Origin of the sequence: Paracoccus versutus, assembly GCF_000763885.1 — a bacterium.
Classification (GTDB): Bacteria; Pseudomonadota; Alphaproteobacteria; order Rhodobacterales; family Rhodobacteraceae; genus Paracoccus; species Paracoccus versutus.
On record NZ_JRKO01000001.1, the window covers coordinates 140,289 to 195,883 of the forward strand.

Consider the following 55,595-nt stretch of genomic DNA (forward strand, 5'->3'; position numbering starts at 1 on the left):
TCGAGACGTCCGCCGCTCCATGCGTTTGATAAACTTCGCCACGGATGGTTCGGACAACTGGCGACGTCGAGCGACCTGAAGGGCAGATCGAATTCGAAGCTTGATATCGTCGACAGACTGGTCGGGGCTTGCCTCGATTCCCGGAGCTTCGAAATGAAGCCCATTTCCTTCGAATGCGACGTGCCACCCTTGATCCAACAGGTCCGCCACGAGCAGGCAGATCGCGCGTAACTTGCTGCTATCGCCCTCGTCCACGTATCTTCGAGCGAGTCTACGAAGACTCTGCGCGAAGCCGGGAGGGGTCGGACCAGTAAAGTTGAGAAGCTCGTGAAGTTCTTCACGTTCCTCGGGGGCAAGAAATGGGGTGAAAGGCCGTAACTTAGACCTATCAAGCTCATGTTGTACCATGTCTGCCCCTCTGTGACTGCCCATGCTTCCTCATTGTCATTTTTGGCTCCCCAGCGCCAGCCGTCGCTTGGCGAGCGCGCATCTCGGAAGCCCATTCTCTTAGCAGGTTGTCATAGTTGGCGGCGTGCTCAGCGCCATCAGTTCTTATCCGAGAAAGGATGTTCGCTAAGAGAGCATCTAGGGCGACCTCAGGCGCAAACTCTCGAACTACGCGATCAATCAGAACTTCTACGCCCATAGGGGCGGTGGGCTTGGTTGCGCTAGGTTTGCTAGGTGATGGACGGGACGCAACCGAGACGACGGATTGCGAGGCGGTCGTGCGCTTCGCTTTCGCAGAACGAACCTTTTGGCGGAGATGCTCTATTGCCTTGGGCATGCCTGCCGCTCGAAGGAGGTCCCACATTTCGCGCGAGAGTGAGATCTGTTGCTTCGCTGTAGTGACACCGAACGCCTCGTCTAGGCCTGCGGAGAACTCGATTTCCACGCGGATGTATCGATCGTTGTTGACGAATGTTGTCCAAGGCGTCCGGCCATGAATGTCCACGATCCGTCCATTTCGGCTAAAGATGATGCCGTGATAATGCTTCAGGATGGAGAAACGTGGATTGGCGTTGATGCCAATTGCATCCCGATTCTTATCGATCGCGCCAAACGAAGGGGGCAGCCACGCATACCGCAGCGTAACCGACCCGCGTGCATTACCCAGTTCACCATCTACCGTCAAAGTAACCGGATCGAGCGCATGAGATCGATCTTCGTCGAGGGCAAACAGATCGGCGCTAGGAGACAGAAAAAGCGGGTCTATTGGACGCACCTTTTCTCCATCGATGTAGAGTGCCGTAGCCCGAAGCAACTTGTGATAGGCGACCCCGAAATGCCGGACCAGATTGCGACGCAGGCCCGTAGCAGTGGTCCAATCCAGGCGGTCCAACTTGTCTATAACCACGACCGTTCCGGACTTCCAGCCGCCGGGATGGTTCTGCGCGAGTGCGTTGCTAACAAATTCCGGCAAATCGGCGCGACATGCTGGCGGGATTTCTAATTCGCCGTCGATGTTCCGATACGCGTCGTTGTCCAGCAGATCAAGATCAAGGGTCACAACGTAAATTTGGCCCCGTTCAACTTTTGAATAGATCGAAAAGCGGCGGCCCATGCTGACGGTCGCGCAGGGAAGCCCGTATCCAAATCTTCCCAGGCCTTCGCGGTCATTCTCTCTGTGGGTCCCGCCCCACATCATGGCGAACCGCAACATTGCAGATGACATTCCGTGTCCATCATCGACAACTGCCAGTTGGGTGGGTCTAGAGGCCGATCTATCGGCGAAATTGAAGAGAAGATCGATCCTTTCCGAATAAGCTTGAATCGAATTGTCGACGAGTTCTGCTAGGGCCTCTAAATTGCTCTTGTATCCGATATGCCGTATGCCGCGGATGAAGGCTTCTGGGACGAACAGGCTCAAGGTTTGATCGCGTGCTTTTACCTCAGTGTAACGTTGTTGCGCCGCGATAATTTTGCGAGTTCTGTCTCCACCGTCCATATCTTCCCCCTATGTCCGTGTTGTTTCCCAAGCTAGCACGAAATTCGTGGAGCGGTTGACGGGCATTTTCGATCTGAAGATAGGGCCAGATCTTGTGCCCCTTGGCCGGTCTCGAGGTATTGGGCTTCTGATAAATCGGCATCAGGCCCATGAGCCGCATCAGCCGACGCACGCGCTTCTCGTTTATCACGTGACCTTCATTGCGCAGGTGCCAGGTCATCTGCCGGACTCCGAAGAAGGGCGTCTCCAGAATTGCTCATCGATCCTGCGCATCAAGGCAAGGTTGATCTCGGTCTCGCCTTTCGGCGTGTAGTAGAACGAAGAACGCGAGAGCGACAGCAACGTGCACTGCTTTCCAATCGAAAGAGCGGGGTGGTCGGGTTCGATCATCTCTCGCCTCACTTCCCGCCCCAAGGCTTGAGCTTTCTGGACAAAAAATCGTTGGCGACAGCCAGCTCTCCGATCTTGGCATGCAGATCCTTGACCTGTTCATCGTCAATCTCAGGCTTTTTGCGTCTGCCACGTTCGAACACACCAGGCGCCCCTTCGAGCAACGCCCGTTTCCATTGGTGGATCATCGTGGGGTGGATTCCGAACCGGCTCGCCAATTCCGATACCGTCTCTTCGCCCTTCAAGGCTTCCAGGGCGACCTTCGCCTTGAACTCGGGCGAATGCTGCTTGCGTTTCGACATCTCTGATCTCCATCGTCGAAGACCAGCAGACAACAATTCGTAGCTTACGTCAGCGTCCCATTTTCGGGGAGTAGCTCAGATCACCGCATGGACAAGACTGTCGTCATCTATACCACACCGACCTGTCCCGACTGCCATGCGCTCAAGCGTTGGCTGGAGGTGTCAGGTATCCCATATGATGAACGTGACCTGACCGACGTGACGATCATGGAGGAAGTCAGGGCGAGGACCGGGGTGCGTGTCGCACCCATTACCTTCGTGGCCGACGAATTCTTCTACGGCACGTTTACAAGCCAGCGGCCGAAGATCGCGGCGGCTCTCGGCTTGAGTGCGGATAATGCGGAGAAAGGACAAGACGGATGAATATTGGTGAAGCATCCCAGGCGTCGGGGGTCAGTTCCAAGATGATCCGCTATTATGAACAGACCGGCCTGATCCCGAAGGCGGCGCGGCGCGACAGCGGCTATCGCGATTATGACGATGCCGACGTCCACCGTCTGCGTTTCATTCGCGGGGCGCGCGATGTCGGCTTCACGGTCGAGCAGATCGGTGAACTCCTCGCTCTGTGGAGCGATCGCGAACGAGCAAGCGCCGACGTGAAGGCGCTGGCGCTCGGTCATGTCGACGCGCTGAAGCAGAAGCAGGCCGAGATCGCCGCCATGATCGCAACGCTGGAAAATCTCGCCAAACGTTGTCATGGCGATGATCGGCCCGACTGTCCGATCATTGAGGGACTGGCCGAAAGCGACGGCCTCCTGACGGCAAAAGCCAAGCCCCGCCGCTTCGGTAAGGTGGATGAATTGCGAGCGTAACAGGAAGCGTCGAGACAGGAGGTCGGATACTGCCATGAGCAACATCGAACGGGTAGACGTCGCTATCGTCGGTGCGGGCACCGCCGGGCTTGCCGCGTTGCGCGAGATTCGCAAGCGGACGGACGATTTCGTTCTGATCAATGCCGGGTCCTACGGCACGACCTGCGCCCGCGTCGGGTGCATGCCATCCAAAGCGCTCATCGCCGCGGCCAACGCCTTTCATGCACGAACCCGGCTCGACGAGTTCGGAATCCGTGGCGGCGAAGCGCTCGTGGCCGACATTCCCGCGGTCTTGCATCGTGTGCGGGTGCTGCGCGACCACTTCGTTTCCGGCGTTTTGAAAGCGACGGAGGATCTGGGCTCGCGCAACATCGCGGCCCATGCGCGCCTCGACGGCCCAAACCGGCTGATCGCCGGCGAGCACGTCATCGAAGCGAAGCGGATCGTGCTGGCGCCGGGATCGAGCCCGATCGTGCCGGAACAGTGGCGCGCGTTCGGCGACCGGATCATCACTTCGGACACGCTGTTCGAGCAGAAGGACCTGCCGCGGCGGATCGGGGTGGTCGGCCTCGGCGCGATCGGCGTAGAGATCGCGCAGGCTCTGGCGCGGCTGGGGATCGAGGTCTACGGCTTTGACGGCGCCGACCGGATCGCAGGCGTTTCGGACGAGAGGATTGCACAGGTCGCACAAGACCTGCTTGCGCAAGAGTTCGCTATTCATCTCGGGGCGCAGGTCGAGCTTGCAGAAGCCGATGACGGGATAGAGATGCGATGGGATGGCGGCAATGTCGTCGTCGACAAGGTCATCGCTTCCGTCGGTCGGCGGCCGAATCTGAAAGGACTGGGACTTGATACTCTCGGCGTGCCGCTCGATGACAAGGGCATGCCGGAGGTCGACTCAAACACGATGCGGATCGGTGACACCACAATCTTTCTTGCTGGAGACGCCAACGGGCAGAGGCCGCTGCTGCATGAAGGAGCCGACGACGGCCACATTGCCGGGCTTAACGCCACCAGCGAAAATCCGATCCATCTGTCCCGCCGCATCCCGTTAAGCGTCGTATTCTCCGATCCGCAGATCGCCTCGGTCGGCCAAAGGGCGGGGGAACTCAATCCCAGGACGATCCTGACGGGCGAAGTGAGCTTCGCCCGTCAGGGGCGCGCCCGCACCATGCAGGAAAATTACGGGCTGCTCCGGCTCTATGCTGCGCGTGAGAATGGACGGCTGCTCGGAGCCGAGATGGTCGCACCGGCAGCCGAGCATATGGGCCATCTCCTCGCCCTGGCGATCGGCCAGAAGCTGACGGTCCACGATCTTCTCCGGATGCCGTTCTACCATCCGACCCTGGAAGAGGGTTTGCGAACCGCGCTCCGCATGATCGCACGCGAACTGCCACCATGCAGCATATCCGATCTTGCCGGCTGCGGGCCGATCGGCGTCGAGGCGCTGGAGTAGCAGGAACGAAGTCAGGCCGCAGTCTGCATGCGGGTGGGCTGCGACGTAATGGTCGCCGCAGCCCGCATCGTCAAAGGCCTGAAACCTTGCGCTGATGCAGGGCCTCACGCTCCGGCCAGGTGCTTTTGATATAGTCCAGCACGGCGCGGATGTCGTCATCGCCGAGACTTTCGCCGAAGCCGATCATGTCGCTCTCATAGCCATTGCCGACGAGTGCGGCGGTTCCGAACTTGGTGATCGCGAACAACTGCTCATCGGAATGATGCCAGGTGTGGCCGCTCGCATCATGCGGCGGCGCCGGCAGGCGGCCGTTGGAGCCCGGCGACTTCCAGTCCGGCTGGCCTTCAAGATCGACGCCATGGCAGCTCGCGCAATTGTCGGCGTAGAGCGTGCGCCCGAGCGCGATCCGTTCGACCTGTTGCGCGGGCGATGCGCCCCCGCCGGTGCTGCGCCAACCCCAGATGCCTGCTGCGACCAACGCGACGGCAAGAAACAGAAATCCCGCCTTTTTCATGCCGTCACCTGGAATTCGGTCATCATGCCGGTTTCCAGATGCGGCATGTGGTGGCAATGCAGCATCCAGCGGGCGGCTTCTCCCGCATCGAGCGAGACGGTCACCATCGACATCGGCGGCACATAGACCGTGTCGCGCCGCGCCCCGTCGACCTTGCGGCCGTTGATGTCGACGACCTGAAAGACATGGCCGTGCAGATGCATGGGGTGGCCCATCATCGACATGTTGTGGAAGCTGAGTTGCACGCGCTCGCCGGTTGTGGCGACGACGGGGCGATGCTGGCCCCAGACGGCGCCGTTGATGGTCCAGACATAAGGATCCATCGTGCCCCCCAGCATGACCATATGGCTGCGCTCGACCGAGCGCTCGGGCAGGCCGTGCAGAGCCTCAAGCAGAAGTTCCTGCGACAGGTCGGTGTCGAAGGCCGGCGCCTCCTGCTCCGCCAGCTCGGGAATCTTCGTAATCTGCGCCCCTGCAGTGGCCAAAACGATGCCGGTGCGTTCGCGGGCGCCTTCACGCAGGGCAAGGATCGGCCAGCTTCCGGCCTCGTCGGGTAGATCGAGTTCCAGATCCAGCCGCTGGCCCATGGCGAGGCCGAACCTGTTGCCGTCAAGAGGCCGGATGTCATGGCCATCAACGGCAATCAGCCGGGCAGCGGCCTTGCCGGTATCGATCCAGAACACGGTCGCGGCGGCGGCGTTGATGACGCGCAGCCGGACGCGGCCACCGCGCTCGACCCTGACGATTTCGGGATCGGCCAGCGTGCGATCGTTGGCCAGATAGGCGTCCCAGTCGTAGTCGTTGAGGTCCATCTCCATCCCGGCCATATCGCCCATCATGCCCGGCATCATACTCCGCATCATGCCTTGCATGCCGCCGCCCATGGCGTCGTGGTTCATGGTTCCATGCCCCATCGCGCTATGATCCATTTCCTTGGTTTCCGTCGCCGGAGCCATCGAATGGCCTGCGCCTTTAGCCGGTTCATCATGGGTGCCACCGCTGCCATGAGAGCCCCCGCCATGGCCCTGCTTGATCTCCGCCATCACCTCCTCCGGACTCTTGAAGGCAAAATCGTGCAGGAACAGCGTCACTTCCTGTCGGTCGGCGGCGACATCCTGCGCGCTGCGCACGATCAGCGGTGCGGCAAGCAGGCGTATCTCCTGCATGGGTACATGGCTGTGCATCCAGTAGGTGCCGGCCAGCGGCTCGAAATCATAGGATCGGGATTCCCCGGGCTTGAGCATCGGCCTTGGAATATCGGGCACGCCGTCCTGGATGTTGGGCGGAATCTGGCCGTGCCAGTGGACCAGCGTCGGCTCCGGAAGGTTATTCGTCAGGTCAACCCGGAACCGCTGGCCGGGATCGAGCACAAGCCCCTGGCTGGTCGGGCCGGCAAGGCCGAAAACCGTGGCTGCGCGCCCGTTGACATCAAGCACGCGGGTGGTGGCCGCCAACCGGATCGGGGCGGGAAGCTGTTGTTGGGCAAAGGCGGGTAATTTCGCTGTGGCAAGGGCAGCGGTTCCTGCGGCCAGAAAGCCGCGACGGGTCATAGTCATGTTTCACATCCTGTTGCGGGGCAGGCTGTCGTCTAGGAGCGTGATCATGCCCCAAAAGTCTGCGACTTATCGGGGTCATGCTCCAAGCCCGCCTTACCAATATCGATACGTCAGGCGCACTGCCTGCCGGTGGCTACAGAAGATGAAGTCTGGGAGGGTGTTCGGGCAGGGCCGGCTTTTGCCCCGCCCCGAGCCGGGCGCGTTCGAGCAGCCACTGCGAATCCACGCGAGCCATCAGCCTCACGCCATCCGCGCCCGACAAGGCCGCAGGCAGACTGATGCAGGCAATGGCGCATTGTTTGAACGACGTTTGGCATCCGTCGTCGCTGCGTGCCGGCGCGGCATGATGCGCGGCTTCGGATGGGCCGTTCATGGCGGCGGCCATCATTTCCGAATGCATGCCGATCTGGTTCGCGAGCGCCTGCACCGGTGCCGCAAACAGCGAGAGCATAATCAGGAAAGAGGTGAAGACACGCAGCATGATGCGCAACTATACAACCTGTCGCCTGGATGCCAACCATCGGGCAGTCGTTGTGACGCCCGGCCGCAGGTTCCGACTTTGGTTGTCGAAAGACGGCAACCATTTAGAAATGGACTGTATCCCTATTATTAGCGAGCCGATTCACCTTTCGCTATCCGGCGGAAGCCGCCGCTGGCAACGCCGCCCATAGCACAAGATTAAGCTCGTGCCTGAACTGTCGTGGTGGATGCTCATCGGGGATTGTTCAACATGATCGGGTGTTCTTCGCTTATTCAGGCGTCGGCCAGCCGGCCGTCGCGCAGGTGGATCAGGCGGTCGAAACGGTCAAAAATCTTCTCGTCATGGGTGACGGTGACGATGCAGGCTTCTTGCTCAGCGGCAAGCTTGCGCAACAGGTCCATCACCAGCCCGGCCCGTTTGCTGTCGAGTGCGGCGGTCGGTTCGTCGGCCAGGATGATGCGGGGCCGGTTGGCCAGCGCCCGCGCAATGGCCACTCGCTGCGCCTCGCCGCCCGACAGGAGTGCCGGTTTGGCCGCGGCGCGGTGGTCGACTTCGAGATAGCCAAGCAGATCGCCGGCACGCGCCCGACCCTTCTCAACCGACCAGCCGGCGAGGTCGAGGACCACGGCGACGTTCTCCTCCGCGGTCAGGAAAGGCAAAAGGTTATGAGTCTGGAAGATGAAGCCGATCTTGTCGAGCCTGAGTCGCCGCAGGTCGCGCCGCAGCCATTGCCCGTCGAACACCGTCTCGCCGTCCAGCGTCACCCGGCCCGCCGATGGCGCCAGGATACAGCCGATGACGTTGAGCAGCGTCGTCTTGCCCGAACCCGATGGGCCGAGCAGCGCGATCACCTCGCCGGCATGGACTTGAAGGTCGACGTCGCGCAGCGCATCGACGCGGGTTTCGCCCTCGCCGAAATGCTTGGCCACACCCCTCACGTCGATCAGGATTTCGCCGTCCGCCATGTCAGCTTCCCAGAGCCGTGGCGGGGTCGACCTTCATCGCCGCCCGTACGCCAAGGCCCGAGGCGGCGATGCAGACGGCGAAGATGATCCCGGCCAGCATCATCACGTTGAACGGTTCTAACACCACCCGGCGCGGGAAATAGTCCTTCACCGTCAGGATCAGCACGAGGCCGATCCCCCAGCCTGAAGCGCCGAGAATCAGCGCCTGCTGCACGATCAGCCCGATGATGGTGCGGTCGGGCGCGCCGATCAGCTTCAGCGTGGCGATCTGCTTCAGCTTCTCCATCGTCATCGTGTAGATGATGAGCGCGATCACCACAGCCGAGACGCTGAGCAGGATGGCGAGAAACAAACCGATCTGTCGCCGCGCCAGATCCACCACCGAGGAGACCAGAATCTCCTCCTGCTCGGCTTGGGTCAGCGCCGCCAGATGTTTCCACTGCCGCACGGTCGCGGTCAGCAATTCGACATCCGCGCCCGGCGCTACCCTTGCGATCACGGCCGCGACCGAAGCGGACTTGACCGAAACGGCGCCCCGCGCCGCCTGAACGCGCTGGGCTGCGGGATCAAGCTCGGTCTGCAATGCCATCGCGTCGGACAGCGTGATATAGACCGCTGGATCACCGCCCGCGTTCATTGCCCCTTCGACCAGCCCGACCACGGTGAAACGGTTGCGCCCGAGACGGATCGTCTCACCGGTCAGAAGACCGGTCTTGCGGTCTGCCACCAGTTCGAAATGGCTAGTGCCGATGCCGCGCCCTTCGACGATACTCTGCGGGCCGCCGGGATGTCCCGGCTCATAGCCGATGACGTAGAGCCGAAGCGAAGCGCCGGCATGGGAAGCCTCGATGTTCTGAAAGTTGATCGCACCGGCCTCGGCCACGCCGGGCATGCGCGACACCGCATCGCGCGTGGTCAGCGGGATGTTCGAGGCTTCGGCGAACGGGCCCTTGGTGCCGCTCTCGACCACCCAGACATCCGCCGCCGGGGCTTTCACGACCGCCAGTGCGTCGGCGACAAGGCCGTTATAGATGCCGATCATCGACAGTACGACCGTCATCAACAGCCCCAGCCCGAAACAGGTGAGGACGAAGCGGAACAGTCCGTGGCGTATATCCTTGAGAGCAAGGTTCATGGCGTGGTCCTGGTCCGCGCCCGCCGCCCCTCGGTCGCGCCTTGCGGTATCCGGGCGACGATGGCGGCATCGTCCGGCAGACCGCCCGTGACTTCGACTCGGCCACGATCATCGCGCGCGCCGAAGGTCAGTTCGGCCTGCTCCAGCCGTCCGTCCCGCACCAGCCAGACCCGGCCGCGATGCCCGTCGAAACCGGTGATCGCCACCTCGGGCACCATCAGCGCACTGTTGCGGTTGCCGGTGGTGATGCGCACCTCGGCCTGCTCGCCGAGATACATCGGCTGGGGGCAGTCCGTGCAGGTCAGCCAGATCCGGCGTTCTTCGTTCACCCGGTCGCTTTCAAGCCCGATGCGGGCGATGATGCCCTGGAACTCAGCCTGCGGCTGCGAGCGCAGCCGGATCGTGCCGGGCTGGCCAAGCGCAAGCTGGCCGGCGCGCTCCTCATCGACATAGGCCTGGATCCAGACCGTTTCGGGAGCGATCAGGGTGAAGATCGGGTCGCCGGCCCGCACCACCGTTCCCGCTTCGGCATGGCGCGTGATAATCACCGCGTCATAGGGTGCGGTCAGCCGATGACGGGCGAGAAGGACCTTCTCCTGTTGCAGGGCGGCCGCCGCATCCACGCCCTGAGCACGGATCACCGCCACATCCGCCTCGGCGACCGCAAGATCGGCACGGGCCACATCTTCGTCGCGCTGCGCTTCCTCGGCGCGCTGGATCGAGGTCACATCGCGCTGCGCTAATCCCTGCTGACGTTGGTTTGCCGCTTGGCGCTGCGCCAATACGGTGCGGGCACGCGCCACCGTGGCCTCGGCGCGGGCGAGGGCGGCGACATTGGCCTCGACCGCGGCGCGGGCGCGGGCGGTGCGCGCCTCCTGCTCGGCTGGATCGAGGGTCGCCAGTTCCTGCCCCCTGACGACCCGGTCCCCGACGTCGGCGGCCAGCCCGGTCAGGGCAGCCCCAACCTCGAATCCAACCCGGCTGAGAATCCGTGCCTCGACCGAGCCGAGGCCGTAGATGCGCAGGGCCACATCCTGCTCGGGCTGCACCACGCTGACCGAGAGCGGCCGCTCGGTGAGGAACAGCACACCCGCGCCCAGCACCAGAACCGCTGCCACCGCACCGAACATCCACCGACGCCGCATGGCCTAATCCTCCTTCGCGGCCAGTAGCCGCAATTGCACGTCGAGGAGTCGCTTTCCTTCCCCGATCAGGGAGAAGTTGCGCGCCCCGAGCGACCAGCGGATCGCCATCCCCTGCACCAGCGACGTCAACAGAACGGCGGCATCCTCCGGGGCGACTTCGCGGCGCAAGAAGCCAGCGTCCTGACCGCGAGCCAGTTCGGCCACGATCAAACCCTGAAACTTCATCAGCAGGCCGCGAAAGGCCGCACGCAAATCCTCATTGCCGACATTCAGCTCGCGCGAGAACAGCAGCATCGGCAGCGCCGGTGTGGAAACAATCTGCCTCAGTTGCGCGGCCATCAGCGCCTTGACCCGGTCGATGGGGCCATCAGTCCCAGCCAGGGCCCGTTCCCATTCCATAGCCAGTTCCCCGGCCACTTGATCCGCAACGGCAAGCCACAGCGTGTCCTTGGTCGGGAAATGCCGGAACAGGGCCGCCTGGCTTACTCCGACAGCTGATGCGGCAGCACCTGTCGTCACCCGATCCGGTCCGATCCGGTCGGCGAGGTCGAGGACGGCGGCGACGATTTCGGCCTTGCGCAATTCCGCGGATTTTCGCATAAAACACCTAGTAAGTGAGTAGTCACATACTTAAGTGGAGCAATGATCGTGGTCAAGCTTTTCTGACGAGCACAACGAACGCGCGGTGTTTCCGGCAAGATGTCGACAAGCTGCCGGCAGTGGGAGCAGATTTGCAAAGGGTGATCCTTCATGGATGCACAGAACCAGAACTGGGACGATCTGCGCTTCTTTCTCGCCGTTTCCCGGGCGGGCACGCTGTCTGGAGCCGCACGCAGCCTTGGCGTAACGCATTCGACCGTGTTTCGCCGTCTCGGCGCCTTCGAGGAACGTCTGGGCGTCCGGCTCTTCGAGCGGTTGCCGGACGGCTATGCGCTGACGGGCGCCGGAGAGGCCATGCAGGAGACCGCCATCCGGATCGACGAGGAAGTTATCGCCCTGTCGCGACAGGTGACCGGACAGGACCAGCGCCTGAGCGGGCTTATCCGCATCACAGCCATCGATATGCTGGCGATCGGGTTATTGCCGTCGCATCTGGCGGCCTTTCATGCAGCGCAGCCAGGGATCGAATTGGAAGTGATCGTTTCGGACACTCCCCTGGACCTGACCCGACGCGAGGCCGATGTCGCACTGCGCATCGGCAACACGCCGCAGGAAATATTGGTCGGCCGGCGCGTCGGCCGGCTGGCCTTCGGAGCCTATGCCTCGGCAGAACGCGCCGCTCAGGGGATTGATGAGGATCTTGCCGGTAACGACTGGATCGGCTTCGGCCGGTCACATGGAGCGATCGGCCGTCAGTTGGCAGATTGGCTGCCGACGATACGGCCGATCTATCGCACCAACTCGATCTCGGCCGCGATTGCCGCGGCAAGGGCCGGAATCGGCCTTGCGCCGCTGCCTTGCGCCGTAGCCGACCGCACCCCCGACCTTGTCCGCATCGCCCTGTTTCCGGAAGATTTCCGGCTCGATCTGTGGCTGCTGACCCATGAGGATCTGCGCAACACCGCCCGTATCCGTGCCTTCATGGACTTCATGGCTGATGCGCTAACCACCGACGCCGACCTTCTGGAGGGCCGTCGTCCGCAGGCTGGTCTTCCCCGGACAACCACGGCATGATTCATCCGTTATCTCTCTTGCGGGGTGCGGTCCCGTGGACACCACTTGCGAAGCTGATGGAACGACGAGGCGCGCGCTTCGGCAGTCACCTGTCTGTTCCATTGCCCCATTACAGGGACAATGATCGCATGCGCCCTTTCAGGGCGTCTGGCGAGTCCCGGAAATCGCGAGCATCACGGAGAGATCATGCCCGCCAATGACACGCTGAATGTTGTGACTCAGCGCCGACGACAAGGAACACCCGGCGAGGTTCTGGCTGCCTTCCTGAAATTGGGCCTGACCTCCTTCGGTGGACCGATCGCGCATCTGGGCTATTTCCGTGAGGAGTTCGTCGCCCGGCGCGGCTGGATCGACGATCGTGGCTATGCCGATCTGGTCGCGCTCTGCCAGTTCCTTCCAGGGCCAGCATCCAGCCAGGTTGGCTTCGCATTGGGCTTGCAGCGTGCGGGACCAGTGGGTGCGTTGGCTGCCTGGGCAGCCTTTACTTTGCCTTCCGCCCTGCTGCTGATGCTGTTCGCGCTTGGAGCTGCGGCGTTTTCAGGCCCGCTCGGCATCGGGGTATTGCACGGGCTCAAACTGGTGGCGGTGGCCATCGTGGCGCAGGCTGTCTGGGGGATGGCGCGCACGCTTTGTCCCGACCGCTCACGCCAGACGATCGCGCTCGCCGCCGTATTGATGGCGGTGCTCATCGGGGGCGCGACGGGCCAGTTGGGTGCAATCCTGCTCGGTGGGCTCGCCGGGCTCTGGCTTTGCCGGGACACGGCGGGAGCGCCGGGTGAAGCGCTGCATTTCCCGGTCTCGCGGCAGGCGGGAATAATCGCGCTGGCGCTGTTCTTCATCCTGATAATCGGCCTGCCGCTAGCTGTGATGCTATTTCCCGCGCAGGACCTGGCGGTGATCGACGCCTTCTATCGCGCTGGTGCGCTGGTATTTGGCGGCGGCCATGTGGTCTTGCCTTTGCTGGAAGCCGAAGTGGTTCGCCCGGGCTGGGTCACGCCCGATGCGTTCCTGGCCGGCTATGGCGCGGCCCAGGCGGTGCCGGGGCCGCTCTTCACCTTCGCCGCCTATCTCGGCATGCTGCTCGAACCCGGCCCGAACGGGATCGCTGGCGCGACGCTTGCCCTTTTTGCGATCTTCCTGCCGGGCTTCATGCTGCTTGTCGGCGCGCTGCCGTTCTGGAACACGCTGCGCGCACGCTCCGGCGTGCGGGCGCCGATGGCGGGGGCGAACGCCGCGGTGGTCGGCATTCTGGGCGCTGCGCTCTACGATCCGCTCTGGATCAGCGCGATCGGTTCGCCCCGCGACTTTGCGCTGGCGCTGACCTGCTTCGTAGCCTTGATGAGCTGGAAATTCCCGCCATGGCTCGTGGTGCTGATCGGGGCTGCCGGCGGCGCGATCCTGGAGGTAAGCTCGATGTCGTGATGGAAAAGGAATAACGGAGCCTGATCGACCGGGAATATAGCGTCAGCCCATCCGGCGCATTATCGCCGGTCTCCCCCAGCCACTGCCGCCGTCGCGGCACAGCCAGGAACACAAATTGCAAATCGACCTTTCTTCCGACCGCTTTATGACAGCATTGACCGGCATCACGCTTGCCGGGATGGCGCTTGCGACGGTCGATGCCTTTTTGATCCCCGGTCTTTGGGGGCCGGTCGGTCTCGTGCTGGTCTATCTGGCCGGTGGTGTGCCGACCGGGGTCCGGGCCCTGACGTCGCTATGGCGCGAGCGGATTCTCGACATCGATCTTCTGATGATCGTGGCCGCCCTTGCCGCCGCCGCGGTGGGTGCTGCGCTCGAAGGGGCGGTGCTGCTGACGCTGTTCAGCCTCTCGACCACGCTGGAGCAGCGGGCGATGGGCCGGGCGCGCCATGCGGTTGAGGCACTGATGGCGTTGCGGCCAGACACCGCGCTGAGGCGCGCTCCTGACGGCACCGTTACGGAAGTTCCGGTGGGCGATCTCGTCGCCGGCGACATGGTGGTGCTGCGCCCCGGCGCGCGTGTGCCGGCCGATGGCGAGGTGGCGGAAGGGGAAGGCTCGCTCGATGAGGCGACGATCACCGGCGAATCGATGCCGGTCAGCAAAGGCCCCGGCGCGAAGGTGTTCGAGGCCACGGTGAACCTCAACGCCGTGCTGGTGGTGCGCGTCACCCGCCCGGTGGCGGAAAGCACCGTGGCGCGGATGATTGAGCTGGTGACTGAGGCACAGGCCGCGCGCGCTCCGTCCGAACGGTTCAGCGCCTGGTTCGGCCAGCGCTATACCATCGCGGTGCTCGCCGGCGCGGTGCTGGCTCTCGCTATATTCCTGGCGCTTGGCTGGACGATGCAGGATGCGCTTTATCGTGCCGCGACGCTGCTGGTCGCAGCCAGCCCCTGCGCGGTAGTGATATCGGTCCCGGCCGCGATCCTCTCGGCATTGGCGGCGGCCGCGCGCGGCGGCGTGCTGTTCAAGGGTGGCGCGGCGCTGGAGACGCTGGCCGAGGTCGATATCTTCGCCTTCGACAAGACCGGTACGCTGACCACTGGCAAGGCCGAGGTGACGCAGGTGATGGCGTCGGAATCGGGAGAACAGGCCGAAGAGCGGTTCCTGTCATTGATCGCCGGTCTCGAGGCGCATTCCGAACATCCGATTGCCGATGCGATCCGCCGCCACATCGAAGAAAAAGGCATAACTGCCGCCGAGGTGCGCGATGTGGAAACCGTGCCCAGTGAGGGGATCACCGGGGAGGATGCCGTGGGCCCGCTCTGGGCCGGCAATCCGCGCATGGCCGCGCGCATGGGCGCATCGCTCGACGCACCCGAATTTTCGCAGCTGACGGATGGTAGCCAGACCGTGGTGTGGCTGGGGCGGGGAGATCGGGTCTATGGTGCGCTCACCGTCGCCGACCGCCCGCGCGCGACCTCGGCCGCGGGGTTGGCTGCGCTCAGGGCGGCTGGGGTGGGCACTATCGCCATGATGACCGGCGACCGGCGCCCTGTCGGCTTGCGGATCGCCGCGGAACTCGGACTGGAGGCACAGGACGTCCATGCCGATCTGTTGCCCGAGGACAAGGTCCGGCTGGTGGGCGAACTTGCAACAAGTGGAAAGGTGGCGTTCGTCGGCGACGGGGTGAACGACGCCGCCGCGCTGGCGCGGGCCGATGTCGGCATCGCCATGGGCGCGGCGGGCAGCGACGTCGCCTTGCAGGCAGCCGATGTCGCGCTGTTGTCGGAGGACATGGCCCGCCTTGCCGCCGCCCATCGGCTGGCGCGGCGCACCCGCCGGATCATCCGTCAGAATCTGATTTTCGCCATCGGCATGATGCTGCTTCTGGTCGCCTCGAGCCTGTTCTTTGCCCTGCCGCTGCCGCTCGCGGTCGTCGGACACGAAGGCGGCACGGTGCTGGTGGTGCTAAACGGCCTCAGGCTGCTCGCCGACCCGATCCGGGCGCGCAGTGCGACCTCACTGCGACGCCAACCCGACGCCGGCCCTGTAGAGCCTTCATACCAGTCAGGGGTTTGACCGGATGACGGCAATCCCCCCGAAACCCGCGTAGATGAGGAACCGACCGCTCTTCAGCAGGTGTGATTGTCGGTGAAGAACCTGTGGTGTGAATCGCGGCCGAAGGCGGGGATGGCCATGCCTAGCAACAAGAGGACAACTCTCTCGACAAAGGCGGCTCTTCCAGACGGAACCATTCCGCTGGAGGGAGAAACTCTCAAGGCCGTTTCCCGGTGCGGCCGCTTCTGAACGTTCGCGAATTGGCGAGGGGCCTTATCGATAGACGATACCTCCATCCGTCAGGATGGATTGCCCGGTGATATAGTCGGCATCGGCGCTTGCCAGGAACGCAACGAGAGCCGCGACGTCTTCCGGCGTCTGCGCGCGCCCCAGCGCGATGCCCTCGACATATTTCTTGTAGGTTTCGCCCTTCGGCGTTCCAGTGATCTCGGAAAAGCGTTCGTCGATCTCCACCCACATGTCGGTGCCGACGATGCCGGGGCAGTAGGCGTTCACCGTGATGCCCGCGCTGGCATATTCCTTGGCGGCGGCCTGCGTCAGCGCACGCACGGCGAACTTGGTCGCCGAATAGACGCCAAGCATGGCGAAGCCGTCATGTCCGGCGATCGAGCAGGCGTTGATGATCTTGCCCTTCTGGCCGCGATCCTTGAATTTCTTTGCGGCCGCCTGGATACCCCAGAGCACGCCGTCGACGTTGATCCGGAAAATCAGGTCCATGTCCTCGGGCGTGACGTCGGCGATCGGCTTTACCTGGGCGATGCCGGCATTGTTGACGATGACGTCGAATCCGCCGAGTTGCTTTTCCGCATGGTCGATGGCGGCGTAGACGTCGTCGCGCTTGCTGACATCGGCGACGACGGTGGTGGCCTTGCGTCCGAGCGCTTCGACTTCCTTGCGAACGGAGTCGAGCTTGTCGGCCTTGACATCGGCCAGCGCGAGGTTGGCGCCTTCCTTTGCAAGCCGCAGCGCAATGCCGCGTCCGATCCCCTGGCCAGCGCCGGTTACCAATATGACTTTATCGTTCAAAGACATGATTTTCTCCTACAGAAAGTCGGCCAATCCTTCGCAAGTCGGCATGTTCCCTTTCGGACAATACAGCCAGGGCAAAACCGACTACACTCCCTGATCATGGCCCATTTTAAGGCCCCGGCCCAGAAATGATGCGACGGCGCCGAAACTGGCAGTAAGGCTACTTCAAGGGGCTGCTCGCAATAGCAACAGTAATTGTCCGACCCCGCAAGAGTATGACATGATCCCGCATAGAGGGCCGGGTGGCATATTTTCATCGCTTGGATAGGGGCGGTGTTGCTGAAGGATGCGTAGTTGATGACGGAAGCGGAGCGCTACGACGCCGTCGTAATCGGCAGTGGCGAAGGCGGCAAATACCTCGCCTGGCATATGGCGCAAGCCGGCCAGAAGGTGGCTGTCATCGAGCGGCGCTGGATCGGCGGCTCGTGCCCCAACATCAACTGCCTGCCAAGCAAGAACGAGATCTGGAGCGCGGGTATCGCCCATGCCGTTGCCCACGCCGGGGAGTATGGCGTTGCGACCGGCCCCGTCTCGGTCGACATGAAGACGGTTGTGGAGCGCAAGCGCGCCATGGTCAAAAGCCTCGTGACGTTTCATCTGGAACGCTACGAGGCGACGGGCGCGGAACTCATCATGGGCAACGCCCGCCTCGTCGCGCCAAGCGCGGTCGAGATCGCGCTGAACGATGGCGGGACGCGGCTGCTCGTCGCTGAAAAGCTGTTTCTCAACCTTGGGACGCATGCAACCATTCCGCCCGTCCCCGGTCTGGCCGAAGCCAAGCCGCTCACCCATATCGAAGCGCTCGAACTGGACCGGTTGCCGGCCCACCTGATCGTTCTCGGCGGGGGCTATGTCGGGCTTGAACTGGCGCAGGCCTATCAGCGCTTCGGCAGTCGCGTCACCATTGTGGACCGTGGCCCGCGTATGCTGAAGCGCGAGGACGAGGATGTTTCCGAAGAAGTTCGGCGGATTCTGGAGGCGGAAGGCATAGAGGTGCTTTTGTCTGCCGAAGTCGAGAAGGTGGAGGGCCGGTCGGGCGAAAGCGTGCGCGTCACCATTCGGACGCCGGACGGTTCAAGAACGATCGAGGGCACGGACATTCTGGTCGCGGCCGGCCGCACCCCCAACACGCAAGGCATAGGGCTTGAAGAGGCAGGCATTGCGCTGACGGATCGCGGCACCATCAAGGTGAACGATCGACTGGAGACGACTGCAAGGGACGTATGGGCCATCGGAGAATGCGCGGGAAGTCCGCAATTCACCCACGCATCGCTCGATGATTTCCGAATTATCCGGGACAATCTCGATGGTGGGGACAGAACGACCACAGGGCGGCTGATGCCCTATTGCATGTTCATCGACCCGCCGCTTGCCCGCATCGGCATGAGCGAAGCGGAAGCGCACGCCAGTGGAATTGATATGCGCGTCGCGAAACTGCCGATGAAGGCAGTGCTGCGGACGCGGACGACCTCGCAAACCTCGGGCTTCGTGAAGGCGCTGGTCGATCCGCAGGACCGGATCGCAGGCTTTGCCATGATCGGTTCGGAGGCCGGGGAAGTGATGGCCGTGGTGCAGGCAGCCATGCTCGGCGGGTTGCCCTACAGCGTCCTGCGCGACGCCATTCTTGCGCATCCGACGATGGCCGAGGGGCTGAACGCGCTGTTCGGCAATGTAGCGAAAAGATGAATTTTCCAGGCTCAGGTGAGGCGGCGGGTTAGAGAATGAACGGACACGGTAAGCATCAGCACCATTCGCATGATCATGACCATTCGGGTCATGCGCATCTTGTGAAGGACCCCGTCTGCGGCATGGAGGTCGATCCGCAGACGGCGGAACATCACCTGACCCATGAGGGTCACACTCACTATTTCTGCTCGGCTTCCTGCAAGGCGAAATTCAAGGCGGACCCCGCCCGATATCTTGCAGGAGACGCGGCGCCCGCTCCGGACGCGCCCGAGGGCGCGATCTGGACCTGTCCGATGCATCCCGAGATCCGGCAGGATGGGCCGGGAAGCTGCCCGATCTGCGGCATGGCGCTGGAGCCGTTGATGGTGACCGCCGACAGCGGCCCCAGCCCGGAACTCGCCGACATGACACGGCGCTTCTGGATCGGGCTGGTCCTCGCCGCTCCGGTCTTCGTGCTCGAAATGGGCAGTCACCTTATTCCCGCACTGCATCATCTGGTGCCGATGCGGATATCGATCTGGGTTCAGCTCGTTCTGGCGACGCCGGTGGTTTTGTGGTGCGGATGGCCGTTCTTTGAGCGCGCCTGGGCGTCGCTGGTCAATCGCAGCCTCAACATGTTCACCCTGATCGCCATGGGCACGGGCGTCGCCTGGGCCTACAGCATCGTCGCCGCCCTTGCGCCGGGTATTTTCCCCGCCGCCTTTCGCGCGGAAGATGGCACGGTCGCGGTCTATTTCGAGGCGGCGGCGGTCATCACCGTTCTGGTGCTGCTTGGCCAGGTGCTGGAACTGCGCGCCCGTGAGCAGACCTCGGGCGCGATCAGGGCGCTTCTCGATCTGGCGCCGAAGACGGCGCGGCGCGTCGGTGACGATGGCGTGGAGGAAGACGTTCCGGTCGAGCACGTTGCCCTCGGCGACAGGCTGCGTGTGCGGCCCGGCGAGACCGTGCCGGTCGATGGCGTCGTCGAGGACGGACGCTCCTCGCTTGATGAAGCGATGGTCACCGGCGAATCCATGCCTGTCACCCGCACTGTGGGCGATCAGGTCATCGGCGGCACGCTGAATCAGACCGGGGCGCTGGTGATCCGCGCCGAAAAGGTCGGCCGCGATACCATGCTGTCGCGCATCGTGCAGATGGTCGCCGATGCGCAGCGCTCGCGCGCGCCGATCCAGCGCATGGCCGATCAGGTCTCGGGCTGGTTCGTGCCGCTGGTCATCGTCATCGCGATTCTGGCCTTCATCGTCTGGGGCATCTGGGGTCCCGAGCCGCGCTTCGCCTACGGGCTGGTCGTGGCCGTTTCGGTTCTGATCATCGCCTGTCCCTGCGCATTGGGGCTGGCGACGCCGATGTCGATCATGGTCGGCGTCGGCAAGGGCGCCAGCGCCGGCGTCCTGATCAAGAACGCCGAAGCGCTCGAACATATGGAGAAGGTCGACACGCTCGTCGTCGACAAGACCGGCACGCTCACCGAGGGCAAGCCGTCGGTGACGGCGATCGTGGCGGCAGGCGGTTTTAACGAAACGGAAATCCTGCGGCTTGCCGCTGGCGTCGAGAAGGCGTCGGAACATCCGCTGGCATTGGCGATTGTGGAGGCGGCGGAGAAGAAGGGCATCGAGGTCCCGCCCGTGGTGGACTTCGACTCCCCTCTCGGCAAGGGCGCGCTCGGCACCGTCGAGGGCAAGGCGATCGCGCTCGGCAATGCGGCGTTCCTCAAGGAGCATGGTGTCGATGCGTCGGCCCTTGCCGAACGGGCGGACGCCTTGCGCCATGATGGCGCCACGGCGATCTATATCGGCGTCGATGGCAAGGCGGGTGGCATCTTCGCCATTGCCGATCCGGTGAAGGCGACGACGCAGGAGGCGCTGAACGCGCTGCATGGCGAAGGCATCCGCATCGTGATGCTGACCGGCGACAATAAAACCACAGCCGAAGCTGTCGCGCGTCAACTGGGCATCGATGAGGTCGAGGCCGACGTGCTGCCGGATGCAAAGAGCGCCGTGGTGAGCCGTCTCAAGGCTGAAGGCCGTGTGGTTGCCATGGCGGGCGACGGCGTCAATGACGCGCCCGCGCTTGCCGCCGCCGATGTCGGCATCGCCATGGGCTCGGGCACCGATGTCGCCATCGAAAGCGCCGGCGTCACCTTACTCAAGGGAGACCTCATGGGGATCGTGAAAGCGCGGCGTCTGTCGCAGGCGACGATGGCGAATATCCGCCAGAACCTGTTCTTCGCCTTCATCTACAATGCCGCCGGCATCCCGATTGCCGCGGGCGTGCTTTACCCTTCTTTCGGCCTCCTTCTGTCACCGATCATCGCGGCCGCCGCCATGTCGCTGTCGTCGGTCAGCGTCATCGCCAACGCGCTGCGATTGCGCGGATTGAAACTTTGACTGAAACGCTGGCGCGACGGACGCCCTCGCATCAGTCGTAGGCGAGGGCGTCAGTCGCGCCAATAATTGTTGGCGGCCGCAACCGTCTGGAAATGGATGGCGATCACCTGCGAGGAAGCGATGAGTTGCGCGGTGTCCTGATCGTAGGCCGCGCGCAGCTTGTCGCGAATCTCGGCGGAAGGCTGGGTCACCTTGACGCCGACCCGCGCCATTTTGGTGGCAAGGTCGAACCCCTCCTGCGGGGTCGCTGTCTTGAGTGAGGGAAGCCAAGTGTCAGCCATGATGTTTTCCTTCCAGAGAATATGAGTGCGCAGCAACCGTAATCTACCCGAGCAGCTAGCGAAAGCATCACCCCGTGATGAGTTTCGTTTCCAGAAGTTACGCCTGAAACGCCCTGTCGTGCGGGAAATCCCCTTCGGCGATGTAAGCTTCTTCCGCCTGCGTCGATTCCCGGCCGAGGACCTGATTGCGGTGCGGGTGACGGCCAAAAGCGGCGATGACCTTGCGCACATCACCGGCCTGTTTCACCAGTGACTGGTATATCGGCTGAAGGGAAGCGGGGGCTTCCGCTGCGATCTCTTCGCGAAGCCTGATGAGCAGATCGATGCGCGCAAGGTGATCCGGGCCTTCGCAATGGCCAAGGGGCTGACTGTAGACGATCCTGAACCAGGGCGTGCCCAGCGATGCGTAGTGGCCGTTGGAGAACCCCTCCATCGCCAGCGACAGCGCGGCAGGGTCTTGCGCGAATGCGCGTGGCGTGCCGCGCCAGAGCGAGCGCGAGAACTGGTCGAGCACGATGATGAGCGCCAGCCTGCCTTCGGGGTCGCCGGCCCAGTCGTCGAGATCGCCTGAAGCTGCGCTGCTCGTGAGGTCGGCGAAGCGCGCGACGATTTTGTCGTCTGCGCCGCCATGCAGCCGCCACGACCAGTGATCGCGATGAGTTCCAGCCGCTATCCCTGACGAGCGGCCTTCGGGAAACCAGAAGTCGAGAACGTCGTTCCACGGGGCGGTCCTGGCATCCATATCGATCCTTTCAGATAGTTCCGGACGATGAGACAGGATTGACGCTGCAAAAACAACAGACCCCGCATCGGAACGGGGTCTGCCAGGAGGCGAGGCGTCAGCCTCGCGCGGCCACAGTCGCCGGCCGGGTGGCGGCGGCTTTTGCTGCCCTCCCGCCGGGTGCGGTGGCCTTCGGCACGCGCAGTAGACGCATGCCGTTGGCGATGACGATCAGCACCGAAAGCTGGTGGACCAGCATGCCGCCCGCCATGTGGACATCGCCGGAAAACACGCCCGCCAGCAGTCCGGCCACTGTCACCAGCGCGATGACGAGGTTCTGGCGCATATTGCCCAGCGTTGCGCGCGAGATCGCCATCGCCTCGGGGATCTTGCCGAGATCGTCCTTCAGGAGCGCGATGTCGGCGGTCTCGATGGCGACGTCGCTGCCGGCCGCGCCCATGGCGATCGAGGTGTCGGCGGCGGCAAGAGCAGGGGCATCGTTGATGCCGTCGCCGACCATGGCGACATGCGCGCCATCCGCCTTCATCTTCCGGATCAGTTCCAACTTGTCCTCGGGCATCAGCCCGGCATGGACCTCGTCGATGCCGACCTCGCGGGCAATGGCTTCGGCGGCGCCATGCTGGTCGCCGGTCAGCATGACCACGCGGCCTATGCCGATGTCGCGCAGCCGGGCGATGGCCTCCGCCGCGCCTTCACGGGCCATGTCAGACATGCCCAGCAGCCCGATCAGCTGCCCGTCACGCGCCACCAGGATCGGCGTCTGGCCGTTGGACAGCAGGCGGTCCAGTGCGGCTTCGCCCTCCTGGCCCAGCGCGATGCCGAGCGTATCCATCAGGCGTCGGTTGCCAGCGGCAACGGTCCGGCCGTCGATGCGGGCGCTCAGGCCCATGCCGGCGTGCTCCTCCAGCGTTTCAGGCGTGGAAAGCGGCCCGTTCTTGCGGCCGGCCTCGACGATCGGACGCCCGAGCGGGTGGGTCGATCCAGCCTCGGCGGTTGCGGCCAGATGCAGCAACTCGGCTTCCGTCACTCCGCCCAGCGCGACGATGGAGGCGAGCTGCGGTTTGCCTTCCGTCAGCGTGCCGGTCTTGTCGAGCGCCAGCGTGTCGATCCGGCCCGCACTTTCCAGATGCTGGCCGCCTTTGATCAGGATGCCGCTGCGCGCCGCGCGGCCGATGCCGGCGACGATGGACACCGGCGTCGAGATCACCAGCGCGCCGGGGCAGCCGACGACCAGCAGCGTCAGCGCCAGACGGATATCCTGCGTCACGGCGAAGGCGACGACCGCAAGTCCGATGATCGAGGGCGTATACCATTGCGCGAAGCGCTCGATCATGCGCTGACTCGGGGCTTTTTCCTCCTGCGCCTCCTCGACGCGCTGAATGATGCGGGCAAGGGTGGTGTCGGCGCCGACATTGGTGGCGCGGATGCGCAGCAACCCGTTCTCGGCGATCGTTCCTGCATGAACGTGGCTGCCCGGCGCTTTCTCGGCCGGCATCGGCTCACCAGTAATCGCTGCCTCGCTCACGGCGGCGGTGCCTTCGGTCACCTCGCCGTCCACCGGGATACGCTGACCGGCCCTGACCAGCACGGTCTCGCCAAGCTGGACCATATGAGCCGGCATTTCGACGGGATCGCCGTCGCGCAGCACGGTCGCGGTGGCGGGCGCGGCATCGAGCAATGCCTTCAGCGCCCCTCGGGTCTGTCCCATGGTGCGCGCCTCAAGCCAGCCACCGAACATGAACAGGAAGGTGACGGCCGCCGACTCCCAGACCTCGCCGATAAACAACGCGCCGACCGCCGCGACGGTGACGAGCAGTTCGATGCTGAAATGCCTTACACGCAGCGAGCGCCAGGCGCGGATGGCGATATCGGAGCCGGCAACAAAAGCTGCCGCGACCATCAGCGCCGTCCATGCCTCGACCATGCCGAAACCGTAGCGCGCCAGAAGGCCGGCCGCGATCAACCCGCCGCTGCCGACCGTCAACCAGAAGCGTCGCCGTGCCGGATGCACGAAGGCGCTCCTGATCCTGCTGACAAGATTGCTCATCTCATCGCTCCTTTCATCTTCAACCATGCCGGAAAAGCGTGCCGGCCGCGCCGGCGCGCGGCGCGGCGAAAAAGGTGGAGTGCCGATCAGAAGGCGGCAGGCTGTGCCTCATAGCCGGTTCCGCGCACCGCCTCGACCAACGCTTCAACGCTCGATTGCGCGGGGTCGTGCTCGACCTCGATCTTGCCGGTGTTGAAGCGCACCTCGGCCTTTGCCACACCAGGAAGGGCGTTGAGCGCTTTCTCGATCTTCGGCACGCAGGAGGGGCACGAAAGTTCGTCGCTGCGAAGGATGGTTTTCTGGGTCATGATCGGGTTCCTTTCGATAGTGGGGAGGGGTGTCCCCTGCCTCATTGATCTAAGGGTTCGAACCCGCATTGCGATTGGCGAAACCGGCAAGCCAAGCTTGCACGAATACACAGGCCACTGCCTTGGTTCTGAATCATCGGGCGACCACTTTGGGGTCGGTTCCGGCCGAAGCCGAGGAACGCTATTACGCCATGCTGGAAGCCCAACCCATGGCCGCGTGACTCAAACTAAAACGCCTCCGGCAATCCCTGAGCGGTTCACTTCTTCTGGGGGATGACGAGTAGGTTGAGTTCCCCCGCATCCCTTGATCGGTATTTGACGCGAGCACGTACCAACGCATTCGAATCCGATCCAAGCTGCGGTCGCTTTCTACGCCGCTGTTCGGAATAAGGCTGAAAGAAAGTTACCTCCATCAGCGGCCGTTTCCTCGGCGTCAGGTGCGGCGCCAAGAGGCAAATGTCCGCCACTTGATCGCAAGTAAAGATGGTTGCGCCCTCCCGCAACCATCTTTACCGGCGTAGATTGCAAGTTATGATCGACGCCGGTCCCCGCAACCATCTTTACTTGTTCGGGCAGCAAGTGAAGATTAGATCCAGCCCCCGCAACCAACGATAATTGCGAAACCTCCAAAGCTCCGGCTGCGGAGGTTTTTTGCTGTCCGCGCGACGGCTTCCGCGAGCCGCCCGATTGCGCCAGCAGATTGTCCAGCGCCTCGGCTTCCGACAGGAAAGCCGGATCCTTCTTGCCGGCCGCGAAGCGCAGGATGGCGCCGAGATCGCCGCGCAGCACGATGGCCAGTTCGCCATCTTCCGGCACCAGCGTCACCTGATCGACCAGCGAGCGCAGGATCTCCGCCGCTTGGGCGCGGCTGTCCTCGTGCCGCAGGTTCTCCGAAAGTTCGGCGATGCGTTGGGCATAGAGCGCCGCCATGTTCGGATGCAGCAGGGGAGGCGGCTCGTCGGCATTGGCCAGTTTCTCCGTCAGTTCCGCCTTGCGCGCTTCGAGTTGCGTAATCTTGTCCTTGAGCGTCAACGGCGGGACGCCCTGCAGTATGGCGTCGATGGCCTTGTCGAGTTCTCGGATCGTGCGATCCAGGTCCCGGCGCGCGACCTCCAGATCGGCGCCACGCTCGATGCGCAACCGGTTCACCTCCCGAGTGAACTCGGCGCAGAATTCCCGAAACAGGTCCGGCTCCATCAGGTGCTTTTTGAGCCCGTTCAGGACCGAGGCCTCGAGCGCGTCGCGGCGGATGTTGACGCGGTTGTCGCAGGTGCCCTTGTTGCGCGCCGTCGAGCAGCCCAGCAGATCCTTCGAGATCATCGAATAGCCCCCGCCGCAGCAGCCGCATTTGATGAGACCCGCGAAGAGATGCTTCGGGCGGCGGCGGTCGTTCAGCGGATTGCCGTTGGGCCGCGTGCGGGTCGAAAAGGCCAGTTCGCCCTGGCGGGCCTTGACCGCATCCCAGAGGCTTTGGTCGACGATGCGCAGGTCCGGCACCTCCTGGATCACCCATTCGCTTTCCGGGTTCGGCCGTGAGACCCGGCGACCGGTGTCGGGATCCTTGACGTAGCGCAGCCGGTTCCAGACGAGGCGACCGACATAGAGCTCGTTGTTCAGGATGCCGGTGCCGCGCTCGCGGTTGCCATGGATGGTCGATGGCCCCCATTCCCGGCCCATGGGACCGGGCACGCCTTCGCGGTTCAGCGTCATGGCGATGGTGCGCGAGGAGAGTCCGGCGTTGTAGTCGGCGAAGATGCGGCGGATGACGGCGGCCTGCGCTTCGTTGATCGTCCGGTCGCCGCGGATCGGCTCGCCATTGGCATCGAACTGCTTGACCACGTCGTAGCCGTAGGAGTTGCCGCCGCCGGACTTGCCGTCCTCGACCCGGCCGCGCAGGCCCCGGCGGGTCTTGTCGGCCAGGTCCTTGATGAACAGCGCGTTCATCGTGCCCTTCAGGCCGACATGCAGCTCGCTGATCTCGCCTTCGGACAGCGTGAACATTTTTAGGTCGGCATAGCGCATGCGCTTGTAGATGCCGGCGATATCCTCCTGGTCGCGGCTGACCCGGTCCAGCGCCTCGGCCAGCACAATGTCGAAGCGGCCGCGCGTCGAATCCATGATCAGCGCCTGGAGGCCGGGACGCTGGATCATGCTGGAGCCGGAGATGGAATGGTCGGAATATTCCTCGACCACCGTCCAGCCTTCCTTCTCGGCACGCAATCGGCACATGCGGAACTGGTCGGCGATCGAGGCCTCGCGCTGCAGGTCTGATGAATAGCGGGCGTAGATGGCAACCTTCATGCGCGGGCCTCCTGGTCAGTCGGGGTGGTCTCTGCCGTTCTCGCGATCTTCGGCCTCGACGAAATCCCGCGCCGCGCGCCGGGCCAGCAGGCGGACCAGGTCCGCAAGCCGCCGGTCCGGGGAGGGCAGGGGAGCAGCGGACTCCCGGGTGGGTTCAGGGACCACCCGCAGCCGTTCCGCAACTGTCTGCCTCCGCCGTGCCATTGCCCTGTTCCGCTCGCCGCGCGGTTGGATCCGCGCCAGAAGAATCGTGGCGCAGGACCAAGCGGAATCACAGGCGGGTTCGGGCGCATCGCATCAAGCCTCGGCGCAGTACAGCGTAAACCGGCGCTGCCGCGCCTGCTGCAGGGGGCGCTGCGCGGCGGCGTCATCGCAGCTTGGCGTAAAAATACTGGAAAGTCGCGGGATATCTGGCGGCGAGGGATGGAGATCGGCGGGGTTCCGCAGCTGGTGATCGAGCATCTAGGCATTCATGCTTCGCGTTCAGAGGCCGCTGCCCGAAGGCACGTCCTCATACTCCCCTTGGGAGGCCGAGGCTCAGTTGTTCCTCCCCGCCGTCCTCGTCTTGCGGTTCCAGAGACGATAGCGTGACGCCAAGCAGCCGCATGACCTTTTCCACCGGGAAGAACGATTCCAGCGACGCCGAGGTAATCATCGCAGGCTTCGCCGCACCCTGCGCGCAGCAAAGCCAAGCTCCACGCCCGGCACCGGTGTCGTCGCCCCGCCTGCGCCTATGAGCAGGGCGACGCCGAAATATCAGCCCTTCTGCGAGGCAAACGGCGCGCGATACTGCGACTGGCGTTCCAGCATCCAGCCCGGATATTCGGCGGGCAGCTTGGTCACCGCATCGAGCGCGGCCAGGTCCTCGGCGGTGAGCGCCACCTCGGTCGAACGGATATTGTCCTGCAACTGCTCGATCCGCTTCGCCCCAACGATCACGCTGGTCACCACCGGCTGATGCAGCAGCCAGGCCAGCGCCACCTGCGCCACCGTGCAGGTCTTGGCCGATGCGATCTCGCGCATTGTGGCGATGGCGGCATCGCCACGCGCCAGATCCACCGGCGGGAAGTCGAAGCTGGCCCGGCGGCCGTCGTTGGCGGTGCTGCCCTCGCTGTACTTGCCCGACAGGAAGCCACCTGCCAGCGGGCTCCAGACCATCAGGCCGAGGCCCTCGGCCTGCAGCATCGGCACGATCTCGCGTTCCAGATCGCGGCCGACCAGCGTGTAATAGGCCTGCAGCGACAGGATCGGCGCCAGCGTGCGCGCATCAGCGATGCCGATAGCCTTGACGATCTGCCAGGCCGCCCAGTTCGACAATCCGATATAGCGCACATGGCCCTGCCGCACGAGCGTGTCGAGCGCCTCGAGCGTCTCGGTGATCGGGGTCAGCGGATCGAAGCCGTGGATCTGGTAGAGGTCGATGTGATCCATCTGCAACCGTTCCAGGCTGGCCTTGGCCTGCGCCAGAATGTGGGCACGCGAGGCGCCGCGGGCGTTCGGGCCCTCGCCCATCACCCCCATCACCTTGGTCGCGATCACCACCTCGTCGCGCGGAATGCCGAGGTTGCGGATGGCCTGGCCGAGGATCCGCTCGCTCTCGCCGCCGGCATAGACATTGGCGGTATCGATGAAATTGATGCCGGCGTCGAAGGCCGCCTTGACCAGCCTGTCGGCCTCGTCCTGGCGCAGCTGGCCGATCTGGCCCCACAGGCCCTCCGAGCCGCCGAAGGTCATGGTGCCGAGGCAGAGTTCCGAGACCAGCAGGCCGCTGGGGCCGAGAGTGCGGTAGCGCATGGAATGTTCCTTCATGTCGGGTGGATCGCCGGGGCGGAATGCCGCCGGATCAGGACGAAGATAGGGCCGCCCTGCCCAAGGTTGCCACGCCGATCCTCGCAAATCCTTGCACGATCCTCTCATGCGCGCCGATTCCGGGCTGCGAACCACGCGCATAGATCCTAGATTGCGAGCCATGGAAAACGATCATCTTGCCCCGCTCAAAGACCTGATCACACGCTAGTGGCAAGCGCATGGCCGGGAAACCCCGATCGAGGGGCTGCTGCTGACCTCGGTCACCGCCCCGACCGGGCCGATCCATGCCGTCTACCGCCCGTCGCTTTGCGTTGTCGCGCAGGGCGCCAAGACCAGCATGCTCGGCGAGCGCGCCTATCGCTATGACGCCGGAAAATGCCTGATCGCGTCGATGGAGGTGCCGATCCGGGCCGAGATCACCCGCGCCGCGCCGGAGCGGCCCTACCTGGCCTTCAGCCTGACGCTGGACCCCGCGACGATCTCCGATCTGCTGCTGGAACTGGATGGCACCGACGACGCCCCCGCCGGTGCGGCGCTGGCGGTCCATGCCTTTGGGCCGGAGCTTGCCCATCCGCTCTGCCGGTTGCTGGCCCTGTGCGACCGGCCGCGCGACATCGCGATCCTCGCGCCGCTAGTCCGGCGGGAGATCACCTGGCTTCTGCTGAGCGGACCGATGGGGCCGGCGCTGCGCCAGATCGGCCTGGCGGGCAGCCGCATGGCGCGGATCGGCCGGGCCATCGCCTGCATCCGCGAGGGCTTCGCGGATCAGCTGAACATACGCCAGCTTGCCGAGGTCGCCGGGATGAGTCCCGCGACCTTCCACCGCCACTTCAAGGCGGTCACGGCGATGACGCCGGTGCAGTACCAGAAGCAGCTTCGCCTGCAGGAAGCGCGCCGCCTGCTGCTCTCCGACGATGCCGATGTCGCCCGGATCGGCTACGCCATCGGCTATGAGAGCCCGTCGCAGTTCAGCCGGGAATATCGCCGCCTGTTCGGATCGCCGCCGGGGCGGGATGGGCAGGAGATCCGCAGGAGCCTCACCCCGCAGGTCGAAGGCTGAGGGGGCGGCAACATGGGCGGAGAGCGGACTTTCGGCCGTGCGGCGTCGTATCCGTGCCAAACGGCTTAAGCCGACATTTAGGGACACGACCACAGTAGGCGGACGTGACCAGCTGGTCAGGCAGGTTTGAACCTACGAACGTCAAATTCTGAGCCAGAATTCAAATTGAAGGCATTATTCTATTTTTTTTCACTTCGCCTTTGAGTCCTTCATTTCCCGCACAGTCCACTCCCGCAATCGCTGTCATTCGGTGCCCTTCGCATAGGCGCGGCCTGCAAGACCAGACATTCACTGGTTGAGGTGGTGTTGAGGTGGGGAACATCGATGTACTCGTGAATGCTCACAGTCTACTCCTTTGATGCAGCCTTTTCTCGCATATCCTGAATCATCCTCGCCTTCTTCAACCTCGAGAAGTCGGTCTTTCCCGCCAAACGACGATCTTTCGCTATCTCTTCGATGATGCCCTCGATGAAGTCCCTCTGCTCTCTTCTTCGTCCAGAGGCTAAATACTTTCCTCGAAGGGACCGTAGAGAACACGTTAGGATTTCGATGTCTTCCGCGGCCATCAAGCTCGCCACATATGCCCTCTTGTTCGGCGCATCCGGCATCTCAAGCAGTGCATCGCGGGCAAACAATTTCCCCATAGGCGTGAAGTCTGGCATCGCCTTCCGGATCGCTGCACCAAGCTGAGGGTTACGCAGAGCACCCGCCAGCAACTTCGACACAGTCATAGGAGCGTTGTACTTGAAATCCCTCTTTGCCCTTTCGGGGTCGACTAACACACCATAGTTGATAAAGCGCACGCCGCCCGCAATCACAACCGGATAGTGCGATATCGCTTCCCGGCATGAGCACATAAAGCCCACCCAAAGTTCAGCCACATCGAATAACTTACCAAGGTGGCGTAGCTTTGCGGGCGCCTCGATGTGGAGTGCATTCTTAAGGAGCAGTGCATAGAGTCTCATCCCCACCAATAGGCGAGCCTCAGCTTCGCGCACTGTGTGCCGTTGAGCTATGCCGCGTCGACGCGAGATCTGGGCAAGCTCCGCGTCATCTATTCTGTCTGCTGCCTCAGGAGACGGGGAAACTCCACCAAGCTGGTCTGTTGCTTCATCCAGTGCGCTTTGATTTATTGCTGCGTCTGACTCAGCACAAGTCTTCGCCCATTCCTGTGTTAGGTCTATTCCCTCCCGGAAATAGTCTTCGAGTAGCATCGTCTCTACTTCGCTTAGCAGCGAATAGATTTGATCGAGAACATCCCCAACGCCAGTACCCTCCAGCTCTCCATAGACCATCACTTCCCGATAGTGCCTGAAGAGGCCATCGCTGTGAATCAGCTCAGCCGCGAATTTTCCATCGGCCTTCATTTGTCGAGCAACAAAGAATGAGAAAAGGTGATCACCTCTAAATGTGATCTTACCACCGTCGAGCGTCAGAATCCCTTTTTCAGTAAACTCATCAAGGAGCCCGCTGGGTAACTCCAACAAATAGCCACTCTCGTACTTCTGACATATCTCTAGCCATTCGGCTTCTGCGACTCCAACCACCCCACGCTCCAGGAAGTCTCGCGCAACGAAACTCAGGAAGTTAATTTTATCACTGGAGTTGAACGTACCTTCCCGCACGTCTTCAAGGTCAAACCGACCCAACAGGCACTCCACATAGCGCTCTATGAGTCGCGCTTTATTAATGGGCTTAAATTCAGGATCCTGCGTTAGCGTATCAATCACTACCGCAACACTACTTGCAAAGATCGGTTCGTCCATTTGCCGGAAAGAATCAACAACGTGATTGGCAAGGACGTCTCTGGACTCGACACTTAGATCCGGCAAACGCAAGGATACCATGGATCGGATGTCCGAAACTTCGAGCTGGGCCAACTCGTAGACTTCGTCGTTCGCCGGGGAAAGCTGAATGTCACTGTCGCTGGCCGGCGGCACGCCCCTTCGTTCGGTCTTCAAGAAATATAGGAATCGAATATTGGGGAAGTGCCGTTCAGCCGTTTCCCTGAACAAGTTGAATTGCGCTGCATCTCCCAGGCAAAGGCCATCTACCACCATTACTACAGCGCCACTTGCGGCCAGTTGATCAACTTCAGGATGGCTGTAGCGGACAAGTGAAGTTCGATGAATCTCCCTAAGGATAGATGCTTTATTTATTCTTTCCTTCTGCGCATCAAAGTACGCAGGTATCCGCTGATGCTTTGCGAATGTCTCGGACAGGTGCTTGAACGATAGGAAGGCAGCGGTTGTTGAGCCTGCGTCCATTGGCGCGACAAAGTACTGACTTCGAATAGATTGCTCTATTACATTTGTAATTTGGCGCGATGGGCCATACCAAGTTCCCTCATCACCAAAGGACACCGCCTTCGCCTTTGGCACCACAAAAGAACCAAGCTGTTTTGACTTGGCCCTAACATTGTTTCTATACCAGTCGGAATAATCATAGGGCGCAGCGTTTATGTACTTTTGCAGCAGGCCAGAGCACGAAGGGGTTGATCTGAAGAAATCAGCATCTTCTGGTCGCGGATGCAGAACTCCTCCAGACGCGAAATCTTCTCCAACAACAAACTCCCGACGAGGCTTGGAATATGACCGGTATTCGATCTGAAAGCGCTTGCTCCTCACATTTGCACGTATGATCGCGTATCCGTTGTTTCCCTTCGACCAATCAGCACGAAGTGGAGGTACTTGGTGAAACAGGGTGTTTGACTCCCCCTTTACGAGACCAGCGGCATCACTCGCATGTACGTGACCGTAAAGAACAAGATCAAATCTCTTCACGAGTAGATCGCTTACAGCACTGCGGGTGGTCTCATCGAGCCAGTCAATTGGATGGTGGAGAAGAGCTACTCGCAACGTATCGTCAGGTAAGCTCTTGGAAAGCACATCCAAGACAGCTGGCTCCACTCTTAGATTTCCTCTGTCACTGGCGTCATCCTTTCTTTTGCAACACAACCAGGCTGAATTTAGTCCAACAAATGAAACTGGGCCCTTGGTTACAGCGTATCCCCAGTAGTTGCTTTGGTCATATGGGCCCAACAAATCTTCGAGAGAACGGTAGTGCTTGAGTGCATCAGAGTCTGGCTCAGGATGATCAGAACGTACCGCTCTGCCATTGAACAAGTACGAGCTCGCACGGTCTTCTATTACTCGATTGGCAAATTCCTCGCTCGTTATTGACCTTTGTACATCATGATTTCCCGGAACGATGAGGACTTCATGGCCTTGGCTTACGAGAGGTCCTATTAGCTCATCGAAGAGAAGATCATAATTGTTCTCGTCACCGGCTTGAATGAGATCCCCTGTAAATGCAGCAAAGACTGGTCCAGAAGAATGCAGACGCGATATGTCATCTCTTAAGCGTTCTAATCTGAAGCGGTTTTCGACATCGTTTTTCAGATGCAGATCACTAAGGTGAACAATCGTAACGTCCATTGGAGCTCCACGATGAGTGACAGCCCAAACCAGCGGCCACGCCTCTAGGGAACTTGCACGATTCCGTTGGCGTCAACAAGTAGTTGACGGTGCAGACTGAGTACGACCCTGCCAGTCCCGCTTCCCCATCGCTTGATCGGGTTTGCGAAACGTGCCGATTTGCGGCGAGCGTGTGGTCCTGCTCTGACCCCCGATAACTACGCCATCTGATGCTGGAGTCCGGCTCAAGAAGAGGACCGGACCATGAAGAGATCGAAGTTCACCGAAGAGCAGATCATCGGCATCCAGTTCGCATCGCTGCCATTACCGCTAGGCTTTTGCTGCGGTGCCCGTCGACTGGCAGCTTAGAAGAACGCACGTGTGAGCACCCGCACCAGGTGACCGGCCGCAATGGGCCGGCCGACAGGCAATCTGCCGACCGGCTTCCAGACTACAGGTCTATACCCTCTGACAGCGTCAGCGCATCGTCAAGATCGACGCCGAGGTATCGAACTGTGCTGTCCATCTTGGTGTGGCCCAGCAGAAGCTGAACCGCCCGCAGGTTGCCCGTCCTCTTGTAGATCTGTGCCACCTTCGTCCGACGCATCGAATGCGTGCCATAGGCGCTCGGCTCAAGCCCTATCGACGTGACCCATTCGCGCAAGATGCGCGCATACTGTCGCGTCGACAGGTGGGCACTGTGGTGGAGACGGCTGGGCCAGAGATACTCCAGCCCAAGCATCTCCGGATCGGCGATCCAGCGTTCAAGCGACTGGCGTGTCGTTTCGGTGATCTCGAAGCGAACCGGCTTGCCCGTCTTGCTCTGGGTGACCGAGGCGCGCTCCTTCACCCTCCCCGCTACGAAGACGTCCCGGACCTTCAGGCAGACCAAGTCGCAGCCTCGAAGCTTGCTGTCGACGGCCATGTTGAACAACGCCAGGTCGCGTCGGTTGTCCGACATCTCCAGGCGGACTCGGATCGACCAGACATGTTTCGGCAGCAGGGGGCGCTTCTGGCCGATGATGCGCCCCTTGTTCCAGGCAGGACGTTCAGGCCGAGGCACAGGAAGATAGTTGCTGGACATGGTGTTACCTCCTGCCCTCCAGCCCAGCCCTGACTTCGGATGATCCGACAGATTCAATGGTATCATGAGATGTCCGAGTCGCTCCGTGCAGCCTCGCGGGCGGGGAGCGGTCGTTCGCTATGGACCGCGACGACGACCGTTTCGAGGGCGAAAACGGCTTCTCGTTTGTAGACGCGAATGACTGGAAGCAGTCCAGACCTTACCCAGACTTCCGGTAGATCGGGAAGAAATTGGGCATTTGCTTCGGTTGTGGAGAACGGCTACTTTTGGAGTCCCAAAGCGGGCTACCAAATAAAGGTAAGTATTCGACGCCAAGGCTAAACTTCCATCCTTAACGTGCCTAGGATAATACTTCGAACATGTTAGACGTCTCGTTATGAATACCGGTCTTACCAAAATCGGCCGTTTGATCTCCGGTAAGCTCACCAAGATAGCGGAAGCTCTGCGCCTACGATCAGCTTCGCCGGTGGAGCCAACGAAATTCGTTGATCTCGCCCCAACCGATGAGGCTGACCAAGGAGGGGTGTATTCGGCTGCATTGAAGTTTGCGACCGACAGTACGGACGTATCGAACATCGCGCTCACAGGGCCTTATGGATCTGGCAAAAGCAGTATCATCCGATCGTTCCTGAAGTCCTATCCCCGCCAAGCCCTGCACATCTCTCTCGCCGCTTTCTTACCGGAAGCCGGTGATGAACGACGCCGTGTGACCAAACAGGAGATTGAGCGGAGTATCCTCCAGCAACTGCTCTATGGTGCAGATGCAGACAAACTGCCACTCTCGCGCTTCAAGCGCATTCAATCGCCGGGATTCTGGTCGATCTTCCGATCACTCTACATTGTTACCGGGCTTCTTGCTCTCTGGCACGTGTTCCATAAGCGTGCTGTGATTTTTGATGGATCATATTTCAAACCCTTCGATCTCACAAACTGGCTCGATATCTCCGTTGCCGCGTTCGCGCTAATCTTTCTTTGGTCTGCAATCCATCACTTCTACGTCGCCAGCTTCGGCGTGTCGCTCAAAAGCATTTCTTTGAAGGACATCGAAATACGGCCGTCTTCGGAAGATCAGGATTCAATCCTCAACCGTCATCTGGACGAGATCGTCTACTTCTTTCAGTCGACGCGTTACGACCTCGTCATAGTGGAGGATCTCGATCGCTTCGAGGATTCCGACATCTTCGTCACCCTTCGCGAGATTAACAGTCTCGTGAACGGTAATGTGGGCGTGAGACGCCGGGTTAGATTCCTTTACGCGCTGCGCGACGACATGTTCGTCAACACCGACCGGACCAAGTTCTTCGAATTCATCATACCTGTCGTTCCGATTATCAACAGCTCAAATTCGATTGACATGGTGCTCGCGCAGGGCAAGCGGCTGGAGCTGGACGGAAGGCTCAATCAGCAGTTCTTGCGTGAAGTGTCTCGCTACCTAAGCGATCTTCGGCTGATCTATAACATCTTCAACGAGTACGCGATCTACGTCGCAAATCTGGAGACCGATGGAGAGAACGTTCTCGACGCTACGAAGCTTCTCGCCGTGCTGATCTATAAGAATGTCTATCCGAGAGATTTCGAACGGCTGCACCGCGGCGAAGGGCATCTCGCCGAAATTTTGGGTCGTAAAGACGAGCTCATCGCCAAGCGTGAACAGAGCTATCGATCTGAGATCGCTGAACACGAACGCTCTATCGAAACGGCCGAACAGGAGATCGCAAAGAATCTGCGTGAGCTCAGAAGAATCTATGCGATGGCTCTTTTCGAGACACTGCCTGCCAATACTACTGGCGTTGGCAGAACTGCACAGGAGCACATTGCGCTCAATACTTTATCTGAGCGCGAAGATATCGAACAGTTCATCACGGCTCCAACCCTTTACTGCCATATTCCCAATGCTGGTCGTCGCCAGCACAATAACGCGGCCTTCCAAAAAAGTGTTGCCTTCGAATTAAGTTATGCCGAACGGGTGCGAAGTATCGAACACAAGGCGGACGCATATAGGAAGGCTGCGCATCGGAGGATCGCGCATCTGAGAAGCGAGGTCAAAGCGGTCCGGACAAGCAAGTTCAACGTTCTGCTTAGGTCTAGCACGCAAGAAGTCGAAAGCCTTTTCGAGAATCTCGGCGACGGGGGTCAACTTGCCCGATTCTTGCTCTTGGAAGGGCATCTTGATGATAGTTACTACCAGTATACCTCCTTGTTCCACTCCGGACGGCTTTCACCTAGCGACAACAAGTTCCTGATACAGATCAGGGCTTTCCATACACCTGACCCCCTTTTCCCGATTGATAACCCAAGTGAAGTCATCGCAGGAATGAGGGAGGACGATTTCGGCCTGGATTATGCGTTGAACGTCAGGCTCGTCGACGCGCTCCTGGAGAGAAAGGAGCATGAGGAGCGGCTTGAGAAGGTCTTCGCATACCTCTCGAACGAATTTCCGAACCAGCAGGAATTCTTCGAAGCCTATTACGCGACGGGATCGCACGTTTCCGAGTTTTTGATGCAGCTTGTCGATGCTTGGCGCGGTTTCGTACCCGCGACCATTGAGGGCATCTCCGCCACCTTGCATATCGCGCGCCTCATCGAACATCTTCCGCCGGCTATGCTGGCCCGCGAGCGCGAGGAGCACCCCGAGCTTTGTGAGTTCGTGGCCGACAACCTCAGGGACATTCTCGATCTCTTGGAAGGCGGGGATCCGGTTAAGCTCGAAGAGTTGCGGATTGAGGCGAACGACCTTGCTGCGATAGCCGGATATCCGAACGTCGCTCGCAAACTGTACGAGCTCGGCCATTACAGCCTGAACAGCGCAAACTTCGATTACATCTTCGGATCTATCCTCGGAGAAGAAGTCGGACCGGCCTTGCGCAAGCGACACTACTCGAGGGTTCGAAACTCTGGAGCTGAACCTCTCCTCAATCGGGTGGACGACGATTTCGCAACGTATTTTGCGAACGTACTCTTGGGTTTGGACGATGACAATGAGGAGGATATCGACGCGATACTGGCTGTGATGTCCCACGATGAGCTCGATACCGAAGAGATAGAAACCTTCGTCCTACGCCAAACGAAGCTTTTGCCGTCACTCGAGGAAGTACCCGAGCGGTATCGGGCCGTTGTGGTCCGCGGAGCCCAGATCGCGCCGACTTGGTCTAATTGTCTCGCTTTCATTCGCGCAGAGACTTTCGAGAGCAGCGCTCTGACCACCTTCCTTGATGATGATGAGGTCCGCGCAACTCTGCTGGAAACGCAGCTTCCGGATGCTAAGGAAGCGTTACCTCTCCTGCAGTTCCTGATCAATGCAGAGGATCTCGGGGATGAGGCATATCGGGCATATGTCCAGGCACTACCTACCAAATTCAAGAAGTTTCCCGGATCTATAAGCCCCCGCAAGCGCCGGATACTCATCGATGAGCGGCGCGTCACGTTCGATGCCCAGAATTTGGCTGCACTCGACGGCGAGGTCGATCTTCAAACGCTATTCGTCGCCCGGAACATCGCCTCTTATCTTCGCGACCCCAGCTCTTTCTCGATCGACGATGACTTCCGCGAGCGATTACTTACCGCCGATATCACGAGCGACGAGAAGCTTGCTATCATCAGTTTGATGGACTTGAGCAGTCTTCCCAGCCTTCCCGAGCGTGCCAGCATTGTCGGGCCGATCCTCCTGCGGACAAATGGCGCGATACCTTCCCTCGCGCCTGATATCGTCAAAGCAGTTATCGTGAACGCTAAGCCAGTAGGCACGCAGGTCCAGCTGCTTAATCTCCTCCATGAAACGCTCGATAAGAGCGAGGTTCGTGAGGTCTTGGGACAGCTTCCTGACCCATACTCTAAAATCCAAACCGGATATGCACGTCCGTTGCTCAGGAGGACGAATGAAAACAGCGAACTGGTCAGGTGGCTGGAGGCGCGCGATATCATCTCATCGGTGGGGACGCCGCTCTGGTCGAGCGATATCATAGTGTATCTGTATCGGTCATAAGGGCTAAGCGACTCCTTTATCCGCGTAGTAGAGCATCACGCCATGGTCCTTACGGCGCAGCCCGTCGAACGACGGCTTTGGTGAATGCGGCGTAGCAGCATTCTGACCAAGCGATCGTCCGCTCCGGGCCGATCATGTTGCTGTCAGCGATGCGCCAGATAGTCCGCTGAAACATAACCCGAGATACCAGGCCTGTCGGTGAGTGAGACCCTGCACCAGACGTTACCGTTGTTCATGACGCAGTTCTGGCGGGTGAGACGCGTTCCGTCGGGCAGACCGATAATGATGTTGTGGTTTAGGCCAGGGCCTTCGCGAAGCTTCAGGAGATCGTCTGGCCCGACGCCCTTGACCACTGCACCAGAACCGACCGCGCATCCGGCGGCGATCATGAGAGCGAGAAGAGCAGCAAAATGAGTTCGCATTGCCTGACCTGAATCGTTATGCCATCACTACGACACCATCACGCTGAATGACAGCAGGCAGGTGCGGGCGCGGATGAAAGGCTTGCAAAAGACCAGCCATCGAAGGCCCGTTCCGTCCCATGGAGCAGCACTTCTGGTCAGGATTTCGCCGCAGCGCCAGTCGAGCGGCAGCATTCGGAGGATGCGGCCACGCAGCATGGGGTGCGTCCGACGAGCGGTTCTGGGCCGCACCTTGCCTATCCGGGGGCAAATCGCCCGGCTCAGCCAAACCTGCCACTTGCTGTCCCGCAGCGAGTTGCTCGAGAGTCCATTACTGCCGTTGGAATTGATCCGGCGCAAGTGATCAGCCCCGGATGTTCCGTTCACTATTCCCAGGTGTGGTCAACCGGCTGAACTCGCCAACGAGCTGCAAGGTGAGCGTCACGTTGCCCGTTATCATGCCGCCCGACCCTCCCCAAGTGATGCGAACCAGGGCAGGCACCACCATCAACTGACCGTGGGCGTCCTGCATCCGCCTTGGCATCGCGGTGGCCGGGTTTCTTCGGGGTTCGGGCAGCGGCCTCGCCATCCGCCGTCAGATCGCCCCGGCCATATGCAGTCCGAGGCCAGCCAGCGCCGCACCACCAAGCACCAGGCCGATGCCGAGCTTCAGACGGAACACCGCGAGGATGGCCAGCGCTGAAAGGGCCATCGCCCAGCCATCCAGTGTTTCCAGCACCGGAACGCTGGTCGAGACCGGGCCCCAGTTGAAAGGCTCGACCTCGCGCCAGACCACATGGATCGCGAACCATATCGCGAGATTGAGGATCACCCCCACGACCGCCGCCGTGACCGAAGCCAGCGCCGCCGCGAGCGCCCGGTTTTCCCGCAACCCTTCCATGAACGGCGCCCCGAGCAGAATCCATGCGAAGCAGGGCGCGAAGGTCACCCATGTCGTCAGGATGCCCCCGAGCGTTGCCGCCAGCAGCGGCATGGCCCATCCGGCCTCGCGCATTGCACCCATGAAGCCGACGAATTGCAGCACCTTGATCAGCGGCCCCGGCATGGTTTCGGCCATGCCGAGACCGTCGAGCATCTCACCCGGCTGCAGCCAGCCATAGCTGCCGACCGCCTCCTGCGCGACCCAGGCCAGCACGGCATAGGCCCCGCCGAAGGACAGCACCGCGAGTTTCGAGAAATAGAGCGCGATGTCGGTAAAGACGCTGCCCGGTACCAGGGCGACCAGCAGCAGCACCGGCAACAGCCAGAGCGCGACCGCCGCCCATCCCGCGCGAAAGGCGTTTCTGCGCGCCGAGGGCGGAAGATCAAGCTCTTCGCCAAGGATCGTGTCGGCGTCGCTGACATGTGCGCCACCTGTCGAGCCATGTCCGCCGCCGCCCCGGAAGGCAGCAATCCCGGCCTTTGTCCCCATCCAGCCGATGGTTGCCGCCAGCGCCACGATCACCGGGAAGGGTGCATCGAACAGGAAGATGGCCAGGAAGGACGCGGCGGCCAGGCCGAGCATGACCTTGTTCTTCAGGGCACGTTTGCCGATGCGGAACACCGCTTGCAGAACGATCGCCAGCACGGCGGCCTTCAGCCCGAAGAACAGCGCGGTCACAACCGGCACGTCGCCATAGACCGCGTAGGCCCAGCTCAGCACCATCATGGCGATGAAGCCCGGCAGGACGAACAGCATCCCCGCGATCAGCGCGCCGCGCACGCCGTGCATCAGCCAGCCGATATAGGTCGCCATCTGCTGCGCCTCGGGTCCAGGCAGCAACATGCAGAAGTTCAGGGTATGGAGGAATCGCGCATCTCCGAGCCACTTCCGCTCCTCGACCAGTATCCGGTGCATCACCGCGATCTGGCCGGCCGGCCCGCCGAAACTCAGCGCGGCGATCCTGGCCCAGACCCCGGTGGCCTGGCCCAGCGTTGGAAATCCATCACGCCGTTTCATGTCGCGCTCCGGCCCGTACCCCTGGCGTTGGTGGGCCAGTTGTGGATCTCGTCCGTGGCATCGCGCGCCCAACGGTAGAAAGCGTCATAGAGCTGCAATCCGGCATCGAGTTGCTCCAGATCGTCGGAATACATCCGCGACAGGCCCAGGGACGCCGCAAGCAGGCCCGCCGCTTCGGGGGCGAGGTCCAGGCGGGCGGTATCTGCGCCGCGCACGATCAAAGCCAGCCGGTCGAGCGCCGGGATGCTCAACCGGGTTTCCTTCAGCAGCGCGTCGAAGGTGCAGTCCTCGCCGCGATGGCTCCAGAACACGCCTTCGACATCGAAGGGCATGGCGCCGAACCGCTCGGCCACTGCGGGGACCTCGGCCGGGGCGACGAACAGAAACACCGCCCGTGGATCGATGAAGCGCCGGATCAGCCAGGGGCAGGCGATGCGATCGATCTTGGGCCGCGCCCGTGTCACCCACAGGCTGCGGCCCTGCGGATCATGGCCGGTGATCCTTGTGGTCGTGACGAGTGGCAGGCCGGCGGCGAGCCATGCCGCCATCCCTCCCTCCAGATATTCGGCTGCGACCCCTTCATGGCGCAGCCAGGCGGCGACGCCCTGACTGCGCCCGTGTCCCTCGGCGCAAAGGACCACCACCGGACGGTCCAGGCTGCGGGCCAGTTCCGAAAGCGCCGCAGGGGCGATTTCATTCTCAGCCAGCCATCGGGCAGAGGGGATGAGACGGGGTTCGGCGTCTCTCGCATCCGTCCGGCGCAGGTCGAGGACGACGGGGCATCGTGCGGTGCCGATCAGCTTGGCGAGCTTGTCGCAGGTTATGGCGTCAGGCGCAGGCATCTGCGTTCCCTCCATTGAGTGAGTCGTCGGAATGGAACGCGAACTTCGGCTGGCGCCTCGTGGGGCGTCGCAAGACCCCATGCCGGAAAATTCCGACGACGACGATGGAATGTCAAGACGGTTACCCGGTTCAGACCCGGTTCGGTCGCCCTTTACGGCGCGATCCGGGTGCGTCTCGTGATCGCTCCCCACCCGATATCGGGCCTCTCCAGCTTCATGTCGCAGCCTTGAGGTGCACGCGTTCCTCGAGCTTTGCGGCCGTCTCCTTGCGCTCGCTGTAGCGGTCGGTCAGGAAGGCCGACAGATCGCGGGTCAGCAGGGTGAACTTTACCAGTTCCTCCATCACGTCGACGATGCGGTCGTAATAGCTCGACGGCCGCATGCGGCCGGCCTCGTCGAATTCCTGATACGCCCTCGCGACCGAGGACTGGTTGGGGATCGTCAGCATCCGCATCCAGCGGCCCAGCACCCGCATCTGGTTCACCGCGTTGAAGCTTTGCGAGCCGCCCGAGACCTGCATCACCGCCAGCGTGCGGCCCTGCGTTGGCCGGATCGCCCCCATCGACAGCGGGATCCAGTCGATCTGCGCCTTCATCACCCCGGTCATTGCGCCGTGGCGTTCCGGACTGGTCCAGACCTGGCCCTCGGACCACAGGCACAGCTCGCGCAGCTCCTGCACCTTGGGATGCGACGGGTCGGCATCCTCGGGCAGCGGCAGGCCGTTGGCGTGGAACACCCGCGTCTCGCAGCCGAAATGGCGCAGCAGGCGCTCGGCCTCCAGCGTGGCGAAGCGGCTGTAGGAGCGTTCGCGCAGCGAGCCGTAGAGCAGCAGGATGCGCGGCGGATGCGTCGCGCGGGGAATGTCCGGGATCGCGGGCGCGCGCAGGCAGTCGGGCGACAGGTTCGGCAGGTCGGGGATCATGCGCGGGCCTCTTGCGGGGTTGCTGCGGGGAACCAGCGGCGGCCCAGCCACAGGGCGGCGTTGACCAGAAGGATCAGCACCGGCACCTCGACCAGCGGGCCGATGACCGCGGCGAAGGCCACGGGCGAGGCCAGCCCATAGGCGGCGATGGCGACGGCGATGGCCAGCTCGAAATTGTTGCCCGCCGCCGTGAAGGCGATGGCGGTGCTGCGCGGATAGTCACGCGCGATCAGGCGGCCCATGGCGAAGCTGACGACGAACTGGATGGCGAAATACAGCACCAGCGGCAAGGCAATCCTGATGGTGTCGAGCGGCAGGCGCACGACATCGCCGCCCTTCAGGCTGAACATGGCGACGATGGTGAAGAGCAGCGCGGCCAGCGTGATCGGGCTGATCTTCGGCAGGAAGACGTCCCGATACCACTCCTCTCCCCTGCGCCGGATCAGCACATGCCGGGTCAGGAAGCCGGCGGCGAAGGGAATGCCGAGATAGATCAGAACCGCCTCGGTCACCGTCCGGAAACCCACCTTGATCACGCTGCCCTCCAGCCCGAACAAGGGCGGCAGCACGGTCAGGAACAGCCAGGCATAGGTCGAGAAGAACAGGATCTGGAAGATCGAGTTGAAGGCCACCAGCCCGGCGACATATTGCCCGTCGCCGCGCGCCAGCTGGTTCCAGACCAGCACCATGGCGATGCAGCGCGCCAGGCCGATCAGGATCAGCCCGGTCATGTATTCCGGCTGGTCGCGCAGGAAGATCACCGCTAAGGCGAACATCAGCACCGGCCCGATCAGCCAGTTCTGCACCAGCGACAGCACCAGCACCCGCCTGTCGGCAAAGACCCGGGGCAAGTCTTCGTAGCGGACCTTGGCCAGCGGCGGATACATCATCAGGATCAGCCCGATGGCGATGGGGATATTGGTCGAGCCGACCGCCATGGCGTTCAGCGCATCCGGCAGGCCGGAGAACAGCGTGCCCAGCAGGATGCCGAGCGCCATGGCCGCGAAGATCCACAAGGTCAGGTAGCGGTCGAGAAAGGAAAGCCGGCGGGCCGGGCTGTCGGGGGTCATCATCTGTTCCTTTCAGGCCGGGCGAATGCGGTTGCCCTGGGCATCGACGACCTGCTCACCGTCTTCCTTGCTGAAGGCGGCGCGCTGCGGCGGCAGCAGGTCCAGCACCTGTTCCGAGGGCCGGCAAAGCCGCACGCCCCTGGGGCTGACCACGATGGGGCGGTTGATCAGCACCGGATGCGCCAGCATCGCCTCGATCAGCGCGGCGTCGGTCAGCGCCGGGTCGTCCAGGCCAAGCTCGGCATAGGGCGTGCCTTTCTGGCGCAGCAGATCGCGCGGCGCGATGCCCATGCGGGCGATCAGCCTCACCAGCATCGCGCGCGAGGGCGGCGTCTTGAGGTATTCCACCACATGCGGCTCGATCCCGGCATTGCGGATCAGCGCCAGCACATTGCGCGAGGTGCCGCAGTCGGGGTTGTGATAGATCACGACGTCCATGCCGGCCCCCGCCCCGGCCGCGCCTTCGGAGCGTCCGATCTCGTGCAGCCTGGAGACGAGGCTGGCGCGATCGAGGGTGCCGATCGGCAGGGCGGCAAAGGTTTGGATGCGCGCCTTCATGTAGCGCAGCGTCTCGATGAAGGCCATGTCGCGCTGCAACTCGCTGCCGGTCGCGGCTGCCGGGTCTGGAAGGCCCCAATGCGCCGTCATCGGCTGGCCCGGCCAATAGGGACAGGCCTCGCCCGCCGCGTCGTCGCAAACGGTGAAGACGAAATCCATCACCGGCGCATCGGGCGCGGCGAATTCGTCCCAGCTTTTCGAGCGCAGCCCTTCGGTCGGGTAATGGTAGTTCTGCAGGATCTTCAGGGTCCGCGGATGCACCTCTCCCTTCGGCTGGCTGCCGGCCGAGAAGGCGCGGAACCGCTCGCCGCCCTCCTTGCGCAGCACGCTTTCGGCGATGATCGAGCGGGCGGAGTTGCCGGTGCAGAGAAACAGCACGTTGAAGACACGAGGCGAGGCGTCAGCCATGCAGGGCATCCTTGCTGGGTTCACAGGAACAGGACAGCGCGGCCGCGACCGGCGCGCAGATATCCGGGTGGCCGTCGCAGCAATCGCGCATCAGGAATGCGATCAGCCCGGCCAATGTCGCAAAGACGGCGCTGTAGATGATGAAGCGCCCCTCGCGCCGGGACCGGATCAGCCCGGCATGTTCGAGGTGGGTCAGGTGAAATGACAGCCGCGAGGTGCTGGCGCCCCCCAGGGCCTCGCCGATCGCCCCGGCCGCCATGCCCTCCGGCCCGGCCTTGACCAGCAGCCGGACGATGCGCAGCCGGGTTTCCTGCGACAGGGCCGCGAAGCCGGCAAGGGCGCGTTGCTCTTCCATCGAATCAACCTCTCAAGATTTGTTGATATATAACACCTCGGGATGGATCAACGCAAGTTGAAATAACGGGGGTGATATCCTGCGCCGCTGCGAACGGCTGCAACCGTCGTGGTGATGAGATGCAGAGGCGCAGTTGCAGCCCTTGCTTGGACCTGGCTTGCCCGCTTCCGGAGGAGGGGCATCGTAAAACGGCCGTCCGGATGCGGCAGTGCCGCATTGCAGCTCGGTTCGGATGCCCCCGCCTCATCTAGCCGAGGCGGGATGATGCCGGCGAAATGAGGTCAGCGCATCAGGAGGACGGACACCTTGCAGGATCGGATCATGGCGGTCGTGGTGGAGCCGATGATCAGGCTGCGGATGCGCGAATGGCCGTAGGCCCCATGAAGGCGATCAGCACCGCGATGGAGAAGCTGGCGTAAAGCCCGACCTTCGGGTCGACGCCGGCGATGATGGAAAAGGCGATGGCCTCGGGGATCAGCGCCAGCGCCACGACCAGCCCGGCCAGCAGGTCGCCGCGGATATTGCCGAACCATTGGGTCCGGTAGGCATCAAGTGAAATCATGTCATCCGTTCCTGACCGATCAGGGCCCGGAATGGGGCCGCATGTCGAGTTTTCGATCTTGGGGTGTAGGTTCGGGTTGTCCGGCGGATCGGCGGCCGGAAGAGCCAGCCGGGAGTTGCACCCGGCTCCATGCGTTTCGGTTGGCTGTTATGCGCGAACATCGCGCATCTGCAACCCGGAACAACAAAACCGGAGCGGACGCCAGCGATCCCGCCGGCATTTCGGCCCTGCCTCCGCCGTGCTGCTATGGCGAAGACGCTTTCCCCACGCCCCGCCTGGGCGGTCGTCGCGGAAAATGCCGATCGGCAACGGAGCAGGCTGGAATGTTCGGTTTGGCAGGGACGTGATTTCTGCCCGCCCGTCCGCAGCCTATGCTGCACCGCGGAATGCATGGCTGGTTTGCCGGTATCACGGCTACTTCCCGTCAGCTGCCCAGCCTATATCCGTCTTGTCCGAAACATGCCCGCCGGATGGGCAAGGTGAAAAAGGTGCCGAGATGTCCGCTGTCGAGATGAGCCATAGCCGTGCTGCTGCCGGTGGCCTGGGTCAGGTTTTTGTTCGCGTAACCGCGATGGTCGCCGCCTGGAACGACGCCCGCATCACCCGCCGCGAACTGCACCGGCTGACGGATCGGGAACTGACCGATATCGGCCTGACCCGCGGCGATATCGAGCGCGTCGTCCGCGGCCTCTGAGGCCATCCCATCGATGAACGGACCCCGCGGCGATGCCTCGGGGTTTTTTCATGCGCGGGTGATGGAAAACCGAGGTTCGGCATGCTCGGAATCCCGGTCATGCGATAAACGCTCGCCATCATGTCCAAGACCGCGTGAACGGTGGCAATGGATAGATGGCAGTCGCTCTGCGGTAGCACCCTGAGCTGATCGCCGCGCGCTGTCGCATTCGGAGATCCACCGGGATGTCATGGCGCAGACGGCGTCCGGCGCCGCATCGCACACCTGACGGCAAGGGCGTTTCCGGCTATGATCCGGCGATGGACCGGATGCCGGTGAAGTACCGCCCCATCGAGGCCGACGGCTTGACCGGTGCCGAAGACGGCATGGCACCCTAGGCCGTCAAGGACAGGAGGACAGCATGCTCGAGGCTCCACGCATCTACCCGACCTTCCGCTTCCGCAACGCGGCGGCGATGATCGACTGGCTGGAAAGGGCCTTCGGCTTCACCATCCATGCGAAATACATGGAGGACGGCAAGGTCGCCCATGCCGAACTGGCCTTCGGCTCGTCGATGATCATGTGCGGCGACGACAAGGACGACGCCTATGGCGAGATGGTGGGCCCGCCCTCGGGGCAGGGCGGCAAGTCGCTCTATATCGCCGTGGACGATGTCGACGCGATGTTTGCCCGCGCCAAGGCCGCCGGTGCGGCGATCGAGGAAGGGCCGACCGACCGCGACTATGGCAGCCGCGAATTCATCTGCCGCGACCCCGAGGGCAACCTGTGGTGCTTCGGCACCTGGTGGCCGAAGGTGACCGACAAGGGCTGAGCATCATGGCCCCGCGGATATCGAACCGCATCGCGTGTTTCGTCGATGCCCTCCCGCTGGCACCGGGCCAGAGGGTGCTGGAGATCGGCTGCGGTCCGGGCGTGGCGGCCCGCGAGGTTTCCCGCCGCATCGGGAGCGGCTTCGTCCTGGCCATCGACCGCTCGGCCAAGGCGATCGAAAGCGCGGTGGCCGGATCGCGGGCCGAAATCGCCACCGGCCGCCTGCGGTTCTTGCGAGTGGCGATCGAGGATTTCGCATTGCCGCCGGGTGAAGAGCCCTTCGACATCGCCTTTGCGATGCGTGTCGGGGCGCTGGACGGTCGTCACCCGGATATCGAACAACGCGCCCTTGAACGATTGCGGGCGGCATTGAAACCGACGGGGCGGCTGTTCATCGACACGGGGCACCCGCTTAGAGAGATCAGGCTGCAAAGACGGTGAGCCGCGAATTGTATGCTCCCATAATGGGATGAGATTTGCCGTTTGACCGCTGTTGGATTAAACCGGCGCCATAACAACAGGGAACGCTTATGACCGATATCGACCTGAATGCCTTGTCGCTGGCCGAATTGAAGCAGCTGGAAAAGAACGTGGCCAAGGCCATCGCCTCTTTCGAGGATCGCCGCAAGGCCGAGGCGCGGGCTGCGGCGGAAGCGGTGGCAAAAGAGCACGGTTTCTCGCTGGGCGAACTGGCGGAAATGACCCCGGCGCAAAAGCGCGCCACCGTGGCGCCGAAATACCGCCACCCGGAAAACCCGGAGATCACCTGGAGCGGCCGCGGCCGCAAGCCCGCCTGGATCGCCGAGGCTCTGGAGGCCGGGAAATCCCTCGAGGACTTCGCCATCTGACCGGGGAGGGCAGGGGGTGTTCCAGCCTCCGAATGCGGTGCGGCTGCATGTTTCACTGGCCGAGATCGAGCCGGAGATCTGGCGGCGGCTGGTGGTTCCCTGCGACTGGACGCTGGACCGGCTGCATCCGGTCCTGCAGGCGGCCTTCGGCTGGACCGACAGCCATCTGCACGAATTCCGCATCGGCGGGTTGCGCTACGGCGATCCGGTGCTGCTGGACGACGGCTTCGGCGGCCCCCGCGTTTTCGACTCTACCGAGGTGCGGCTGCAGGATTTCGTCGGGCGCGACGTCGGTTTCACCTATGCCTATGATTTCGGGGACGGTTGGCAGCACCTGATCCGGATCGAGGACTGGCTGGTGCTCGATCCGGCGCCACGCCACGCGCTCTGTCTGCAAGGCGCGCGGGCAAGGCCGCCCGAGGATGTCGGCGGGCCGTGGGGTTATGAGGATTTCCTCGGGATCATCCGCGATCCTATGCACGAAGAGCACCGCTCCACGCTGCGCTGGGCGGGTGGGCATTTCGATCCGAAATGGTTCGATCTCGACCTGATCAACAAGGATCTGCGCAATGCCTTTCGTACGAACGCGCGGCGGCGGTTGCATCAGCCGAGGCCGAAGGCGCCGAAAGGTTAGCCGCGCCTGTTTCGCTGCCTCAGCGCTTCGAGGATGATACGGAAGGCTGGCCGGTTCTGGCGTCGGCTGGGATGGCCGAGGGAACAGCCGTCGCACATCGGCCACCCGTCGCGGAGCACCTGCACCAGAGTGTCCCGCGCGGCAAGGCAGCCCGAGTCAGGCTTTTTGTGCCGAGACCAGCAGCATCATCGGCCGCTCCAGTTCCTCCGCCAGCGCGGGCATCTCGGCGATCTGCGCGGTTGTCGGCGCGAATTCCTCGACCCGGCGCAGCGCGAAGCCTGCGCCGATCAGCGTGTTGAGCGTGGTGGCCAGCGTCCGGTGATGCTTCAGCACGCCCCTGGCGAGCCAGTCGGTGCGTCGCTCGCCCTCGACGGAGTAGCCGTTGACCGGCCAGGTCTTGCGACCGTCCTCGTCCAAGGTCCAATGCGGATGCGCCGCCGCCATGAAGATCGGATGCTCGATGGTGAAGACCAGGTTGCCGTTCGGCGCCAGCGCGCGATGGATCATCCGCATCAGCCGGTCGAAATCCGCGACATAGTGGAAGGCCAGCGCGCTATAGACCAGATCGAACGCCGCTTCGGGCAGGTCCAGCACCTCCAGATCCGCGATGCGGTAGTCGATGGCCGGATCGGAAGTGCCCGCCCGCGCACGGGCGATCATGTTGCGCGACAGATCGAAGCCCGCGACCGAAGCCGCGCCCTGCTCGCGAAACCAGCGCGCGGCCCAGCCGAGGCCGCAGCCCAGGTCGGCCACGCGCTTCTCCGCCACATCGGGCAGCAGGGCGCGGATGGCGGGCCATTCGGGCGCGCCGTCCAGTCCATGCACCTGCCGGGGCAGCTGGCTGTAGCCGGCGAAGAAATCGGGATTGTCGTAGATGTTCTGTGCCATCGTCAGCGAAATACCGGAGCGCGAAGGCAGCGTCCATGCCATCCGCCTTCAACCATTCCCCGGCTTCACCGATCCTGCCGCTTATAGTATAGTCCCCCATGCCATATGAAGCCAGGGATTGCCGCCGCCATGTCCCACACCATCCGCGACAAGCAGAAGCTGATCGCCCGGGTCCGCCGCCTCAGGGGCCAGATCGAGGGGATCGAGCGCGCGCTGGAAGCCGAAAAACCCTGCGGCGAGATCCTGCGCCAGCTGGCCTCGGCCCGCGGCGCGATGAGCGGGCTGACGGCGGAGGTGATGGAGGACCATCTGCGCGAGCATGTGCTGCAGGCCGAGACCGATGCCGAGCGCCGGCAGGGCGGCGAGGAGCTGATCGGCGTCATCCGCACCTACATGAAATAGCCCTGGAGGGGGCCCATGTCCGCAATCGACATCTCCGCCCATACCCACGGGCACGACTTTCTCGGGCGGCACCACCGGCGCAACGAACGCCGGGTCTGGCTGGTCATCGCCCTGACGGCCGCGATGATGGTGGCCGAGATCGCCGCCGGCACGCTCTACGGCTCGATGGCGCTGGTGGCCGATGGCTGGCACATGTCCACCCATGCCGGGGCGATGCTGATCACGGCGCTGGCCTATGTCTATGCCCGCCGCCATGTCGGCGATGCCCGCTTCAGCTTCGGCACCGGCAAACTGGGCGATCTCGGCGGCTTCGCCAGCGCGGTCGTGCTGGCCCTGATCGCGCTGCTGATCGGCTGGGAGAGCCTGCTGCGGCTGGCGAATCCGGTCGAGATCCGTTTCGGGCAGGCCATCGGTGTCGCGGTGGTCGGGCTGGTGGTGAACCTCGCCTGCGCCTGGCTGCTGAGGGATGACCATGATCACCATCATCACGGGCATGGGCATCATCACCACGATCATGACCATCACTACCACGCCCGCGACAACAACCTGCGCGCCGCCTATCTGCATGTCCTGGCGGATGCGCTGACCTCGATCCTGGCGATCGTGGCGCTGCTGGCCGGGCGCGGCTATGGCTGGACCTGGGCCGATCCGGCCATGGGCGTCGTCGGTGCGCTGGTGATCGCGCGCTGGTCCTGGGGGCTGATCCGCGATTCCGTTGCCGTGCTGCTGGATCGGGTGCCGGAAGACGAGGACCTGCCGCAGGAAATCCGCGCGGCGATCGAGACCGGGACCGACCGGATCGCCGATCTGCATGTTTGGCAGGTCGGGCCGGGCCATCACGCTGCCATCGTCTCGCTGGTGTCGAGCGATCCGCATTCGCCCTCGCATTACAAGTCGCGCCTAGCGCGAATCCACGCACTTTCCCACATCACCGTCGAGGTCGAGCGGGTGAGTGCCGCTTCCTGAAAGAAGACCATGGCGGGTTGGCTAGGCCGCAACCCGTTGCGGCCATTCACCGGCCTGTGCCAAGCTGGCCCATGCTCCAACCCTTGCCCCGACAGACCCATGACCCAGATCGCACCGCAACCCCGGATCAAGCTGTCGAAGCTGCGCGATATCGGCTGGTCGCGCTGGGATCCCATCGGCTTGCTGGACCCGGAAGACCCGGCGGGCAGGTGGGACGACAAGGCCAACCTGTCCTTCGCGGACGAATACGACAGCTATCTGATCTCGGCGGCCTCGCAATTGCGCCGGGGGACGCCCCGTGACGAGGTCGTCGCGTTTCTGGTCGGGATCGAAACCTAACATATGGCGGTGGGCGACAGCCCGAGCGCTGGCCCGAGGGCGGAAGTGGTCGTCGAGGCGATCCTTGCGGACGAGACCATTTGGACATGGCCCGACGCGCAGGGGCGGTTCAGGGTATGATACACCTGAAGCATGAGGAGGAGTTGCCGATGTCCGTGTCGATCAGGTGCCTGGGCCGATCCGACGTTTCCGTCCTGCGGCAGATGAACGCCCTGTTCGGGGATGCCTTCAACGATCCCGACACTTACTTGGGAGAGCCGCCGGACGACGCCTATCTGAGCGGCCTTCTGGCCGGGGATCATCTCATCGCGCTGGCGGCCATGGACGGCGCCGTCGTCGTCGGCGGCCTGATCGCCTACGAGCTCGAGAAATTCGAGCGGGCGCGTTCGGAAATCTACATCTACGATCTTGCTGTCGCCGAGACCCACCGGCGGCAGGGCATAGCCACCGCGCTCATCGGTGCCTTGCAACGGATCGCGGCCGAACGGGGCGCCTGGGTGGTTTACGTTCAGGCCGATTACGGGGATGAACCGGCCATTGCCCTCTATACCGGGCTTGGAAAGCGCGAGGACGTCCTGCATTTCGACATTCCGGTCGATGCGGGATAGTTGACGGACCTCATGAGCGCGTGGGCTGGCGGCTTGTCGCCGGCCATTGGCCATTTCCGGCATCTATCCGCATCATCTGTCCGGTCTTCCCCCGTTCGCTTGACCCGTCGCCGTGTCATGGGAATGCTGTCCTTCGCAGTAACGGCGTAGTGCATCCTGGTCGCAGGCGGAGCGTATCACCATCTGGCAGCCTGACGTGAACGATCCCCGATCCCCTTGGTCTGGAGGCTTCCATGACGCTGATCCTGCTTGCCATCATGTTCACCGCCGTCGCCTGCGTCATCGCCTGGTATCTCGCCACTTGGGCGCTGCCGGTGATGGTCGCGGTCGAAACCTTCCGATTCATCCACGCCACCGAGGCAGGGTTCCTGCTCTCGGCGCTTGCGGCAGCTGCCATGGCGCTGCTGTCGGTGGGGCTGGTGCTTCTGGTGCTGTTCAAGGCGAAGAACCCGATCCTCTGCCTGCTGGCGCGGGCTGTCTTCGTGATTCCGGCGATGATCGCCGGCTATGCCGTCGTGCATGGCGTCACCCATGAGGCCATCGACTCCATGATCGCGCTGAAACTGCTCTGCGGCACCGCCGGGCTGATCACTGGCATCGCCGCGCTGATGAACCTGAATGGGTTCGGGGAACTGGCGCCGCAGGTTTGAACGGAGGGAAGGCCATTCCCTTCTGCCGCACCCTGTCCATGTCGCATTGAGCCAATGTGATCCGCGCGCCGGGCGCGGATCGCGGCTGCCCAGCAGCCGTGCCGGGGCTCGACCGGGCCGTGCCCGGCTCACCCCCGGCCCGAAGGTTTTCGTATTGCGTGGATTTGTCCGCCACGCATCCGCCTGTCTGGCCGTCAAAGGGCAAGCGCCGCCCGGGGGGGCGTCGTCGGGGCGCAGGGCCGTGTCCTCGCCTGCGGCTGCGGTCCGCCCCACCCCTGCGCCCCGACCCATGACCGCCAGCCATGCGGCCGCGGGTCGGGCTGCGCCCTCTCCGCTCTGCCTCCGGGGAAACATGCGTTTCCCGAAGTCAGACCGGTGAGGCGCGGCCCATCGGCGGATCAGGGCAAGGGCCCTCCGCCTCGAACCCGAAAGGACAGAGATATGACCGGCAAGACCAGCACCCCCCGCAACCTCGTCATCAATGCCGATTGCGTCGCGGCGATGCAGGCTTTCGACACCGGCTCGGTGGACTTCATCCTGACCGATCCGCCCTATGTCACGCGCTTCCGCGACCGGCAGGGCCGCACCGTCGCCAACGACGACAACGCCCGCTGGCTGCGGCCGGCCTTCGCCCAGATGCACCGGGTTTTGAAGGAGGGCGGTTTCTGCGTCAGCTTCTACGGCTGGAACAAGGTGGATCTGTTCGTGGAGGCCTGGAAGGCGGCGGGCTTCCGCATCGTCGGGCATCTGGTGTTCCGCAAGCGTTACGCCTCCTCGGCGCGGTTCCTGCGCTACGAGCACGAACAGGCTTATCTGCTGGCCAAGGGCGATCCCGCATTGCCTGCCCATCCGGTGCCCGATGTGCTGGATTTTCCCTATACCGGCAACAAGCTGCATCCGACGCAGAAGCCGGTGGCGGCGCTGCGCAGGCTGATCGGGGCGTTCACCCAGCCGGGCGATCTGGTGCTGGACCCGTTCAGCGGCAGCGGCTCCACGCTGGCGGCGGCGCATCTGCTGGGCCGCGACTGGATCGGGATCGAGTTGGACGTGACGCATTACCGGACCGCCGGCAAGCGGATGGCGGCCTTGCAAGAGCGGGACCGGAAGGCGGTCGCATAGGCCAGCCCCCCAATCCAAGGGCGCCCGTCATCGGGGCGGGCGCCATACCCCCACAGCTTCAAGGAAAGGATTTCGACATGCGCTGGATCGTCACGAAGGACCATCACGGCGGTTGCATCGGACTGGGCGAGGACGCCGACGGCGTTCCCGCACGCGGCACCCCCGAAGATGGCGACGCCCTGCCGGTAGAGTTCCGGCTTTATACCGCGCACGGCAAGCTGCTGTTCGAGGGCCGATGCGGCGACATCGCGGCCGACTGGTGGCACGGCATGGAGCCGCTGCTTTACGCCTGGGCCACGTTCCGCTGCCGCCGGTTGACCTGGCGCCCAGCCGGGACGGATGAATCTTGGCGCCCGCTGCGCCCGTAGGCTAGACGCCGGCCCAAAGCATCACGGCCGCCGATCCGATGGACCGGCGGCCGTCGCGCGTGCGATCCCAGCCGCACGTCCCGGAAAAATCGCGCTCGCCGGGCATGGCCCGGCTCGCAAGACAAGGCGAAGATATCGGCAGACGCGCCAATGGCTGATGCGAACGGCGCGAATGGCGCGGCGTGATCCGGACGGGGGGAGACCACCCATATCGGAGCCCGGCCGGATCACGCCGGAGGCGGGCAAAGGCAGAACGGCGTTCAAACTCCGCCAGCTGTCCTTGGTTATGGCGCATTGGCGGGGCATAAGCTGGGCCTCAAACAGTTGGGGACCGGCATATTGAATATCGACACGGGTCCGCTTGCGGCTCCCTTCCTCGTCATCGCTCTGATCTATGCGGCGGTCGGTCAGGCCGGGGCATCGGGTTACATTGCCGTAATGGGTCTGGCAGGTTTTGCGCCCCTTGCCATGAAGACGACGGCGTTATCGCTGAATCTGATGGTTGCGGCCATCGGCACAGTTCTGTTCCTGAAGGCCGGGCGTCTTTCGTGGCGGAATGTCTGGCCTTTCGCCATTCTCGGCTTTCCCTCCTCGATGCTTGGCGGAGCGGTCCAGTTGCCGGAAAGCGTCTATTTCCCGGTCGTCGGGATCGTGTTGATCCTTTCCGCGCTTCAGATGATGCGCACGGCGTTTCACGGCAGGCCGTCGGCCTCCGGAACCGTAGTCACACCACCCTTCGGCGCGGCTTTGGCGACCGGGGCCGTCATCGGCTTCGTGTCCGGGACGACCGGAACGGGTGGCGGTGTGTTCCTGGCCCCGATCATCCTCAGCATGAACTGGGGCACGGCCCGGCAGACGGCCGCCACCACGGCGGTCTATAACCTGATGAACTCGGCTGCGGCGCTGGTCGGGGCCTATGCGGCATGGAATCATATCCCGGCCGCCCTGCCGATCTGGCTTGCCGCCGTTGCCATCGGTGGTTCGGTCGGCGCCTGGATCGGCAGCCGTTACCTGTCCGACCGCTGGCTGCGCGGAATCCTTGCGTTCCTGCTGCTGGTTTCAGGTATCAAGCTCATCTGGTAGCGGCCAATCCTTCCGCGTGACTGCCAGGTCGCCCGCCGCAGGCATGACATTCGTACCCTAGTCGGACGTGCCGTCCCGTGGAAACCCGGGCTGGAGCCTTTGCGCCTCAAACCACCCGTGCAAATGGGAATATCATCGCCAACAAATCGGCCATCGTCTTGGTCTTCCTCGATCTGCGGCCTCCAGACTACGGAAATCCTTCATCGCCGCCGACCGTGCAGCCATAACGGTCCTTGCCTTCTGCATCCTGCCATTCCGTGCTGTGAATGCCCGCCGCGATGCGACCAGCTTTCTGTCCGCACCGCAATATTGCCGGACGATCCAACCTAGGGCCGATGAAACGGCGGCCATGCCATACCGCGCCCCCGACCCGACAGCTCGATCCTTCCCGCCCCGAACGTCCCGGCCTTCCGGCGACAGACGCAAGGGCGACCAGCAAGGCGAAGCGAAGCGGCACCGCCACAGGTGGCGCGGAATCCGGGGGCCATGCGGACAGGACGGCACCGGCGAGAACGCCGCCGTTCTGCGATATGTCCCCGTCATGCCCCCGGACGAACCAATCCCTCCGCCTGTCCGATCCCCTAACTCCGTGCGGTTTTCACCAACAACCCCCAAGGCTCCGGACCGTGTTGCCGCGCGGGGCGCGGCTGCCCGCCCCACTCCGAAGCCTTGCGGGCAGGCTGCCGCCCGAAGGGGGCGTCAGTTGCAGGTGCCTCCCGACGGATTTGGCCGGGTCTCGTCGGAGGGAATGGTCCCTCCGGGGAAGCAACGGAGACCTACAATGCAGAACATCGTCATCCTCGCCGGCACCATCCGCCAGGCCCCCGAAACCCGCACCACCCGCACCGGCACCGACGTCACCCGCTTCAAGCTGGTCACCTCGCGCCCGCGCTATTCGGAAGGCCGGGTCGTCCGGGACGAAAAGGGCTATCGGGTCGAGGACGCGGAATGGCACCGCATCGTCGCCTTCAACGGCCTGGGCCGGACCATCCAGCAATATTGCGAGACCGGCACGAAGGTGCTGGTGCGCGGCCGTATCCACTACACGAAATGGCAGGATGCGGACGGCAACGACCGCTACGGCTGCGAGATCGTCGCCGAG

The 55,595-nt window shown here is 62.9% G+C and carries 53 protein-coding genes, 3 pseudogenes and 1 other annotated feature (2 of these 57 cut by a window edge); of the genes and pseudogenes, 24 read left to right on the forward strand and 32 right to left on the reverse strand.

Features of this window, described 5'->3' with window-relative positions; translation table 11 throughout:
• From IT40_RS27170 to IT40_RS00685, 5 genes are all read right to left on the reverse strand, one after another.
• Nucleotides 1-255, reverse strand: partial view of a Druantia anti-phage system protein DruA gene (locus IT40_RS27170; protein WP_208021292.1) — the beginning only. The gene continues 1,629 nt to the left of window position 1, outside the view; 255 of the gene's 1,884 nt are visible here — the first part of the coding sequence; its start codon is at nucleotides 253-255; its stop codon lies off the left edge, out of view.
• A gap of 139 nt (nucleotides 256-394) precedes the next feature.
• Entirely contained in the window at nucleotides 395-1,945 is a 1,551-nt protein-coding gene (locus IT40_RS27175) for an ATP-binding protein (RefSeq protein ID WP_084196758.1), read from the reverse strand.
• A complete protein-coding gene (locus IT40_RS30710) occupies nucleotides 1,890-2,165 on the reverse strand; it encodes an IS3 family transposase (protein ID WP_084196759.1) in 276 nt (91 codons plus the stop codon). Before IT40_RS30710 ends, IT40_RS27175 begins: the two co-directional genes overlap by 56 nt.
• Nucleotides 2,162-2,335, reverse strand: a complete 174-nt coding sequence (locus tag IT40_RS27185; RefSeq protein WP_157034043.1) for a hypothetical protein — start codon at nucleotides 2,333-2,335, stop codon at nucleotides 2,162-2,164. The genes IT40_RS30710 and IT40_RS27185 overlap by 4 nt, the downstream gene beginning before the upstream one ends.
• An 8-nt stretch (nucleotides 2,336-2,343) precedes the next feature.
• The gene (locus tag IT40_RS00685) at nucleotides 2,344-2,637 is read right to left on the reverse strand and encodes a transposase (RefSeq protein WP_036749174.1); all 294 of its coding nucleotides are present in this window, start codon (nucleotides 2,635-2,637) and stop codon (nucleotides 2,344-2,346) included.
• A gap of 87 nt (nucleotides 2,638-2,724) precedes the next feature.
• On the opposite strand from IT40_RS00685, the gene IT40_RS00690 reads away from it, so the two are divergent.
• Genes IT40_RS00690 through IT40_RS00700 form a run of 3 tightly spaced genes read left to right on the forward strand, consistent with a single transcriptional unit; the run spans nucleotide 2,725 to nucleotide 4,905 of the window.
• On the forward strand, nucleotides 2,725-3,000 hold the full coding sequence (locus IT40_RS00690; RefSeq protein WP_036749177.1) for a glutaredoxin family protein: 276 nt from the start codon (nucleotides 2,725-2,727) through the stop codon (nucleotides 2,998-3,000).
• Nucleotides 2,997-3,449: a Cu(I)-responsive transcriptional regulator gene (gene cueR / locus IT40_RS00695; protein WP_036749180.1), complete on the forward strand. Its 453-nt coding sequence runs from the start codon at nucleotides 2,997-2,999 to the stop codon at nucleotides 3,447-3,449. The genes IT40_RS00690 and cueR overlap by 4 nt, the downstream gene beginning before the upstream one ends.
• A 34-nt stretch (nucleotides 3,450-3,483) precedes the next feature.
• Nucleotides 3,484-4,905 (forward strand): dihydrolipoyl dehydrogenase, encoded by a 1,422-nt coding sequence (locus IT40_RS00700; RefSeq protein ID WP_036749183.1) that lies wholly within the window; start codon nucleotides 3,484-3,486, stop codon nucleotides 4,903-4,905.
• A 70-nt stretch (nucleotides 4,906-4,975) separates the two neighbouring features.
• Here IT40_RS00700 and IT40_RS00705 read toward each other — a convergent pair whose 3' ends face one another.
• From IT40_RS00705 to IT40_RS00735, 7 genes are all read right to left on the reverse strand, one after another.
• Nucleotides 4,976-5,419 (reverse strand): c-type cytochrome, encoded by a 444-nt coding sequence (locus IT40_RS00705; protein ID WP_036749186.1) that lies wholly within the window; start codon nucleotides 5,417-5,419, stop codon nucleotides 4,976-4,978.
• Nucleotides 5,416-6,975, reverse strand: coding sequence for a multicopper oxidase family protein (locus tag IT40_RS00710; RefSeq protein ID WP_036749189.1), 1,560 nt, complete (start codon nucleotides 6,973-6,975; stop codon nucleotides 5,416-5,418). Before IT40_RS00710 ends, IT40_RS00705 begins: the two co-directional genes overlap by 4 nt.
• A gap of 133 nt (nucleotides 6,976-7,108) precedes the next feature.
• Entirely contained in the window at nucleotides 7,109-7,465 is a 357-nt protein-coding gene (locus IT40_RS00715) for a PLP-dependent aminotransferase family protein (protein WP_024845335.1), read from the reverse strand.
• 263 nt (nucleotides 7,466-7,728) lie between these two features.
• The gene (locus tag IT40_RS00720) at nucleotides 7,729-8,421 is read right to left on the reverse strand and encodes an ABC transporter ATP-binding protein (protein ID WP_036749192.1); all 693 of its coding nucleotides are present in this window, start codon (nucleotides 8,419-8,421) and stop codon (nucleotides 7,729-7,731) included.
• A gap of 1 nt (nucleotide 8,422) precedes the next feature.
• On the reverse strand, nucleotides 8,423-9,556 hold the full coding sequence (locus tag IT40_RS00725) for an ABC transporter permease (RefSeq protein WP_036749195.1): 1,134 nt from the start codon (nucleotides 9,554-9,556) through the stop codon (nucleotides 8,423-8,425).
• Entirely contained in the window at nucleotides 9,553-10,701 is a 1,149-nt protein-coding gene (locus tag IT40_RS00730; protein ID WP_036749198.1) for an efflux RND transporter periplasmic adaptor subunit, read from the reverse strand. Before IT40_RS00730 ends, IT40_RS00725 begins: the two co-directional genes overlap by 4 nt.
• A 3-nt stretch (nucleotides 10,702-10,704) precedes the next feature.
• Nucleotides 10,705-11,301: a TetR/AcrR family transcriptional regulator gene (locus IT40_RS00735; protein WP_036749201.1), complete on the reverse strand. Its 597-nt coding sequence runs from the start codon at nucleotides 11,299-11,301 to the stop codon at nucleotides 10,705-10,707.
• Nucleotides 11,302-11,451: 150 nt separating this feature from the next.
• Here IT40_RS00735 and IT40_RS00740 point away from each other — a divergent pair, with 150 nt between their 5' ends.
• The 3 genes from IT40_RS00740 (at nucleotide 11,452) to IT40_RS00750 (ending at nucleotide 15,874) form a co-directional block, all read left to right on the forward strand.
• On the forward strand, nucleotides 11,452-12,375 hold the full coding sequence (locus IT40_RS00740) for a LysR family transcriptional regulator (RefSeq protein WP_036749204.1): 924 nt from the start codon (nucleotides 11,452-11,454) through the stop codon (nucleotides 12,373-12,375).
• Nucleotides 12,376-12,561: 186 nt separating this feature from the next.
• Nucleotides 12,562-13,797, forward strand: a complete 1,236-nt coding sequence (gene chrA / locus IT40_RS00745; RefSeq protein WP_052095661.1) for a chromate efflux transporter — start codon at nucleotides 12,562-12,564, stop codon at nucleotides 13,795-13,797.
• Nucleotides 13,798-13,942: 145 nt separating this feature from the next.
• Nucleotides 13,943-15,874 (forward strand): heavy metal translocating P-type ATPase, encoded by a 1,932-nt coding sequence (locus tag IT40_RS00750; protein ID WP_052095662.1) that lies wholly within the window; start codon nucleotides 13,943-13,945, stop codon nucleotides 15,872-15,874.
• 252 nt (nucleotides 15,875-16,126) lie between these two features.
• Here the strand turns inward: IT40_RS00750 and IT40_RS00755 are convergent, their stop codons facing one another.
• On the reverse strand, nucleotides 16,127-16,906 hold the full coding sequence (locus IT40_RS00755; RefSeq protein ID WP_036749207.1) for an acetoin reductase: 780 nt from the start codon (nucleotides 16,904-16,906) through the stop codon (nucleotides 16,127-16,129).
• A gap of 294 nt (nucleotides 16,907-17,200) precedes the next feature.
• Between IT40_RS00755 and IT40_RS00760 the strand changes: the two genes are divergently transcribed.
• Entirely contained in the window at nucleotides 17,201-18,589 is a 1,389-nt protein-coding gene (locus tag IT40_RS00760) for a mercuric reductase (protein WP_036749208.1), read from the forward strand.
• Between the two features lie 35 nt (nucleotides 18,590-18,624).
• A complete protein-coding gene (locus IT40_RS00765; protein WP_036749209.1) occupies nucleotides 18,625-20,976 on the forward strand; it encodes a heavy metal translocating P-type ATPase in 2,352 nt (783 codons plus the stop codon).
• A 50-nt stretch (nucleotides 20,977-21,026) separates the two neighbouring features.
• Here IT40_RS00765 and IT40_RS00770 read toward each other — a convergent pair whose 3' ends face one another.
• From IT40_RS00770 to IT40_RS00795, 7 genes are all read right to left on the reverse strand, one after another.
• On the reverse strand, nucleotides 21,027-21,257 hold the full coding sequence (locus IT40_RS00770; RefSeq protein ID WP_024845346.1) for a hexameric tyrosine-coordinated heme protein: 231 nt from the start codon (nucleotides 21,255-21,257) through the stop codon (nucleotides 21,027-21,029).
• Nucleotides 21,258-21,354: 97 nt separating this feature from the next.
• Nucleotides 21,355-21,999 (reverse strand): DUF924 family protein, encoded by a 645-nt coding sequence (locus tag IT40_RS00775; RefSeq protein ID WP_024845347.1) that lies wholly within the window; start codon nucleotides 21,997-21,999, stop codon nucleotides 21,355-21,357.
• Between the two features lie 97 nt (nucleotides 22,000-22,096).
• A complete protein-coding gene (locus tag IT40_RS00780; protein ID WP_036749210.1) occupies nucleotides 22,097-24,046 on the reverse strand; it encodes a heavy metal translocating P-type ATPase in 1,950 nt (649 codons plus the stop codon).
• Nucleotides 24,047-24,132: 86 nt separating this feature from the next.
• A complete protein-coding gene (locus IT40_RS00785; RefSeq protein ID WP_024845349.1) occupies nucleotides 24,133-24,354 on the reverse strand; it encodes a heavy-metal-associated domain-containing protein in 222 nt (73 codons plus the stop codon).
• 369 nt (nucleotides 24,355-24,723) lie between these two features.
• Nucleotides 24,724-26,655 (reverse strand): recombinase family protein, encoded by a 1,932-nt coding sequence (locus tag IT40_RS00790; protein ID WP_243700140.1) that lies wholly within the window; start codon nucleotides 26,653-26,655, stop codon nucleotides 24,724-24,726.
• 297 nt (nucleotides 26,656-26,952) lie between these two features.
• Nucleotides 26,953-27,117: a hypothetical protein gene (locus IT40_RS28230; protein WP_156933710.1), complete on the reverse strand. Its 165-nt coding sequence runs from the start codon at nucleotides 27,115-27,117 to the stop codon at nucleotides 26,953-26,955.
• Nucleotides 27,118-27,411: 294 nt separating this feature from the next.
• Nucleotides 27,412-28,449 carry an aldo/keto reductase gene (locus IT40_RS00795; protein WP_036749339.1) on the reverse strand — a complete coding sequence of 346 codons (1,038 nt, stop codon included), beginning with the start codon at nucleotides 28,447-28,449 and terminating at the stop codon, nucleotides 27,412-27,414.
• Between the two features lie 175 nt (nucleotides 28,450-28,624).
• On the opposite strand from IT40_RS00795, the pseudogene IT40_RS00800 reads away from it, so the two are divergent.
• Nucleotides 28,625-29,524: pseudogene (locus IT40_RS00800) on the forward strand (AraC family transcriptional regulator).
• A gap of 347 nt (nucleotides 29,525-29,871) precedes the next feature.
• On the opposite strand, the gene IT40_RS27195 reads toward IT40_RS00800, so the two are convergent.
• Together IT40_RS27195 and IT40_RS00810 are read right to left on the reverse strand one after the other, a co-directional pair.
• Nucleotides 29,872-32,961, reverse strand: a complete 3,090-nt coding sequence (locus IT40_RS27195) for a metallophosphoesterase (RefSeq protein ID WP_084196763.1) — start codon at nucleotides 32,959-32,961, stop codon at nucleotides 29,872-29,874.
• Between the two features lie 430 nt (nucleotides 32,962-33,391).
• The gene (locus IT40_RS00810) at nucleotides 33,392-34,024 is read right to left on the reverse strand and encodes a tyrosine-type recombinase/integrase (protein ID WP_036749214.1); all 633 of its coding nucleotides are present in this window, start codon (nucleotides 34,022-34,024) and stop codon (nucleotides 33,392-33,394) included.
• 376 nt (nucleotides 34,025-34,400) lie between these two features.
• Between IT40_RS00810 and IT40_RS00815 the strand changes: the two genes are divergently transcribed.
• Nucleotides 34,401-38,006: a YobI family P-loop NTPase gene (locus tag IT40_RS00815; RefSeq protein WP_036749216.1), complete on the forward strand. Its 3,606-nt coding sequence runs from the start codon at nucleotides 34,401-34,403 to the stop codon at nucleotides 38,004-38,006.
• A gap of 143 nt (nucleotides 38,007-38,149) precedes the next feature.
• Here IT40_RS00815 and IT40_RS27200 read toward each other — a convergent pair whose 3' ends face one another.
• The 9 genes and pseudogenes from IT40_RS27200 to IT40_RS00855 all read right to left on the reverse strand — a co-directional run.
• Nucleotides 38,150-38,428, reverse strand: a complete 279-nt coding sequence (locus IT40_RS27200) for an SH3 domain-containing protein (RefSeq protein WP_084196764.1) — start codon at nucleotides 38,426-38,428, stop codon at nucleotides 38,150-38,152.
• Nucleotides 38,429-39,002: 574 nt separating this feature from the next.
• Entirely contained in the window at nucleotides 39,003-40,367 is a 1,365-nt protein-coding gene (gene chrA, locus IT40_RS00820; RefSeq protein ID WP_036749219.1) for a chromate efflux transporter, read from the reverse strand.
• Nucleotides 40,364-41,209, reverse strand: a complete 846-nt coding sequence (locus IT40_RS00825) for a chromate resistance protein ChrB domain-containing protein (RefSeq protein WP_036749342.1) — start codon at nucleotides 41,207-41,209, stop codon at nucleotides 40,364-40,366. Before IT40_RS00825 ends, chrA (IT40_RS00820) begins: the two co-directional genes overlap by 4 nt.
• Nucleotides 41,210-41,423: 214 nt before the next feature.
• Nucleotides 41,424-42,131 carry an arsenical resistance protein ArsH gene (gene arsH, locus IT40_RS00830; protein ID WP_036749222.1) on the reverse strand — a complete coding sequence of 236 codons (708 nt, stop codon included), beginning with the start codon at nucleotides 42,129-42,131 and terminating at the stop codon, nucleotides 41,424-41,426.
• Nucleotides 42,128-43,201: an ACR3 family arsenite efflux transporter gene (arsB, locus tag IT40_RS00835; RefSeq protein WP_036749345.1), complete on the reverse strand. Its 1,074-nt coding sequence runs from the start codon at nucleotides 43,199-43,201 to the stop codon at nucleotides 42,128-42,130. The genes arsH and arsB overlap by 4 nt, the downstream gene beginning before the upstream one ends.
• A 12-nt stretch (nucleotides 43,202-43,213) precedes the next feature.
• Entirely contained in the window at nucleotides 43,214-44,167 is a 954-nt protein-coding gene (gene arsC, locus IT40_RS30715; protein ID WP_084196765.1) for an arsenate reductase (glutaredoxin), read from the reverse strand.
• Nucleotides 44,160-44,522, reverse strand: coding sequence for an ArsR/SmtB family transcription factor (locus IT40_RS00850; protein ID WP_036749225.1), 363 nt, complete (start codon nucleotides 44,520-44,522; stop codon nucleotides 44,160-44,162). Before IT40_RS00850 ends, arsC begins: the two co-directional genes overlap by 8 nt.
• Nucleotides 44,523-44,803: 281 nt before the next feature.
• Nucleotides 44,804-44,902, reverse strand: a pseudogene (locus IT40_RS29850) (universal stress protein); the annotation flags it as partial.
• Nucleotides 44,872-45,084: pseudogene (locus IT40_RS00855) on the reverse strand (SulP family inorganic anion transporter); the annotation flags it as partial. The pseudogenes IT40_RS29850 and IT40_RS00855, both read right to left, overlap by 31 nt.
• A gap of 74 nt (nucleotides 45,085-45,158) precedes the next feature.
• Nucleotides 45,159-45,216: a sequence feature (sul1 is cis-regulatory element that is thought to sense ions involved in sulfur or methionine metabolism; They are found in Alphaproteobacteria), on the reverse strand.
• A gap of 364 nt (nucleotides 45,217-45,580) precedes the next feature.
• Between IT40_RS00855 and IT40_RS00860 the strand changes: the two are divergent.
• From IT40_RS00860 to IT40_RS00880, 5 genes are all read left to right on the forward strand, one after another.
• Nucleotides 45,581-45,778: a DUF1127 domain-containing protein gene (locus IT40_RS00860; protein WP_036749231.1), complete on the forward strand. Its 198-nt coding sequence runs from the start codon at nucleotides 45,581-45,583 to the stop codon at nucleotides 45,776-45,778.
• 400 nt (nucleotides 45,779-46,178) lie between these two features.
• Complete coding sequence (locus tag IT40_RS00865) at nucleotides 46,179-46,589, forward strand: VOC family protein (protein WP_036749234.1); 411 nt, start codon at nucleotides 46,179-46,181, stop codon at nucleotides 46,587-46,589.
• Nucleotides 46,562-47,029, forward strand: a complete 468-nt coding sequence (locus IT40_RS00870; protein WP_244273980.1) for a class I SAM-dependent methyltransferase — start codon at nucleotides 46,562-46,564, stop codon at nucleotides 47,027-47,029. Before IT40_RS00865 ends, IT40_RS00870 begins: the two co-directional genes overlap by 28 nt.
• An 89-nt stretch (nucleotides 47,030-47,118) precedes the next feature.
• A complete protein-coding gene (locus tag IT40_RS00875; RefSeq protein ID WP_036749239.1) occupies nucleotides 47,119-47,436 on the forward strand; it encodes an H-NS histone family protein in 318 nt (105 codons plus the stop codon).
• A gap of 16 nt (nucleotides 47,437-47,452) precedes the next feature.
• Nucleotides 47,453-48,070, forward strand: a complete 618-nt coding sequence (locus IT40_RS00880; protein WP_036749242.1) for a plasmid pRiA4b ORF-3 family protein — start codon at nucleotides 47,453-47,455, stop codon at nucleotides 48,068-48,070.
• A 156-nt stretch (nucleotides 48,071-48,226) separates the two neighbouring features.
• Here the strand turns inward: IT40_RS00880 and IT40_RS00885 are convergent, their stop codons facing one another.
• Nucleotides 48,227-49,000, reverse strand: coding sequence for a class I SAM-dependent methyltransferase (locus tag IT40_RS00885; protein WP_243700138.1), 774 nt, complete (start codon nucleotides 48,998-49,000; stop codon nucleotides 48,227-48,229).
• Nucleotides 49,001-49,087: 87 nt separating this feature from the next.
• Here IT40_RS00885 and IT40_RS00890 point away from each other — a divergent pair, with 87 nt between their 5' ends.
• The 9 genes from IT40_RS00890 to IT40_RS00930 form a co-directional block, all read left to right on the forward strand.
• Nucleotides 49,088-49,360, forward strand: coding sequence for a metal/formaldehyde-sensitive transcriptional repressor (locus tag IT40_RS00890; protein WP_036749248.1), 273 nt, complete (start codon nucleotides 49,088-49,090; stop codon nucleotides 49,358-49,360).
• A 15-nt stretch (nucleotides 49,361-49,375) separates the two neighbouring features.
• The gene (gene dmeF, locus IT40_RS00895) at nucleotides 49,376-50,326 is read left to right on the forward strand and encodes a CDF family Co(II)/Ni(II) efflux transporter DmeF (RefSeq protein ID WP_036749251.1); all 951 of its coding nucleotides are present in this window, start codon (nucleotides 49,376-49,378) and stop codon (nucleotides 50,324-50,326) included.
• Nucleotides 50,327-50,425: 99 nt separating this feature from the next.
• Nucleotides 50,426-50,665 (forward strand): hypothetical protein, encoded by a 240-nt coding sequence (locus IT40_RS00900; protein ID WP_243700137.1) that lies wholly within the window; start codon nucleotides 50,426-50,428, stop codon nucleotides 50,663-50,665.
• Nucleotides 50,666-50,814: 149 nt separating this feature from the next.
• Nucleotides 50,815-51,273, forward strand: a complete 459-nt coding sequence (gene aac(3)-Ih, locus IT40_RS00905) for an aminoglycoside N-acetyltransferase AAC(3)-Ih (protein WP_036749354.1) — start codon at nucleotides 50,815-50,817, stop codon at nucleotides 51,271-51,273.
• Nucleotides 51,274-51,506: 233 nt separating this feature from the next.
• A complete protein-coding gene (locus IT40_RS00910; RefSeq protein WP_036749254.1) occupies nucleotides 51,507-51,923 on the forward strand; it encodes a hypothetical protein in 417 nt (138 codons plus the stop codon).
• Between the two features lie 441 nt (nucleotides 51,924-52,364).
• Nucleotides 52,365-53,042, forward strand: coding sequence for a DNA methyltransferase (locus IT40_RS00915; RefSeq protein ID WP_036749256.1), 678 nt, complete (start codon nucleotides 52,365-52,367; stop codon nucleotides 53,040-53,042).
• A gap of 77 nt (nucleotides 53,043-53,119) precedes the next feature.
• Entirely contained in the window at nucleotides 53,120-53,410 is a 291-nt protein-coding gene (locus IT40_RS00920) for a hypothetical protein (protein WP_036749258.1), read from the forward strand.
• 339 nt (nucleotides 53,411-53,749) lie between these two features.
• Nucleotides 53,750-54,493: a sulfite exporter TauE/SafE family protein gene (locus IT40_RS00925; RefSeq protein WP_036749357.1), complete on the forward strand. Its 744-nt coding sequence runs from the start codon at nucleotides 53,750-53,752 to the stop codon at nucleotides 54,491-54,493.
• A 781-nt stretch (nucleotides 54,494-55,274) separates the two neighbouring features.
• Nucleotides 55,275-55,595 carry the 5' portion of a single-stranded DNA-binding protein gene (locus IT40_RS00930; protein WP_036749260.1) on the forward strand. The gene runs 90 nt beyond the window's last position, so the window shows 321 of its 411 coding nt (coding positions 1-321); it begins with the start codon at nucleotides 55,275-55,277; its stop codon lies off the right edge, out of view.

Coding starts and splice junctions, on each gene's coding strand:
- IT40_RS27195 (WP_084196763.1), bottom strand. CDS start 32,961: ATGGACGTTACGATTGTTCACCTTAGTGATCTGCATCTGAAAAACGAT.
- IT40_RS00815 (WP_036749216.1), top strand. CDS start 34,401: ATGAATACCGGTCTTACCAAAATCGGCCGTTTGATCTCCGGTAAGCTC.
- chrA (WP_052095661.1), top strand. CDS start 12,562: ATGCCCGCCAATGACACGCTGAATGTTGTGACTCAGCGCCGACGACAA.
- IT40_RS00765 (WP_036749209.1), top strand. CDS start 18,625: ATGAACGGACACGGTAAGCATCAGCACCATTCGCATGATCATGACCAT.
- IT40_RS00890 (WP_036749248.1), top strand. CDS start 49,088: ATGTCCCACACCATCCGCGACAAGCAGAAGCTGATCGCCCGGGTCCGC.
- IT40_RS00690 (WP_036749177.1), top strand. CDS start 2,725: ATGGACAAGACTGTCGTCATCTATACCACACCGACCTGTCCCGACTGC.
- IT40_RS27185 (WP_157034043.1), bottom strand. CDS start 2,335: ATGATCGAACCCGACCACCCCGCTCTTTCGATTGGAAAGCAGTGCACG.
- IT40_RS00915 (WP_036749256.1), top strand. CDS start 52,365: ATGACCGGCAAGACCAGCACCCCCCGCAACCTCGTCATCAATGCCGAT.
- IT40_RS00875 (WP_036749239.1), top strand. CDS start 47,119: ATGACCGATATCGACCTGAATGCCTTGTCGCTGGCCGAATTGAAGCAG.
- IT40_RS27175 (WP_084196758.1), bottom strand. CDS start 1,945: ATGGACGGTGGAGACAGAACTCGCAAAATTATCGCGGCGCAACAACGT.
- IT40_RS00760 (WP_036749208.1), top strand. CDS start 17,201: ATGACGGAAGCGGAGCGCTACGACGCCGTCGTAATCGGCAGTGGCGAA.
- IT40_RS00860 (WP_036749231.1), top strand. CDS start 45,581: ATGTCCGCTGTCGAGATGAGCCATAGCCGTGCTGCTGCCGGTGGCCTG.
- IT40_RS00780 (WP_036749210.1), bottom strand. CDS start 24,046: ATGAGCAATCTTGTCAGCAGGATCAGGAGCGCCTTCGTGCATCCGGCA.
- IT40_RS00705 (WP_036749186.1), bottom strand. CDS start 5,419: ATGAAAAAGGCGGGATTTCTGTTTCTTGCCGTCGCGTTGGTCGCAGCA.
- IT40_RS00785 (WP_024845349.1), bottom strand. CDS start 24,354: ATGACCCAGAAAACCATCCTTCGCAGCGACGAACTTTCGTGCCCCTCC.
- IT40_RS00735 (WP_036749201.1), bottom strand. CDS start 11,301: ATGCGAAAATCCGCGGAATTGCGCAAGGCCGAAATCGTCGCCGCCGTC.
- IT40_RS30710 (WP_084196759.1), bottom strand. CDS start 2,165: ATGACCTGGCACCTGCGCAATGAAGGTCACGTGATAAACGAGAAGCGC.
- IT40_RS00740 (WP_036749204.1), top strand. CDS start 11,452: ATGGATGCACAGAACCAGAACTGGGACGATCTGCGCTTCTTTCTCGCC.
- IT40_RS00730 (WP_036749198.1), bottom strand. CDS start 10,701: ATGCGGCGTCGGTGGATGTTCGGTGCGGTGGCAGCGGTTCTGGTGCTG.
- IT40_RS00725 (WP_036749195.1), bottom strand. CDS start 9,556: ATGAACCTTGCTCTCAAGGATATACGCCACGGACTGTTCCGCTTCGTC.
- IT40_RS00900 (WP_243700137.1), top strand. CDS start 50,426: ATGACCCAGATCGCACCGCAACCCCGGATCAAGCTGTCGAAGCTGCGC.
- IT40_RS00710 (WP_036749189.1), bottom strand. CDS start 6,975: ATGACTATGACCCGTCGCGGCTTTCTGGCCGCAGGAACCGCTGCCCTT.
- IT40_RS00810 (WP_036749214.1), bottom strand. CDS start 34,024: ATGTCCAGCAACTATCTTCCTGTGCCTCGGCCTGAACGTCCTGCCTGG.
- IT40_RS00850 (WP_036749225.1), bottom strand. CDS start 44,522: ATGGAAGAGCAACGCGCCCTTGCCGGCTTCGCGGCCCTGTCGCAGGAA.
- IT40_RS00795 (WP_036749339.1), bottom strand. CDS start 28,449: ATGCGCTACCGCACTCTCGGCCCCAGCGGCCTGCTGGTCTCGGAACTC.
- IT40_RS00700 (WP_036749183.1), top strand. CDS start 3,484: ATGAGCAACATCGAACGGGTAGACGTCGCTATCGTCGGTGCGGGCACC.
- arsC (WP_084196765.1), bottom strand. CDS start 44,167: ATGGCTGACGCCTCGCCTCGTGTCTTCAACGTGCTGTTTCTCTGCACC.
- IT40_RS00755 (WP_036749207.1), bottom strand. CDS start 16,906: ATGTCTTTGAACGATAAAGTCATATTGGTAACCGGCGCTGGCCAGGGG.
- dmeF (WP_036749251.1), top strand. CDS start 49,376: ATGTCCGCAATCGACATCTCCGCCCATACCCACGGGCACGACTTTCTC.
- arsB (WP_036749345.1), bottom strand. CDS start 43,201: ATGACCCCCGACAGCCCGGCCCGCCGGCTTTCCTTTCTCGACCGCTAC.
- IT40_RS00885 (WP_243700138.1), bottom strand. CDS start 49,000: ATGGCATGGACGCTGCCTTCGCGCTCCGGTATTTCGCTGACGATGGCA.
- IT40_RS00770 (WP_024845346.1), bottom strand. CDS start 21,257: ATGGCTGACACTTGGCTTCCCTCACTCAAGACAGCGACCCCGCAGGAG.
- IT40_RS00790 (WP_243700140.1), bottom strand. CDS start 26,655: ATGAAGGTTGCCATCTACGCCCGCTATTCATCAGACCTGCAGCGCGAG.
- IT40_RS28230 (WP_156933710.1), bottom strand. CDS start 27,117: ATGCTCGATCACCAGCTGCGGAACCCCGCCGATCTCCATCCCTCGCCG.
- IT40_RS00720 (WP_036749192.1), bottom strand. CDS start 8,421: ATGGCGGACGGCGAAATCCTGATCGACGTGAGGGGTGTGGCCAAGCAT.
- IT40_RS27200 (WP_084196764.1), bottom strand. CDS start 38,428: ATGCGAACTCATTTTGCTGCTCTTCTCGCTCTCATGATCGCCGCCGGA.
- IT40_RS00920 (WP_036749258.1), top strand. CDS start 53,120: ATGCGCTGGATCGTCACGAAGGACCATCACGGCGGTTGCATCGGACTG.
- IT40_RS00750 (WP_052095662.1), top strand. CDS start 13,943: ATGACAGCATTGACCGGCATCACGCTTGCCGGGATGGCGCTTGCGACG.
- IT40_RS00685 (WP_036749174.1), bottom strand. CDS start 2,637: ATGTCGAAACGCAAGCAGCATTCGCCCGAGTTCAAGGCGAAGGTCGCC.
- arsH (WP_036749222.1), bottom strand. CDS start 42,131: ATGATCCCCGACCTGCCGAACCTGTCGCCCGACTGCCTGCGCGCGCCC.
- IT40_RS00910 (WP_036749254.1), top strand. CDS start 51,507: ATGACGCTGATCCTGCTTGCCATCATGTTCACCGCCGTCGCCTGCGTC.
- IT40_RS00775 (WP_024845347.1), bottom strand. CDS start 21,999: ATGGATGCCAGGACCGCCCCGTGGAACGACGTTCTCGACTTCTGGTTT.
- IT40_RS00865 (WP_036749234.1), top strand. CDS start 46,179: ATGCTCGAGGCTCCACGCATCTACCCGACCTTCCGCTTCCGCAACGCG.
- IT40_RS00825 (WP_036749342.1), bottom strand. CDS start 41,209: ATGCCTGCGCCTGACGCCATAACCTGCGACAAGCTCGCCAAGCTGATC.
- chrA (WP_036749219.1), bottom strand. CDS start 40,367: ATGAAACGGCGTGATGGATTTCCAACGCTGGGCCAGGCCACCGGGGTC.
- cueR (WP_036749180.1), top strand. CDS start 2,997: ATGAATATTGGTGAAGCATCCCAGGCGTCGGGGGTCAGTTCCAAGATG.